The organism is Streptomyces gottesmaniae, assembly GCF_031845845.1.
Lineage (GTDB): Bacteria > Actinomycetota > Actinomycetes > Streptomycetales > Streptomycetaceae > Streptomyces > Streptomyces akebiae.
This window is the reverse complement of sequence record NZ_JAVRFJ010000039.1, coordinates 1-56,676: the sequence shown is the minus strand read 5'-3', so window position 1 is coordinate 56,676 and position 56,676 is coordinate 1. Positions and strand designations below refer to the sequence as shown.

The 56,676-nt window shown below is 70.7% G+C and carries 50 protein-coding genes and 1 pseudogene (1 of these 51 only partly in view); 24 read left to right on the top strand and 27 right to left on the bottom strand.

Annotation, left to right across the window (positions count from 1 at the left end; all coding sequences use genetic code 11):
• Together RM704_RS34580 and RM704_RS34575 are read right to left on the bottom strand one after the other, a co-directional pair.
• Window positions 1–824: the 5' portion of a zinc-dependent alcohol dehydrogenase gene (locus tag RM704_RS34580; protein ID WP_033527249.1), read on the bottom strand. It extends 199 nt beyond the left edge of the window; the window shows 824 of its 1,023 coding nt (coding positions 1–824); the start codon lies at window positions 822–824; its stop codon lies beyond the left edge, outside the window.
• Complete coding sequence (locus RM704_RS34575) at window positions 821–1,978, bottom strand: mandelate racemase/muconate lactonizing enzyme family protein (protein WP_033527250.1); 1,158 nt, start codon at window positions 1,976–1,978, stop codon at window positions 821–823. The genes RM704_RS34580 and RM704_RS34575 overlap by 4 nt, the downstream gene beginning before the upstream one ends.
• 768 nt (window positions 1,979–2,746) lie before the next feature.
• On the opposite strand from RM704_RS34575, the gene RM704_RS34570 reads away from it, so the two are divergent.
• The 6 genes from RM704_RS34570 (at window position 2,747) to RM704_RS34545 (ending at window position 9,634) form a co-directional block, all read left to right on the top strand.
• Window positions 2,747–3,790: a LacI family DNA-binding transcriptional regulator gene (locus tag RM704_RS34570; protein WP_033527251.1), complete on the top strand. Its 1,044-nt coding sequence runs from the start codon at window positions 2,747–2,749 to the stop codon at window positions 3,788–3,790.
• Between the two features lie 141 nt (window positions 3,791–3,931).
• The gene (locus RM704_RS34565) at window positions 3,932–4,936 is read left to right on the top strand and encodes an ABC transporter substrate-binding protein (RefSeq protein ID WP_033527252.1); all 1,005 of its coding nucleotides are present in this window, start codon (window positions 3,932–3,934) and stop codon (window positions 4,934–4,936) included.
• Window positions 4,937–5,036: 100 nt separating this feature from the next.
• Window positions 5,037–6,575 carry a sugar ABC transporter ATP-binding protein gene (locus RM704_RS34560; protein WP_033527253.1) on the top strand — a complete coding sequence of 513 codons (1,539 nt, stop codon included), beginning with the start codon at window positions 5,037–5,039 and terminating at the stop codon, window positions 6,573–6,575.
• Window positions 6,572–7,672 carry an ABC transporter permease gene (locus RM704_RS34555; RefSeq protein WP_033527254.1) on the top strand — a complete coding sequence of 367 codons (1,101 nt, stop codon included), beginning with the start codon at window positions 6,572–6,574 and terminating at the stop codon, window positions 7,670–7,672. The genes RM704_RS34560 and RM704_RS34555 overlap by 4 nt, the downstream gene beginning before the upstream one ends.
• Complete coding sequence (yjfF, locus tag RM704_RS34550; protein WP_033527255.1) at window positions 7,669–8,700, top strand: galactofuranose ABC transporter, permease protein YjfF; 1,032 nt, start codon at window positions 7,669–7,671, stop codon at window positions 8,698–8,700. The genes RM704_RS34555 and yjfF overlap by 4 nt, the downstream gene beginning before the upstream one ends.
• A gap of 196 nt (window positions 8,701–8,896) precedes the next feature.
• Window positions 8,897–9,634, top strand: coding sequence for an SCO2400 family protein (locus tag RM704_RS34545; RefSeq protein ID WP_033527256.1), 738 nt, complete (start codon window positions 8,897–8,899; stop codon window positions 9,632–9,634).
• Window positions 9,635–9,727: 93 nt separating this feature from the next.
• Here RM704_RS34545 and RM704_RS34540 read toward each other — a convergent pair whose 3' ends face one another.
• From RM704_RS34540 to RM704_RS34525, 4 genes are all read right to left on the bottom strand, one after another.
• The gene (locus RM704_RS34540) at window positions 9,728–12,106 is read right to left on the bottom strand and encodes a zinc metalloprotease (protein WP_052146015.1); all 2,379 of its coding nucleotides are present in this window, start codon (window positions 12,104–12,106) and stop codon (window positions 9,728–9,730) included.
• A gap of 335 nt (window positions 12,107–12,441) precedes the next feature.
• A complete protein-coding gene (locus RM704_RS34535; RefSeq protein WP_033527257.1) occupies window positions 12,442–12,750 on the bottom strand; it encodes a hypothetical protein in 309 nt (102 codons plus the stop codon).
• A complete protein-coding gene (locus RM704_RS34530) occupies window positions 12,743–13,981 on the bottom strand; it encodes a hypothetical protein (protein WP_311591921.1) in 1,239 nt (412 codons plus the stop codon). Before RM704_RS34530 ends, RM704_RS34535 begins: the two co-directional genes overlap by 8 nt.
• Before the next feature lie 107 nt (window positions 13,982–14,088).
• Window positions 14,089–14,532, bottom strand: coding sequence for a MarR family winged helix-turn-helix transcriptional regulator (locus tag RM704_RS34525; RefSeq protein WP_033527258.1), 444 nt, complete (start codon window positions 14,530–14,532; stop codon window positions 14,089–14,091).
• A 127-nt stretch (window positions 14,533–14,659) separates the two neighbouring features.
• Between RM704_RS34525 and RM704_RS34520 the strand changes: the two genes are divergently transcribed.
• Complete coding sequence (locus tag RM704_RS34520) at window positions 14,660–15,682, top strand: NADP-dependent oxidoreductase (protein ID WP_033527259.1); 1,023 nt, start codon at window positions 14,660–14,662, stop codon at window positions 15,680–15,682.
• Window positions 15,683–15,775: 93 nt separating this feature from the next.
• On the opposite strand, the gene RM704_RS34515 is transcribed toward RM704_RS34520, so the two are convergent.
• Both RM704_RS34515 and RM704_RS34510 read right to left on the bottom strand, forming a co-directional pair.
• On the bottom strand, window positions 15,776–16,960 hold the full coding sequence (locus RM704_RS34515) for an EstA family serine hydrolase (RefSeq protein ID WP_033527260.1): 1,185 nt from the start codon (window positions 16,958–16,960) through the stop codon (window positions 15,776–15,778).
• A gap of 28 nt (window positions 16,961–16,988) precedes the next feature.
• The gene (locus tag RM704_RS34510) at window positions 16,989–19,541 is read right to left on the bottom strand and encodes a M14 family zinc carboxypeptidase (RefSeq protein ID WP_078937108.1); all 2,553 of its coding nucleotides are present in this window, start codon (window positions 19,539–19,541) and stop codon (window positions 16,989–16,991) included.
• A gap of 205 nt (window positions 19,542–19,746) precedes the next feature.
• Between RM704_RS34510 and RM704_RS34505 the strand changes: the two genes are divergently transcribed.
• The 4 genes from RM704_RS34505 (at window position 19,747) to RM704_RS34490 (ending at window position 23,122) form a co-directional block, all read left to right on the top strand.
• The gene (locus RM704_RS34505; RefSeq protein ID WP_033527261.1) at window positions 19,747–20,325 is read left to right on the top strand and encodes a TetR/AcrR family transcriptional regulator; all 579 of its coding nucleotides are present in this window, start codon (window positions 19,747–19,749) and stop codon (window positions 20,323–20,325) included.
• Window positions 20,326–20,390: 65 nt separating this feature from the next.
• Window positions 20,391–21,560 (top strand): GDSL-type esterase/lipase family protein, encoded by a 1,170-nt coding sequence (locus RM704_RS34500; RefSeq protein ID WP_033527262.1) that lies wholly within the window; start codon window positions 20,391–20,393, stop codon window positions 21,558–21,560.
• Window positions 21,561–21,677: 117 nt separating this feature from the next.
• Entirely contained in the window at window positions 21,678–22,508 is an 831-nt protein-coding gene (locus tag RM704_RS34495; protein ID WP_033527263.1) for an EI24 domain-containing protein, read from the top strand.
• A complete protein-coding gene (locus tag RM704_RS34490; protein WP_033527264.1) occupies window positions 22,505–23,122 on the top strand; it encodes a LysE family transporter in 618 nt (205 codons plus the stop codon). The genes RM704_RS34495 and RM704_RS34490 overlap by 4 nt, the downstream gene beginning before the upstream one ends.
• Here RM704_RS34490 and RM704_RS34485 read toward each other — a convergent pair.
• Together RM704_RS34485 and RM704_RS34480 are read right to left on the bottom strand one after the other, a co-directional pair.
• Window positions 23,094–24,428: a pyroglutamyl-peptidase I gene (locus RM704_RS34485; protein ID WP_033527486.1), complete on the bottom strand. Its 1,335-nt coding sequence runs from the start codon at window positions 24,426–24,428 to the stop codon at window positions 23,094–23,096. The genes RM704_RS34490 and RM704_RS34485 overlap by 29 nt on opposite strands.
• Before the next feature lie 201 nt (window positions 24,429–24,629).
• Window positions 24,630–25,616: a LysR family transcriptional regulator gene (locus RM704_RS34480; RefSeq protein WP_078937110.1), complete on the bottom strand. Its 987-nt coding sequence runs from the start codon at window positions 25,614–25,616 to the stop codon at window positions 24,630–24,632.
• Window positions 25,617–25,665: 49 nt separating this feature from the next.
• Here RM704_RS34480 and RM704_RS34475 point away from each other — a divergent pair, with 49 nt between their 5' ends.
• Window positions 25,666–26,055 (top strand): RidA family protein, encoded by a 390-nt coding sequence (locus RM704_RS34475; protein ID WP_033527265.1) that lies wholly within the window; start codon window positions 25,666–25,668, stop codon window positions 26,053–26,055.
• Between the two features lies 1 nt (window position 26,056).
• Here RM704_RS34475 and RM704_RS34470 read toward each other — a convergent pair whose 3' ends face one another.
• Window positions 26,057–26,665: a TetR/AcrR family transcriptional regulator gene (locus RM704_RS34470; protein WP_033527266.1), complete on the bottom strand. Its 609-nt coding sequence runs from the start codon at window positions 26,663–26,665 to the stop codon at window positions 26,057–26,059.
• A 114-nt stretch (window positions 26,666–26,779) separates the two neighbouring features.
• Here RM704_RS34470 and RM704_RS34465 point away from each other — a divergent pair, with 114 nt between their 5' ends.
• Entirely contained in the window at window positions 26,780–29,242 is a 2,463-nt protein-coding gene (locus tag RM704_RS34465) for a glycoside hydrolase family 3 protein (protein WP_033527267.1), read from the top strand.
• A 36-nt stretch (window positions 29,243–29,278) separates the two neighbouring features.
• Here RM704_RS34465 and RM704_RS34460 read toward each other — a convergent pair.
• Window positions 29,279–29,415 (bottom strand): annotated as a pseudogene (locus tag RM704_RS34460) (aldose epimerase family protein); the annotation flags it as partial.
• Between the two features lie 37 nt (window positions 29,416–29,452).
• The gene (locus RM704_RS34455) at window positions 29,453–30,352 is read right to left on the bottom strand and encodes an SGNH/GDSL hydrolase family protein (RefSeq protein ID WP_107072283.1); all 900 of its coding nucleotides are present in this window, start codon (window positions 30,350–30,352) and stop codon (window positions 29,453–29,455) included.
• A gap of 275 nt (window positions 30,353–30,627) precedes the next feature.
• Between RM704_RS34455 and RM704_RS34450 the strand changes: the two genes are divergently transcribed.
• Window positions 30,628–31,122, top strand: a complete 495-nt coding sequence (locus RM704_RS34450; RefSeq protein ID WP_033527269.1) for a DUF3145 domain-containing protein — start codon at window positions 30,628–30,630, stop codon at window positions 31,120–31,122.
• 71 nt (window positions 31,123–31,193) lie between these two features.
• Here RM704_RS34450 and fabF read toward each other — a convergent pair whose 3' ends face one another.
• From fabF to fasR, 5 genes are all read right to left on the bottom strand, one after another.
• Window positions 31,194–32,465 (bottom strand): beta-ketoacyl-ACP synthase II, encoded by a 1,272-nt coding sequence (gene fabF / locus RM704_RS34445; protein WP_033527270.1) that lies wholly within the window; start codon window positions 32,463–32,465, stop codon window positions 31,194–31,196.
• 99 nt (window positions 32,466–32,564) lie between these two features.
• Window positions 32,565–32,813, bottom strand: a complete 249-nt coding sequence (locus RM704_RS34440; protein WP_007381745.1) for an acyl carrier protein — start codon at window positions 32,811–32,813, stop codon at window positions 32,565–32,567.
• A 111-nt stretch (window positions 32,814–32,924) separates the two neighbouring features.
• Window positions 32,925–33,956, bottom strand: a complete 1,032-nt coding sequence (locus tag RM704_RS34435) for a ketoacyl-ACP synthase III (protein WP_033527271.1) — start codon at window positions 33,954–33,956, stop codon at window positions 32,925–32,927.
• Window positions 33,957–33,969: 13 nt separating this feature from the next.
• Window positions 33,970–34,884, bottom strand: a complete 915-nt coding sequence (locus RM704_RS34430) for an ACP S-malonyltransferase (protein WP_033527272.1) — start codon at window positions 34,882–34,884, stop codon at window positions 33,970–33,972.
• An 89-nt stretch (window positions 34,885–34,973) separates the two neighbouring features.
• Window positions 34,974–36,176 carry a fatty acid biosynthesis transcriptional regulator FasR gene (gene fasR, locus RM704_RS34425; protein WP_033527273.1) on the bottom strand — a complete coding sequence of 401 codons (1,203 nt, stop codon included), beginning with the start codon at window positions 36,174–36,176 and terminating at the stop codon, window positions 34,974–34,976.
• A gap of 87 nt (window positions 36,177–36,263) precedes the next feature.
• On the opposite strand from fasR, the gene RM704_RS34420 reads away from it, so the two are divergent.
• Window positions 36,264–36,923: a pirin family protein gene (locus RM704_RS34420; protein ID WP_107072284.1), complete on the top strand. Its 660-nt coding sequence runs from the start codon at window positions 36,264–36,266 to the stop codon at window positions 36,921–36,923.
• Between the two features lie 7 nt (window positions 36,924–36,930).
• Here the strand turns inward: RM704_RS34420 and RM704_RS34415 are convergent, their stop codons facing one another.
• The 3 genes from RM704_RS34415 to RM704_RS34405 form a co-directional block, all read right to left on the bottom strand.
• On the bottom strand, window positions 36,931–38,793 hold the full coding sequence (locus RM704_RS34415; RefSeq protein WP_033527275.1) for a serine/threonine-protein kinase: 1,863 nt from the start codon (window positions 38,791–38,793) through the stop codon (window positions 36,931–36,933).
• 123 nt (window positions 38,794–38,916) lie between these two features.
• Entirely contained in the window at window positions 38,917–39,744 is an 828-nt protein-coding gene (locus RM704_RS34410; protein WP_033527276.1) for a serine hydrolase domain-containing protein, read from the bottom strand.
• Between the two features lie 19 nt (window positions 39,745–39,763).
• A complete protein-coding gene (locus RM704_RS34405; protein ID WP_033527277.1) occupies window positions 39,764–40,240 on the bottom strand; it encodes a GNAT family N-acetyltransferase in 477 nt (158 codons plus the stop codon).
• Window positions 40,241–40,336: 96 nt separating this feature from the next.
• On the opposite strand from RM704_RS34405, the gene RM704_RS34400 reads away from it, so the two are divergent.
• Window positions 40,337–40,831, top strand: a complete 495-nt coding sequence (locus RM704_RS34400; protein ID WP_033527488.1) for a MerR family transcriptional regulator — start codon at window positions 40,337–40,339, stop codon at window positions 40,829–40,831.
• A gap of 13 nt (window positions 40,832–40,844) precedes the next feature.
• On the opposite strand, the gene RM704_RS34395 is transcribed toward RM704_RS34400, so the two are convergent.
• Window positions 40,845–42,053 (bottom strand): RNA-guided endonuclease InsQ/TnpB family protein, encoded by a 1,209-nt coding sequence (locus RM704_RS34395; RefSeq protein ID WP_033527278.1) that lies wholly within the window; start codon window positions 42,051–42,053, stop codon window positions 40,845–40,847.
• Window positions 42,054–42,214: 161 nt separating this feature from the next.
• Here RM704_RS34395 and RM704_RS34390 point away from each other — a divergent pair, with 161 nt between their 5' ends.
• Window positions 42,215–43,228 carry an aldo/keto reductase gene (locus tag RM704_RS34390; protein ID WP_033527279.1) on the top strand — a complete coding sequence of 338 codons (1,014 nt, stop codon included), beginning with the start codon at window positions 42,215–42,217 and terminating at the stop codon, window positions 43,226–43,228.
• Between the two features lie 137 nt (window positions 43,229–43,365).
• Here RM704_RS34390 and RM704_RS34385 read toward each other — a convergent pair whose 3' ends face one another.
• The 3 genes from RM704_RS34385 to RM704_RS34375 all read right to left on the bottom strand — a co-directional run bounded on the left by RM704_RS34385 (window position 43,366) and on the right by RM704_RS34375 (window position 46,282).
• Window positions 43,366–44,226: a DUF4429 domain-containing protein gene (locus RM704_RS34385; RefSeq protein WP_033527280.1), complete on the bottom strand. Its 861-nt coding sequence runs from the start codon at window positions 44,224–44,226 to the stop codon at window positions 43,366–43,368.
• A gap of 75 nt (window positions 44,227–44,301) precedes the next feature.
• Entirely contained in the window at window positions 44,302–45,510 is a 1,209-nt protein-coding gene (locus RM704_RS34380) for an alpha/beta hydrolase (protein WP_033527281.1), read from the bottom strand.
• A 124-nt stretch (window positions 45,511–45,634) separates the two neighbouring features.
• Window positions 45,635–46,282: a TetR family transcriptional regulator gene (locus tag RM704_RS34375; RefSeq protein ID WP_033527282.1), complete on the bottom strand. Its 648-nt coding sequence runs from the start codon at window positions 46,280–46,282 to the stop codon at window positions 45,635–45,637.
• Window positions 46,283–46,378: 96 nt separating this feature from the next.
• On the opposite strand from RM704_RS34375, the gene RM704_RS34370 reads away from it, so the two are divergent.
• Both RM704_RS34370 and RM704_RS34365 read left to right on the top strand, forming a co-directional pair.
• Window positions 46,379–48,004 (top strand): MFS transporter, encoded by a 1,626-nt coding sequence (locus RM704_RS34370; RefSeq protein ID WP_033527283.1) that lies wholly within the window; start codon window positions 46,379–46,381, stop codon window positions 48,002–48,004.
• 287 nt (window positions 48,005–48,291) lie between these two features.
• Window positions 48,292–48,597, top strand: a complete 306-nt coding sequence (locus tag RM704_RS34365; RefSeq protein WP_033527284.1) for a hypothetical protein — start codon at window positions 48,292–48,294, stop codon at window positions 48,595–48,597.
• Window positions 48,598–48,754: 157 nt separating this feature from the next.
• Here the strand turns inward: RM704_RS34365 and RM704_RS34360 are convergent, their stop codons facing one another.
• Both RM704_RS34360 and aceE read right to left on the bottom strand, forming a co-directional pair.
• Window positions 48,755–49,522 (bottom strand): potassium channel family protein, encoded by a 768-nt coding sequence (locus RM704_RS34360; RefSeq protein WP_033527285.1) that lies wholly within the window; start codon window positions 49,520–49,522, stop codon window positions 48,755–48,757.
• Window positions 49,523–49,594: 72 nt separating this feature from the next.
• Complete coding sequence (aceE, locus tag RM704_RS34355) at window positions 49,595–52,342, bottom strand: pyruvate dehydrogenase (acetyl-transferring), homodimeric type (protein ID WP_033527286.1); 2,748 nt, start codon at window positions 52,340–52,342, stop codon at window positions 49,595–49,597.
• Between the two features lie 423 nt (window positions 52,343–52,765).
• Between aceE and RM704_RS34350 the strand changes: the two genes are divergently transcribed.
• The 5 genes from RM704_RS34350 (at window position 52,766) to RM704_RS34330 (ending at window position 56,569) form a co-directional block, all read left to right on the top strand.
• Entirely contained in the window at window positions 52,766–53,206 is a 441-nt protein-coding gene (locus RM704_RS34350; protein ID WP_033527287.1) for a DUF3052 domain-containing protein, read from the top strand.
• Between the two features lie 199 nt (window positions 53,207–53,405).
• Window positions 53,406–53,864: a peroxiredoxin gene (locus tag RM704_RS34345; protein ID WP_033527288.1), complete on the top strand. Its 459-nt coding sequence runs from the start codon at window positions 53,406–53,408 to the stop codon at window positions 53,862–53,864.
• Window positions 53,865–53,977: 113 nt separating this feature from the next.
• Window positions 53,978–54,553 (top strand): calcium homeostasis/redox stress adaptation protein, encoded by a 576-nt coding sequence (locus tag RM704_RS34340; protein WP_033527289.1) that lies wholly within the window; start codon window positions 53,978–53,980, stop codon window positions 54,551–54,553.
• 169 nt (window positions 54,554–54,722) lie between these two features.
• A complete protein-coding gene (locus tag RM704_RS34335; RefSeq protein WP_033527290.1) occupies window positions 54,723–55,298 on the top strand; it encodes a TerD family protein in 576 nt (191 codons plus the stop codon).
• Between the two features lie 125 nt (window positions 55,299–55,423).
• Window positions 55,424–56,569 (top strand): DUF475 domain-containing protein, encoded by a 1,146-nt coding sequence (locus RM704_RS34330; protein WP_033527291.1) that lies wholly within the window; start codon window positions 55,424–55,426, stop codon window positions 56,567–56,569.
• Window positions 56,570–56,676 lie beyond the last annotated feature (107 nt).

The window sequence follows — 56,676 nt, the reverse complement described above, 5'->3', positions numbered from 1 at the left end:
ACGAGATCCGTCGGGTCCAGCCCGTCCGCGCCCGGCGCCGGGATGCCCGTCAGGACCAGCCGGCCGCCGCGCCGCAGCAGGGCGGCCGCCGTGCGCGCCGCGTCCGCCGACCCGGCGGTCTCGATGACCACGTCGAAGTCGCCCGGCAACTCCTGGTCCTTGGTCCGGAAGTCCGTGGCGCCGAAGCGCTTCGACAGCTCCGCACGGTCCGGACGGGTGCCCACGACGAGCAGCTCGGCGGGGGAGGCCGCCTTCAAGAACTGAACGGCGAACATCCCGAGCGTCCCGGTCCCCACGACGGCGACCCGCTCGCCCGGGACGGCGTTCGCCTTGAGCGCGGCGGCCGCGATGCACGCGGCCGGCTCCAGCAGCGCCGCCGCCGTCAGATCCGCGTCGTCCGGCAGGACGTGCAGCAGACGGGCGGGCAGGGTGAGGGTGGTGGCCATCGCGCCGGGCTGGGTGAACCCGGTCTCCTCGTACCCGGCCGAGCACAGGGTGGTCTCGCCCGCGTGGCAGCGGTCGCACACCTGGCAGTTCCGGAAGCCCTCGCCAACTACCTTGCGTCCTACAAGAGTTGAAGGAACGCCGGCGCCGACCTCGACGACCGTGCCGGACCACTCGTGACCCGGGGTGAGCGGGTAGCGGACGTACCCCTCCGGCCGGTTCCCCTGGAAGACCTCGCGGTCGCTGCCGCAGATCCCGGAGGCGTGCACCCGGACCAGGGCCTCGCCGGCCTCCGGCGGCCGGGCCTCGTGCGGGACGAGCCGGTGCTCGCCCGGTGCCTCGATGACGACGGCGGTGGCCGCGTCGGGGGAGGCGGTCACTTGTTCCCCTTGGGCTTGCGCTGCTCCCAGCCCTCGGCCCACAGGTCGAAGCGGGCCTGCTGCTGCGGGAACTCCGCCGCCGCGTCCACGTCCAGCTCGACCCCGAGGCCGGGCTTGTCGGAGAGGTGGAAGTAACCGTCCACGACCTCCGGGGCGCCCGAGACGACCTTCTTGATCTCCGCGTCCGCGAAGTCGTTGAAGTGTTCGAGGATCTTGAAGTTCGGGGCGGTGAAGCCCACCTGGAGCGAGGCCGCCGTCAGCACCGGGCCGCCCACGTTGTGCGGCGCGACCAGCATGTAGTGGGTCTCGGCGGTCGCGGCCAGCTTGCGGGTCTCCCAGATGCCGCCGATGTGACCGACGTCCGGCTGGATGATGTCCACGGCCTGGCTCTCGAAGAGCTCCCGGAACTCGATCCGGTCGTGGATCCGCTCACCCGTGGCCACCGGGATGTCGACCTTGGCGGCTACCTTCTCCAGCGCCTTCAGGTTCTCCGGCGGGCACGGCTCCTCCAGCCACGCGGGCTTGAAGGGCGCCAGGTCCTTGGCGAGCCGCACGGCGGTCGAGGGCGAGAACCGGCCGTGCATCTCCAGCATCAGCTCGGCGTCCGGCCCGATGGCGTCGCGCACGGCCTCGATCAGCGAGACGGCGTACAGGCTCTGCTCGTGGTCCAGCTCGAAGTGGCCGGTTCCGAAGGGGTCGATCTTGAGCGCCTTGTAGCCGCGCTCCATCACGCCCTGCGCCGCCTTGTGGTACGCCTCGGGCGTGCGCTCGGTGGTGTACCAGCCGTTGGCGTACGCCTTGACCTTGTCGGTGACCTTGCCGCCCAGCAGCTGCCAGACCGGCACGCCGAGGGCCTTGCCCTTGATGTCCCAGCAGGCCATCTCGATGACGGCGATGCCGGACATCACGATCTCGCCGGCGCGCCCGTAGTCGCCGTACTTCATGCGCTTGACCAGATCCTCGACAGCGAACGGGTCGGAGCCGAGAATGTGGTTGGTCTTCGCCTCGTGCAGATAGCCGAGCAGCGCGTCGGTGTGGCCCAGCATGCGGGTCTCGCCGACGCCGGTGAGACCCTCGTCGGTGTGCACGAGGACGTAGGTCAGGTTCCGCCACGGCGTCCCGACAACGTGCGTGCTGATTCCCGTGATGCGCACGGTACTCCCTGCCCTCTGTAGTCCGTAGGTTGTTCGAAATTTCGTCGCTCGTTCGAAATGCTGGTCGCGACAGTAAGGACGACCCGGTCGGAGTGTCAATGGGTCGAACACACAACGGTTCGGGGTGACCCGCGCGACCCACGCCCCGGGAACGGTACGGGGCGATCCGTGGGCGGGTGGACGCGGCGCGCGGCGCGCGGATGTGAGCGGTGTCCTTGACGGGGGTGCGGACGTCCAAAGGGTCCATGGTGAGGGTCGTGATGTCCGTTGCGTCCGTGGTGAGTTGGGTGCGGTGCGGCGATTTCCGGCCTCGACGGGAGCGCCGCGTCCGGGCGTCGTCCATCGGCCGGCACGCCGGAACACGGCCTCTGCCAGGCGGATCGTGACCGACGGGGATCCGGCATCCGGCCGCGGGGCGGCTCGTGTCGACGTGATCGGGCCAAACGCCCGCTGTCCGGCCGGTGAGCGGGTCCGATCGCCGCCGTCGTGACCCGCACGGCCCGCCGCGTTACTCAAACGTGACCGCCTTCCCTGCTGCAGCCCTCTTGACCGCCGGGAATTGTTAGCGCTCACAATGACCTCCGCAACGCACCGCTCATCGCCCGACGGCATCCAAGGAGGTACGAGCGTCGTGTCCGCACTGCGCCAACCCGCCTTCCCCCCGGATGTCCTGGGGCTTTCCGGACTTCCGGTATGAAACCGGCGGCGCGGGAGCGTGCTCCCGCACCACAGGTCTTATCGGCAGACGACCGCCAAGGAGGTGCGGCCGTGACACACTCGCAGCTGCGGCCGCCCACCATGGCCGACGTCGCCCGCCAGGCCGGGGTGTCCCACCAGACCGTGTCCCGTGTGCTGGGGGATCACCCCAACGTGCGGGACGAGACCCGGGCCAAGGTGCTCCGCGCGATCGAGGAGATGGGCTACCGCCGCAACTTCTCCGCACGGGCCCTGGCGACCAGGCGCACCCAGACCCTGGGCGTGGTCGCCTCCAACACCACGCTCTACGGCCCGGCCAGCACGCTGTTCGCGCTGGAGGAGGCCGCGCGGGCCGAGGGATACCTCGTCTCGACGGTCAGTCTGCGCGAACTGACCGTCCAGGCGCTGTCCGAGGCCCTGGAGCGACTCAGCGAGGGTGGGGTGGAGGGGGTGATCGCCCTCGCCCCGCAGCGGTCGGCGGTCGCCGCCCTCACCGAACTCCGGCACCCCTTCCCGGTGGTGGCCGTGGGTACCGGCTCCGGCGCGGAGATCCCGAGCGTCAACGTGGATCAGCACCTCGGCGCGCGGCTGGCCACCGGCCATCTGCTCGCCGCCGGCCATCGCAAGGTCTGGCATCTCGCCGGACCCGAGTACTGGCAGGAGGCCGCCGACCGGACCGCCGGCTGGCGTGCCACCCTCGAGGAGGCGGGCGTCGAACCGCCGCAGCCGCTGCGGGGGGACTGGAGTCCGCTCTCGGGCTACCGGGCGGGCCAGGAACTGGCCGGCTGGGTGGGCCGTGGTCTCACCGCCGTCTTCGTCGCCAACGACCAGATGGCGCTGGGGGTGTTGCGAGCCCTGCGCGAGGCGGGCGTACGGACCCCTCAGGACGTGGCGGTGGTCGGCTTCGACGACATCCCGGAGTCGGAGTTCTTCGCCCCGCCGCTGACCACCGTCCGGCAGGACTTCGCTACGGTGGGCCAGCGGAGCATCGCCCTGCTGCTCGACCTGATCGAGGGCCGGACCCCCTCCGACTCCCGGGTCGCCATCGAACCCCAACTCGTCGTCCGCGCCAGCACTTTCCCGTACGTCCCCCTGCCGGGGACCTCTCCGGGCTGACGCGGCCGAACAACTGAACGTCATTCATCCCTCAGTATGGCCGACATTTCGAACAATGATCGACAGGTTGGACGCAGTGCGGCCGGTCCCCATGAGTACCAACGGTCCGTCCCCGGACCGGCTCTTCAAAGGAGAAGAAACATGCTCAACAGACGGAACTTCCTGACCGCGGCGATCGGCGTGGCGGCGGCGGGCACCCTGGCTGCCTGTGCCAAGGAGGACGAGGGCTCCGGCGGCGACTCCGGTTCCGGCGGCAGCAAGAAGATCACCCTCGGCTTCTCCCAGGTCGGCTCCGAGAGCGGCTGGCGCAGCGCCAACACCGACTCCGTGAAGTCCGCGGCCAAGGAGGCGGGCTACAACCTCAAGTTCTCCGACGCGCAGCAGAAGCAGGAGAACCAGATCTCCGCGATCCGCAGCTACATCGCGCAGAAGGTGGACGTCATCGCCTTCTCGCCGGTCGTCGTCACCGGCTGGGACGCCATCCTCAAGGAGGCCCAGGCCGCGAAGATCCCCGTCGTCCTGACGGACCGCTCCGTCGAGAGCGACGAGTCCCTGTTCGTGACCCTGGTCGGTTCCGACTTCACCGACGAGGGCCGCCGCGCCGCCAAGATCCTGGAGAAGGTCCTGGAGAAGGCCGGCCACAAGGGCAAGGTGAAGATCGCCCAGCTGGAGGGCACCACCGGTGCCGCCCCTGCGATCGAGCGCGCCAAGGGCTTCAAGGAGATCATGGACGCCGAGCACAAGGACGACTGGGAGATCGTCGTCAGCCAGACCGGTGACTTCACCCGCGCCGGCGGCAAGCAGGTCATGGCGGCCTTCCTGCAGTCCAACCCGGACATCAACGTCCTCTACGCGCACAACGACGACATGGGTCTCGGCGCCATCCAGGCCATCGAGGCGGCCGGCAAGAAGCCCGGCAAGGACATCCTCATCGTCACGGTCGACGGCGTGAAGGACGGCTTCATCGCGATGTCCGAAGGCAAGATCAACGCGATCGTCGAGTGCAACCCGCTGCTCGGCCCCCAGCTGATGGAGGTCGTGCAGAAGGTCCACGACGGCGAGAAGGTCGAGCGCTGGATCAAGACCGAGGAGAGCGACTTCATGCAGGACCAGGCCAAGGACGCGCTCCCCACCCGTAAGTACTGACCCACCCGCCCCACCGGCAGGGAGCCTCCAGGGGACCGGGCACGACCCGGTCCCGGGGGCTCCCCGCGGGCCTGAACCCATGTCAAGAGGAGCGCTGCTCATGGCAGAGCCGCGGCCCGTCCTGGAGATGACGGGCATAGTCAAGGAGTTTCCGGGGGTACGGGCTCTGTCGGGCGTCGACTTCCGGCTTTTCCCCGGCGAGATCCACGCCCTGATGGGCGAGAACGGTGCCGGGAAGTCCACCCTCATCAAGGTGCTGACGGGGGTCCACTCCCTGGACGGCGGCACCATCACCCTCGACGGCGAGTCCGTGCGGATCGGCAGCCCGCTGGAGGCCCAGCAGGCCGGCATCAGCACGGTCTACCAGGAGGTCAACCTCTGCCCCAACCTCTCGGTGGCGGAGAACATCTTCATCGGACGTGAACCCACCCGAGCGGGCCGCATCCAGTGGAAGCAGCTGCGCAAGGACGCCGCGGACATGGTCGACCGCCTCGGCCTCGACATCGACGTGACGGCGCCGCTGTCCTCGTACCCGCTGGCCGTGCAGCAACTGGTCGCGATCGTACGGTCGGTGGGCCACGGCGACAGCGACGGCCAGGGCTCCGGCACCAAGGTGCTCGTCCTGGACGAGCCGACCTCCAGCCTCGACCGCGACGAGGTCCTCGAACTGTTCCGCCTGATGCGGCGGCTCAGGGACGAGGGCGTGGCCATCCTCTTCGTCTCGCACTTCCTGGACCAGATCTACGAGATCTGCGACCGGATGACGGTGCTGCGCAACGGCACCCTGGTCGGCGAGCACATGGTCCGTGATCTCGACCAGGTCGGGCTGATCGAGCTGATGATCGGCAAGGCCCTGGACCAGCTGGAGGAGCTCCACGAGCACCAGCTGCGCTCCGACGTCGGCGAGACCCTGGTCGAGGCCGAGGGCCTGGGCCGCACCGGCGGCATCGCGCCCTTCGACCTGGAGATCAAGAAGGGTGAGGTCGTCGGCCTCGCCGGTCTGCTCGGCTCGGGCCGCACCGAACTCGCCCGGCTGCTCTTCGGCGCCGACCAGCCCGACAGCGGCAAGGTCACCGTGGGCGGCAAGCAGGTCTCGATGAGCGCCCCGAACGACGCCATCGCCGCCGGGGTCGCGTTCTGCTCGGAGAACCGCAAGACCGAGGGCCTGGTCCCCGATCTGACGGTCCGGGAGAACATCATCCTGGCCCTCCAGGCGTCCCGCGGCTGGACCCGGCCCATCCCGGCCGGCCAGCGCGACGAACTGGTCGCCAAGTACATCAAGGCGCTGGACATCCGCCCCGCCAACCCGGAGGCCCGGGTCGGCCAGCTCAGCGGCGGCAACCAGCAGAAGGTGCTGCTCGCCCGCTGGCTGATCACCCAGCCGAAGCTGCTGATCCTGGACGAGCCCACCCGCGGCATCGACATCGGCGCGAAGGCGGAGATCCAGAAACTGGTCGTCTCCCTCTCCGAGGACGGCATGTCCGTCCTCTACATCGCGGCCGAACTGGAGGAGATCCTCCGCCTCAGCCACACCATCGGCGTCCTGCGCGACCGCAAGCTGGTGGCCCGGCTGACCAACGGACCGGAGATCACCACCAGCAAGATCCTGGAGACCATCGCGAGCGGAGAACACCAGTGAGCACCCCATCCGCAGCCACCGCCTCCCGTTGGCGAGCGCTGACGCACCACCACCTGTTCTGGCCGGTCGCGGTCCTGGTGGCCCTGCTGCTCATCAACGTCCCCTTCACCCCCGACTTCTTCGCGATCAAGATGACGGACGGCCACCTCTACGGCAGCCTCGTCTCGATCGTGCTGTTCGGCTCGCCGCTGATCCTGGTCGCGGTCGGCATGACCCTGGTCATCGCCACCGGCGGGATCGACCTCTCCGTCGGCGCGGTCGTCGCCATCACCGGCGCCCTGACCTGTTCGTACATCAGCGACCAGGCCGACCAGAACGCCCTGTCCGCGGTGTTCCTGGCCATGGGGATCGGGCTGGTGGCCGCGGTCCTGTGCGGCCTGTGGAACGGCTTCCTGGTCGCCCGGATGGGCATCCAGCCGATCATCGCGACCCTGATCATCATGGTCGCCGGACGCGGTGTCGCCCAGCTGATCACCGACGGCCAGATCATCACCATCAACAGCGAGCCGTACAAGCTGATCGGCGGCGGCTACTGGCTGACCCTGCCCTTCTCCATCTTCGTGGTGGCCGCGGTCGTCGCCGTCACCGTGGCGCTGACCCGCAAGACCGCGCTCGGTCTGCTCGTCGAGTCCGTCGGCGGCAACGCCGAGGCCAGCCGCCTGGTGGGCATCAGGTCGCGGCGCATCAAGATCATGGTCTATATGTTCTGCGCCCTGTGCGCGGGCATCGCGGGCCTGATGATCAGCTCCAACACCTCGGCCGCGGACGGCAACAACGCCGGCCTGTGGATCGAGCTGGACGCGATCCTCGCCGTGGTCATCGGCGGCACCTCGCTGCTCGGCGGCCGGTTCTCGATCGGCGGCACGGTGATCGGCGCCCTCGTGATCCAGACCCTGACCACCACGATCTACACCATCGGCGTGCCGACCCAGACCAACCTGGTCTTCAAGGCCGCCGTCGTCATCGTCGTCTGCCTGCTGCAGTCCCCGAAGTTCCGGGCCAAGGTCTTCGGCGCCAAGGGGCGCGGAAAGCCCGCCGCCCCGGCGCAGCCCGCCACCCCGGCCGACGCCGCCCCGAAGATGGAGGTGTCGCGATGAGCGCGACCACCAAGACCCGTACGGCCCCGGAAGGCCGTACGGCGCCCCAGGCGTCCGCGATCACCCGGCTGCTCGGTGACCGGCGGCTGCCGGTCCTGGTCACGGCCGCCCTGTTCCTCGCGATGTACTTCACCGGCCTCAGCCGGTACCAGAACTACGGGTTCGCCGATTCGCAGGTGTTCCTCAACCTGTTCATCGACAACGGCTACCTCCTGGTCGCCGCCGTGGGCGCCACCTTCGTCATCATGTCCGGCGGCATCGACCTGTCCGTGGGCTCGCTGATCGGCTTCACCACGATGTTCACCGCCTGGCTGGTGGAGCGTCAGGGCCTGCCCCTGATCGTGGTCGTCCCCCTCGCCCTCGGCGTGGGCGCGTTCGGCGGCTTCCTCATGGGCTATGTGATCCACAACTTCGAGATCCAGCCGTTCATCGTGACCCTCGCAGGCCTCTTCCTCTTCCGGGGCCTGTGCCTGGTCATCAGCAAGGAGTCCATCTCCATCAGCGACTCCACGGTGAGCACGCTGGCCCAGACACGGGTGCCCCTGGGGCTGGGGGACTTGTCGATCGGCGCCCTCGTGGCCCTGGCCGTCCTCGCCGCCGCCTTCTACGTCCTGCACTACACGCGCTTCGGACGCCGCGTGTACGCCATCGGCGGCAACGAGCAGTCGGCGCTGCTGATGGGGCTTCCGCTGGGCGGCACCAAGATCGCCGTGTACACGGTGAGCGGCTTCTGCTCGGCGCTGGCCGGCCTGCTGTTCATGCTGTACATCCAGTCCGGTGACCCCCTGCACGCCGTCGGCATGGAACTCGACGCCATCGCCGCGGTGGTCATCGGCGGCACCCTGCTGACCGGCGGCTCCGGCTATGTCATCGGCACCCTCTTCGGCGTCCTCGTGCTGGGCCTGATCAAGAGCATCATCCAGTTCGAGGGCACCCTCAGCTCCTGGTGGACGAAGATCGCCACCGGTGTGCTGCTCTGCGCGTTCATCCTGATCCAGCGGGCCATGACGGCCCGTAAGCAGACCTGAGCCGAGGAGCTCCCGGCACGTCGGCCCCCGCGGTCCGTCGCACATCCCGTGCGGCGGACCGCGCGGCGTTCGCCGACATCGCGGCGAATGGTCGGGCTTGACCTCAACCGGGCAAACCGGAAAGCCCAGTTCCGCACACAACCTTCACAGGAGCCTCTAGGAACGCTCCCTGTGCGGAATCTAGTCTTCCCGCGTCATGGACTACTGCCACCCGTGCCGACGGCACCTCAACGGCGCCCTCGCCTGCCCGGGCTGCGGCACCCCCGTCGAAGAGCTACGCGCGCACGCGGACGACGCCGACGCGCACCCCGAGGAAGCGGAGCAGACCTCCTCGGTGCCCGAGGACGAGCCCGGCCCCCGCGCCTCGCGCCGCCGGGCCGGCCGGGAGCGAGCGGCGGGGACCCGCTCCAACCGCCGCGACCGCAAGGCGGCCGCCCACCGGCGGCGACGCAAGCGCGTCCTGCTGATCGGCTCCGGACTGCTGCTGGCCGTCGGCGCGCTGAGCCTGACGGAGCTGGGCATGGAGTCCCCCGGCTCGGGTCCGGCCACCAACGCGGCCGACGACGAGCCCGCGGGGGGTGCCTCGGCCTCCCCCGATGGGGGTTCGGTCGAGCGGGAGGACACGGGTGAGGGCTCCGGCGAGGACACCTCCCCGTCCGCCTCGCCCTCCAAGTCGGCCTCGCCGTCCGCCTCCGAATCGGAGAAGGACGACAAGGACGAGGACGAGGACGCGGCCGAGGCCGAGCAGGAGAAGGAGCGCGACGACCAGTCCGCGACCGGCGGCTCCCGCCCCGGTGCGTCCCCCTCCGGCCCGGCCGCCACGTCCGGCCCCGACCCGACGCAGGAGCCCACCGCCGACCCGACCCCCGACGACCCGGACCCCGAGCCGTCGCCCTCGGAGACGTGCGAGAGGTTCCTGTGGTGGTGCGCCTGAGGGCGGGCACGCCCGCGCACCCGGAGAAGGACGGCTGACGGGCGACGGTCCCTGACGCATCGTCAGGGACCGTCGGTGGAAGGGGATCCGGAGTCACCGGTCGGCGTGGCCCTCCGCGATCTGCTGCCTCTCCCACTGCACCTTCCGCACCACCTCGGGCTTCACCTGACGTTCCTCCAGGGTGTGGACGAGTCCGTCCAACAGGTGGGTCGCCGAGTCGCGTCGGCCCAGTTCGTCCATGCCGACCGCGCAACGGGTCACGTCGTTCGTCAGACGGATGTGCCCGAAGGTGTTCGCCGCGGCCCCGAGGTCGCCGTAGGCCTGTTCGGCGAGTTGCCCGCCCGCCTCGGCGTCGGTTCCGGCGGCCTCGACGCTCACCGCGCCGTCCTTGGTCGCGAGGACCTTGCCGGGGACGGAGGCCGCGGTGGCCAGACACGCGGCCGAGTGCCTGGCGACGGCCGTGTCGGGGATCCGCTCGGTCACCTCGCGCAGCACGTCGTTGGCGTCGTCCATGACCCGGCTGCCGCCCAGCGCGAGGACGCGTCCCACGGTGTCGGTGAACACGTCGTCCGCGAGGCGCTCCTGATCCCGGCTGGCGGGGCGTTCCACCCGGACGGTGATCGGGTCCGCCAGGATCTGACCGCCGGAGGGGTCGGTGGCGGCCGAGGCCCCGTCGCGGGCGGACCGCAGCGCCGCGTACACCCGGTAGGCACCCGGCTCGGAGATCTGCCAGCCGCCGAGGCCCGAGGAGAGTACGACCTGCTCGTACAGGGATTCGCCCGGTTGCAGCAGGACGGGTTCCGGGCGCAGGCAGTAGCGCAGGTACGGCTGCACCATCCGCGCCTCGGTCGTGCCCTCCCGCTGGACGAGGATGCTGAGTTCGTCGCTGCGTAGCGTCGCGCGGTTCACCATGGTGGGGACGCTGGAGGTGTTGGTGAGCTTCAGCTCCCCGAACACCGGCTCCAGCATGGCGAAGCGGTAGGCCTGCTGCCGGTCGGTGTCGCGGTTGAAGCGCAGGGTGAGCTGCAAGGGCCCCGTGCCGGCGGTGCGTCGGGCCTGCTCGAAGCCGTGGTGGTCGAACCAGGGGATGTTGCCCTGCTGCACGAACCGCTCCGGAGCGTGCCGCAGGAAGCGGAGCTCCTCCTCGGAGAAGAAGTACCGGAAGCCGGCGAAGAACGCCTGCTCGCCACCGTCGAAGCGGTGCGGGTAGTTCATGTAACTGAAGGCGCGGGGCTCGTCCGGCAGCGGAATCCAGGGAGTGCCCTGCGACTTCCGCCACGAGTGCGCGAGGTTGAAGCAGTGACCGATCTCGTGGACCGCCGTCCAGAAGCGCATCCGGCGCACGAACGCCTCGGGGTCGGGGTCGTTCGGCGGCCGTTCGGAGATGAACGACTTCGAGAACACCGCGCAGCCCTGCCGCTGGGCGGAGCCGAGATAGTCGAACATGATGCCGCCCAGACCGGGCCCCTCGTCGTGCTGACCGGCGAACAGCGTCCACACCTGCCACTGGGCGAGGCCCTGTCCCGAGGGTCCGGGCTTCCAGGCGGACCAGTGCTGCTGCATGGCGTCGTGCATCTCGATGTCGGACCACCTGCCGTTCACCGAGGCGGAGAGTGGGATCACGTTGCTGCCCCGGGTACGGGTGACATGGATGCCCTGCCGGCTGAATGCCTCCTCCACGGTGAGGGTGGTGTTCGGGAGGTCGGGCGGCCGCAGGGGATGGTCGTGCAACGCGTACTCGACGGTCTGTTCGGCGTCGGAGACCCGGTCGTACTCGATCTCCACCTCGCGGAAGTGCGGCGTGACCTGCGCGTAGCGCACCACCTCGTCCGGGGCGTCCGGCCGTACGAAGGTGACGAGCGCGCCCATGGGTTGCAGGGGCGGAGTGCCGGTGAGCTGGACGCGGATCGCCGTGCCGGGCCGCAGGGCCGTGTTGCCGTCGCGGTACTTGATCGGCCCGGCGTAGGTGCCGTTCGGTTCCTTGCGGACCTTGGCGAGCCAGGTGAGCCGGCCGCTGGTGAGCCGCCAGACCGTGCCGGAGACCGTCATGGTGGGAGCCGGGCCGTCCACGTCCACACGCAGTTCCTCGAACGACACGACGGCGCTCTCGGGTGCCGAGACCTCGGCGGCCTGGGCCGGGGTCTGACCGGACACCATCTGCTGCAGGGTGGCCGGTTCGCCGTTGCCCGACGACGCGCCGGACGTCCAAGGGAAGCCGACCGCCGCCGTCGCGACCGGCCCCGCGTCGGCGGCGGGAGGGGCCTCGGCGGCCCCCGCGACGCCGCCGGGCGGCACGGGGAGATCGAGGCGCAGGTACACGCCGCTGCGCCCGGTCGGCGCGATGGCCTCGCCCTCCGCGGCCGCCTCGGGCCCCGTCTGCCTCTCGCCGCCCAGACGGCGGGTGATCGTGCCCATCACCGCGCTGACGAGCTGGTCGAACTCACTGCGCTGGCTGGATTCCTGAGTGGTCATGCTGCCTCCCGCTTCCGCCCGTGCCGAGCACGCGCGGATGAAGGTGAACGGTGAACGGTGAACGGCCGGGAGCCCGGACCGTTCTGGACCGGAGAGACGTGAGCCCGGGCGACGTCGGCCTGTGAGCCGCGGCCGTCGGAGGCGGCCGCGGGGGCGTCGTTCGGGAACGCGACGTCGGACGGCGCACGAAAGGGGAGTTATTCACCCGACAGGCGGGTTTGTTCCCACTGGCCAGTCAAAGCCCGGCGGGGGAGAGCCGCAACCGGACCCGGCCTTCACGGACCTTCACGGGCCTTCACGGGCCTTCACCGGTCTCTTCCGGCCCTCACCGGACTTCACGCGTAGCCGCGTAGCCCGCTGCCGGTCACGACGTCGAGGCTGCCGTCGGCGTCGCGGCTGATCCCGGCCCACCGGACGGCACCCGAGTCGACCCGGATGTTCAGCCGCTCGACGCCGTCGACCAGCACGCCGATCGCGTGCTCCCCCTCCGGCAGCCGGACGGGGACGGAGCGGGCGAGGCCGATCTGCCGCCGTGTGCGGACCTCGGGATCGTCCAGGACGACGTCCCCGTCCACCACGACCACGACGTGCTGGCCCTCGAAGCCCTCCTCCAGCGCGATCGTCAGCTCAACCGGCTCAGCCAAGGCTCTGCCCTCCGTCGGCGGCGCGTCGTTCGGGCGGATCGGTCGGCGGCCTTCCCACGTCCGACAGCGTCTCGCGCGCTCGCGCGTCGACGAAGCGGGTCACGAGATGCTGTGCGGCGCCGAAGATGACGGCCCAGGCCACGATCTGCGGACTGGAGTCCAGGTAGCTCAGACCGGGGATGAACGCCCCCCGGATGAGCAGCACTCCGACGAACGCGGTCAGGGCCCCCGTGGGGAACTTCAACAGGGCCGCCGCGAGGGGCAGCATGTACGGCGAACTCGTCCCCTGGATGCGGCGCAGCGAGGCGATGACCGTGAGCGCCGCGCCGGCGAGCCCCGCGGCCTCCACGACGAGGACGTCGACCCGCTGGGCGTAGTCGCTGGGCGCCAGTTCCGCGTCGTTACGTTCGATCTCCCCCGACGGGCAGGCGGCGTACTCGCTCTTCTCGGGCAGGAAGCACATGTTCAGGGAGTCGGGGCATGCCCATCCCCAGACCGCGAGCCCGCCCGCGCCGAGCAGAACGAAGAAGGTCGCGATCCGCAGGATGATGCTGAGGCTGCGCACCCTGCTGAATTCGCCGTCCAGTGCCTCGTAGGAGGCGCTCAGGCCGGAGACGAGCAGTTCACGGTCGCCCGGCAGCCGCTCCGCCGCCTCCACGCGTCCCGCGGCCGCGGCCACCTTCACCCGCAGCGTGTCGTTCGGGCGGAGATGCTGCTCGACGTGGCTCAGCACGTCGGCGCTGCGGCCGACCAGGTCCTGATCCGAACACAACGCGAGCAGCATCACGTCGGCCGCGCGCACATTGGCCCAGGTTCTCTCCAGGGCGGCGGCTCCCGTGAAGAGACGGCGCCGAGCGGAGACCGCGTGGCGCGCCTCCTCCAGGTGCCGCGCGATGCCTGCCAGGGTCTCTTCCCGCTGACACCGCTCGGCCGGGTCCTCGACCGCTCGACATCTCTCACAGGCCGCCTGCTGTTCCAGGAAGAGGATGCGGGCGACGGCCCGCTCACGCCAGGCTGTTCTGTGCCCCCTGAACATCTCCTCGGGAGGGCGGGGAAGTTGGGCCGCGTGCCCCTGACGGGCCGGCCCGTCGGCGGGAGAAGGCGTCTCCGGGGCGGGCGTCGGGGCGCGCCTGCGCAGGTGTGAGGCGATCCACAGGAGAACGACGGCGACGACGCCGCCTCGGGGCCGTTTCGTGCCGTCCGCGCCGTCTAAGGCTTCCCCGTTGGTCATGCTGACCTCCAGCAAGGACTCCCCTGTTCAGCGTAGGACGGACGGTCGGCAGGTGCACCTACGCCCGCGCGCCGCGCCCGCTCCGGGCCCGCGCACCTCGCCCGCGCCTACGCCTGCGCCCCCAGCATCCGCCGCAACAGATCCCGCAGGGACTCCCGCTCGGTGGTGCTCAGGCCCGCCAGCGGCTCGCGGGCGAAATCCAGGGAGTTCCGGAGGCTGCCGGCCACCCGGCGGCCCTCGGCGGTGGCGGCCGCCAGTTTCACGCGGCGGTCGTTCGGGTCGGGGCGGCGCTCCACCAGGCCCCGTGCCTCCAGGCGGTCCACGATGCCGGTCACGTTCGACGGCTCGCAGCGGAGTTTCTGGGCGAGGCGACGCATGGGGAGCGGCTCCAGGGAAAGGAGGCCGAGGAGGCGGGCCTGGGCGCCCGTGAGGCTGTGTTCGGCGGCGGCGTCCTCGTACTCCTCGTGGTAGCGGGCCACCACCGTGCCGATGAGTTCGACGACCTCCATGGTCAGCGGGTCGATGCGGGGGGTCGTCTTCTGCGTGGGCATGGCTTCGAGAATACCCCTTTACTTGACAACCTGAAATATTCAAGAGCATGGTTGTTTCAGGCACTGAATTAACCGCATGGTATGTACGCACCACCACATGCCCCGCACCCCGCAGAAAGGCCCCCCGATGTCCGACACCCCCGCCCTCCCCGCCACCAGCCGCGAATGGCACCTGCTGAGCCGTCCCGTCGGCTGGCCCAAGGACGAGGACTTCGCCCTGGTCGAGGCGGAGATCCGGCAGCCCGGCGCGGGTGAGGTCCTCGTACGGAACGCGTACCTCTCCGTGGATCCGTACATGCGTGGCCGCATGAGCGACGCGAAGTCCTACGTCGCCCCCTACGAGCTGGGCAAGGTCATGCAGGGCGGTGCCGTCGGCGAGGTCGTCGCCTCGGCGGCCGAGGGCATCGCCGTCGGCGACCACGTGCTGCACTTCGGCGGCTGGCGCGAGTACGCCACCATCGACGCCAAGCAGGCCGTGAAGGTCGACCCGGACGCCGCGCCGCTCTCCACCTACCTCGGCGTCCTCGGGATGACCGGCCTCACCGCCTACGCGGGCCTGCTGCGGGTCGGCGCCTTCAAGGAGGGCGACGCCGTGTTCGTCTCCGGCGCCGCCGGTGCCGTCGGCAGCCAGGTCGGCCAGATCGCCAAGCTCAAGGGCGCCTCGCGCGTCATCGGTTCGGCCGGCTCCGACGACAAGGTCAAGCTGCTCGTCGAGGAGTACGGCTTCGACGCCGCCTTCAACTACAAGAACGGCCCCGTGTGGGAGCAGCTCAAGGAGGCCGCCCCCGACGGCATCGACGTCTACTTCGACAACGTCGGCGGTGAGCACCTGGAGGCCGCGATCGGCGCGCTCAACCTACGGGGACGGGCCGTCATCTGCGGCATGATCTCCCAGTACAACGCGACGGAGCCGACCCCCGGCCCGCGCAACATGGTCAAGGTCCTGCAGAACCGCCTGCGCGTCGAGGGCGTCCTCGTCGGCGACCACTACGACCTCCAGCCGCAGTTCGTCCAGGAGGTCGGCCCCTGGGTCGCCTCGGGCGAACTCAAGTACCGCGAGACCGTCGTGGAGGGCATCGAGAACAACCTGGAGGCCTTCCTCGGCGTCCTGCGCGGCGACAACACGGGCAAGATGATCGTCAAGCTCTGAGCCACACCCCGTGACGGTCGACCGCTCACGTTCGTTGCACAGCGCGGAGTCCGCACCCCTGGACGTGGGGTGCGGACTCCGTCGTGTGCGACCTCAGCGTGCCGACGCCAGCGCCGCCGTGTGCACCGCCCGTACCAACCCGGCGTTCTCCGGGGCCGCCCCGCCCGGGAAGGCCGCGCGGCGGCGGGTGTAGCCGTAGGCGAGGCCGCTGCGCGGGTCGGCGAAGGCCTGGGAGCCTGCCGCGCCGCTGTGGCCGAAGGTGCCGACACCGAGGAAGGGGTGGACGAGCTCGGCGGTGGCCTGGAAGCCGAGGCCGAACGCCTTCGGGGTGCGCGAGACGAGGTCGTGGCCGAGGGAGTGCACCTGGCCGATCTCGGCGACGGTGTCGGGCTTCAGCAGCGGCGGCCGGCCGTCCACCGTGCTGATGGCCGCCGCGTACATCCCGGCCAGTCCCCGCGCCGAGCCGACACCGCCCGCCGACGACTGCCCGCTCGCGCGCACGATCCGCGCGTTGGGGAAGTCCGTCAGCTCGCCCGGCTCCGGCACCTGGTTGTTGAACGCGATCGACGCCAACGTGTGCGGGCCGCTCGGCACGGCGTCCAGCTCGGCCTGCTGCGCGGGCGTCGGCGTCATGGGCAGGACGGTCCGGAAGCGGGGCTCGTGCTCGGCCGGCAGCCCCAGGAAGAAATCGAGCCCGTACGGGGCGCGGACCCGCTCCTCGTACACCTCCTGGAGCGTGCGCCCCGTCGCCCGCCGTACGACTTCGCCGGTGAGCGCCCCGATGACCAGCGCGTGGTAGCCGAAGGCGGCGCCGGGACGCCAGTACGGGCGCTGCACGGCGAGGCGTTCGGCGATGACACGGTCGTCCGCCAGTTCCTCCAGGGTGAACCCGGCATCGGTGCCGACGAGCCCCGCCCGGTGCGAGATCAGCTCCCGCAGGGTCACCGCCCCCTTGCTCTCGGCCGCGAACTCCGGCCAGTAGTGGGCCACTTCACGGTCCAGCTCCAGAACACCGTCCTGGACGAGGAGCGCGACGACGAGATGGGCCGCGCCCTTGGTGGACGAGAACACGCCGTGCAGGGTGTCGCCGCCCGTCGCCGCCTCCTCCTCGGGGCCCGCCCACAGGTCGACGACCCGTCGCCCGTGCACATACGCGGTAAACTGCCCCTCGTAGTCCGCCCGTTCACCGTCCACGAACGCGGCGAACGCCTCGCGCACCGCCTCGAAGCCGTCGGCGACCGTGCCATGGACGCCGGCCGTCCGGGTCCCCTGGGTCATGCGCGCTCCTCCTCCTCCTCGGTCCCAGCTATTGCAACACGGTCAGCAAAGCCCGCCCCACCTGAGGGAATTGCCCCTTCGGATGGTCCCGGAAGAGGGGCTCGGTGCCGAAGAGGACCGCGTTCGGGCCGCTGACCACGGACGGCCGGCCCGCCGCTTCCGCCGGCCCGCCGGAGCCGTCCTCCGACGGCCGCCAGTGCCCGGAGACCAGCGGGTTGCCGATGCCGTACGACTGCTCGACGGTCACGCCGTCGCCCAGCTCGGTGAACCATACGGGCGCGTAGACGAAGCTGTGACCCGGCGCGCCGCCGGTCACCGCGCCACCTGAACTCACCACGCGCACCACGCCGTTGGCGTCCCCGTTGCCCTGGACCGCCGTGGCCTTCAGCCGCCCGGTGGCCGAGGCGAGCGCCGCGCCGGCCGTGCCCCGGCCGACGAGTCCGTGCCCGGAGAGGAACCCGGCGAGAGCCGTACGGGCGGACGGGTTCAGAGCGCCGTACGACAGCCCGGACGACACGAACAGCACATCGGCCCGCGACCAGTCGAAGCCCGCGTTGAGCGCCGCCGTCGACACCGGCACCACGTCGAAGTTCATCTCGCGCAGCGCGAACAACTCACCCGCCGTGACGGCCGCGGCGACGCGCACCGGGCGCAGGGGTGTGCCCTTCAGGCCCTTGGCCGCCTCGAAGACCACGTCGTAGGAGCGGGCGAGCACCTCGGCCTTCCGCCGCGCCGAGGACGGGACGAGCGCGCTGCCGTCAGCCGCCTGGCGAACCGCGACCCCGTCCTTCAGGAGGGAGTTGAGGGTGGCGACCTCCTGCGGGGAGTCGAGCCGCAGCCGCAGGTCGCCGCGCGGGGCGACGTGTCCGACGCGGGCGGCGGACGTCACCGGCCGGGCGGGCACGGCGGACGGACGACCGCTGTCCGCCCGAACGACGGTCGCGCCCCACAGCCGCCCCAGGCTCCAGCCGGAGATGTCGTACATCGCCGACACCTTGTCACTGATGTCCCGCCCGTCGGCGAGCAGCACATTGGCCATGCCGCGCTTGGGCTGACGCAGGTCGACGAGGTACGACCCCTTCGCGTACGGCCGGCCGTCGAGCCGGAAGGCACGGGTCGCGCGCGTCACGCGTACGTCGTTGGCGAGCAGGTGGTCGACGAGCCGCGCGGCGGCCGTGGCGGAGCGCTGCCCGCCGCCCGCCGGGATGACGTAGGCGCGCGGGATGTCGGTCGTGTAGACGTCCTCGGGGCCGATACCGGGCACACCGGGGACGGTCGCCTCGGAGACCGGGACCTGGGCGGCGCCCGCGGCCCCGCGCCGGAAGACCTCGATCTGGTCGGCGATCAGCGAGGTCCGCTTCTCCCGTACGAAGTCGAGGGTCGCGCGCAGGGCCGCGCCCGCCACGTCGACGTTGATCGCGGACCGGCGGCGCAGTTCCTCGACCGGCAGTGACTCGTACGCCGCGTTGTTCACCTGCAGCGGGATCTCCACGGTGTGCGCGGCGACCGTGCCGTGGAAGGCCGCGTACTGCGGGGTGAAGATCGGCGGCCAGTCGTCCCATCCCTCCTCCGAGTCGCGGAACGGGATCTGGGCCGGGTCGACACCGTCCTTCCCGGGCGTGTAGCCGAGGCCGTTGACGGCGGACTCCATGCGGAGCGCGTTCGCGTAGGTGTTCTTCAGGAAGAGGTCGTACTCGTAGTTCTCGCCGTGCGGGGGAGTGGTCGGCTCGATGAGGGTGCCGTTGACGTACCCGTGCAGGTCGAGCATGACGACGGGCTGCTTGTCGATCCCGATCCGCCGCATCGTCCGCACCTCGGGCTGGGAGGCGGTGACGAAGTCCCGGTTCATGTCGAACCCGGCCGCGTTGGCGCGGGTGCCCGCGATCCGGCCGTCCGGGTTGGCGGTGATGTTGAAGTACAGCCGGGAGCGGGAGAGGAGGTCCTTCGTCCCGGCGTCGGTCGCCGTCGCCAGCCGCTCGATGAGTTCGAGGGACGCGTCGGTGCCCTCCCACTCGTTGCCGTGGATGTTGTTGTTGAAGAAGACGGGCGCCTTGTACGACTTCCGGATCTCCGGGCTCCTGGCGGCCGACCGGGGCGCGGACTCGATGAGTTCACGCATCCGCGCCTGCTCGCGGGCCTGTCGTGCGGTCTCCGGGGCGGTCACGGTGACGAGGTAGAGCCGGTGGCCGCCGGCCGACCGGCCGGCGATCTCCACACTCACCCGGTCACCGAGCCGCTGAAGGGCGTTCAGCTTCGGGGCGATGGCGTGGTACGGGGTGAGGCCCAGCTTGAGGGACTTGTCGGCGGGGTTCTCCGGGTCGGCGGAGAGGACCTGCTCGCGGGGGTAACCGCGGCTGGAACCGGCCGTGTCGGCGAGGTTTGCGACCGATGCGGTCAGGGCTCGACGGGTGACGCTCGCCGGGGCCTGGGCGGCGCCCGGCGACAGGGCCGAGCCCTCGCGGACCGGCGGCTTGGGGTCGGCGCCCGCGGGGTGCGGGGCGATCAGCAACGACCCTGCGGTGACGGTGACGGCGGCGACGCTGAACAGTGCGGATCTCGGGCCGGGTCTCGGCGGACGCACGCTACCTCCTGGAGTGGGGGTCCTTCTGGAGCGGTTCCTACGACGTGCCGGTGCGGGTGACCACAGGTGGTCTACATGTTCGACTCCCGGGCAACAAGAGGGCACAGGCGACACGCGTACCTAGGTGCCACCGCCACTTGCCTAAACCTTTTAGGAAACTGCATAATCATCACCGTCGTACGGGACGGAAGGGCGGTGTCAGGGCATGGCGCGTGCGGGGCTCAGCCCGGAACGACTCACCCTCGCGGGCGCCGCGTTGGCCGACGAGATCGGCTTCGACGCCGTGACCGTCTCGGAGTTGGCCCGCCGCTTCGACGTGAAGGTCGCGAGCCTGTACTCGCACGTACGCAACTCCCAGGACCTCAGGACCCGGATCGCCCTCCTCGCCCTGGAGGAGATGGCCGACCGGGGCGCCGCCGCGCTCGCCGGCCGGGCCGGCAAGGACGCGCTGGCGGCCCTCGGTGACGTGTACCGCGACTACGCCCGCGCGCACCCCGGCCGGTACGCGGCGGCCCAGTTGAGGCTGGACCCCGAGGCCGCCGCGGCGAGCGCGGGCGGCCGGCACGCGCAGATGACCAGGGCGATCCTGCGCGGCTACGACCTCACCGAGCCGGACCAGACGCACGCCGTCCGGCTCCTCGGCAGCGTCTTCCACGGCTACGTCAGCCTGGAGGCGGCCGGCGGCTTCAGCCACAGCGCCCCCGACTCGCAGGAGAGCTGGGAACGCGTCCTCGACGCCCTCGACGCCCTGCTGCGCAACTGGCCGTCCCCACCACCCCGTTGACCCCCGGGCGCCCCGCCGCCGACCACCACCGATCCGTCCATCCCCCACGATCGTCAGGTTGAGCCATGACCTCCCCCTGGATCACCACCCCCATCACCGCCGACCTCCTGCGCGGTGCCCTGGAGCTGGAGCGCACCGAACACGGCGTCCTGCCGCACCGGTTGCCCGCCCGGGCCCGCGCCCAGTGCACCGACCCACAGCTGGCCATGGTCGAGTCCCAGCCCTCCGGCGTACGCCTGGTCTTCCGCACCCGCGCCACCGCCGTCGCACTCGACGCCCTGCGCACCAAGCGGACCTACGTGGGCGCCCCGCCCCGCCCGGACGGCCTGTACGACCTCGTCGTCGACGGCCGCCCGACCGCACGGGGGAGCGTGCCGGACGGCAACACCGTGACCGTCGACATGACCACCGGTACGGCGGAGCACCGGCCGGGACCGCCCGGCACGGTGACCTTCACGGACCTCCCCGAGGGCCTCAAGACGATCGAGATCTGGCTCCCGCACAACGAGACCACCGAACTCGTCGCCCTGCGCACCGACGCCCCCGTCGAGCCCGCCCCCGACCCGGGCCGCCGGGTCTGGCTGCACCACGGCAGCTCGATCAGCCACGGCTCCGACGCCGCGAGCCCCACCGGCATCTGGCCCGCCCACGCCGCCTCCCTGGCGGGAGTCGAACTCATCAACCTGGGCTTCGGCGGCAGCGCCCTCCTCGACCCCTTCGTCGCCCGAGCCATCCGGGACACCCCCGCCGACCTGATCAGCCTCAAGATCGGCATCAACCTCGTCAACCACGACGTGATGCGGCTGCGCGCGTTCACCCCGGCCGTCCACGGCTTCCTCGACACGATCCGCGACGGCCACCCCACCGTCCCGCTCCTCGTCGTCTCGCCGATCCTGTGCCCCATCCACGAGGACACCCCCGGCCCCAGCGCCCCCGACCTCACCGGCCTCGCCGAGGGCCGCCTCCGCTTCCGCCCCATGGGCGACCCGGAGGACCTCACCCCCGGCAGGCTCACCCTCCGCGTCATCCGCGACGAACTCGCGGCGATCGTCGCCCAGCGCGCTCCGGAGGACCCCAGCCTCCATTACCTCGACGGCCTCACCCTCTACGGCGAGCGGGACGCCACCACCCTGCCCCTCCCGGACGACCTGCACCCGGACGCGGAGACCCACCGCCTCATGGGAGAACGCTTCGCGAACCGGGTTTTCACAGCAGAGGGTGCGTTCGCCCCGTAAGGGGCGCGGGACGGTATCGATATGCGGCTCCGCCGCGTGGGCGCGACCAGCCACGCACAACCCGCACGTACGCTCCCAGGGAAGACCCCCTTCACCCCTCCTGGGTAAAGTGCGCCCATGCGCGATCTAGGGGTGGGTTTCCAGTACCTCGTCCAAGGCCAACGCTGGGTGGCCAGGCACGGGAAGCAGTACGGCTTCGGCCTGATCCCGGGCCTCATCACCCTGGTCCTCTACATAGCCGCCCTGGTGGGCCTCGCCGTCTGGGGCCCGGACTTCGTCACCTGGGCCACGCCCTTCGCGGACGACTGGTCCAGCCCTTGGCCGGGCCTGTTCCGCGGCCTCCTCACGGCCGTCCTGTTCGGCCTGGCCCTGGCCCTGGCGGTCATCACCTTCACCGCCGTGACGCTCCTCATCGGCCAGCCCTTCTACGAGAACCTCTCGGAGAAGGTCGACCGGGACGTCTCACCGGACGGCACCGCCCCGGAGTCCGACCTGCCGCTGTGGCAGGAGCTGTGGATCTCGGCCCGGGACAGCCTCCGGGTCCTCGCGCGGGCGCTCGTCTGGGCCGTCCTGCTCTTCGCCCTCGGCTTCGTCCCGTTCATCGGCCAGACCGTGGTCCCGGTGGTCGGCTTCTTCGTGACCGGCTTCTTCCTCACCGAGGAACTGACCTCCGTCGCCCTCCAGCGCCGCCGCGTCCAACTCCGTGACCGCCTCGCCCTCCTGCGCTCCCGCAAGACACTGATCTGGGGCTTCGGCACCCCCCTGGGCCTGGCCTTCCTGGTGCCCTTCGTCGCCGTCTTCCTGATGCCGGGCGCGGTCGCCGGTGCCACCCTCATGGCCCGTGACCTGCTGGGCGAGGAGACGACCGGCGAGGACGAGCGCAACCGCGTCCCCGGCGACGGCCACCCGGCCCCGCCCATGTTCCGCAAGCCCGAGTTCGGCGCGTGAACGAGCTCCTCGCCGTCGCGGTCATCACGGTCCTCGCGGTCATCGCCCCCGGCGCGGACTTCGCCATGGTCATCCGCAACAGCTACCTCCACGGCCGGACGACGGGCCTGCTCTCGGCGACGGGCGTCGCCGCCGGCGTCCTCGTGCACGTCACGTACACGATGCTCGGCGTGGGCCTGCTGATCGCCTCCTCCACCTTCCTGTTCACGGTGATCAAGCTGGTCGGCGCGGCCTACCTCGTCCACATCGGCGTACGCACCTTCCGCACCCGCGACGAGATCGAGGTGGACCTCGCGGAGCCGGCGGCGACCGTGACCCCGCTCGCCGCGCTGCGCTCCGGGTTCCTGACCAACGTGCTCAACCCCAAGACGACCCTCTTCGTCGTCTCGACCTTCGCCCAGGTCGTCGGCCCCGGCACCCCGGTCGTGCAGCAGGCGGGCTACGGCCTGTTCATGGCCCTCGCCCACCTGCTGTGGTTCGGCGTCGTCGCCGTCTTCTTCTCGCACGACCGGATGCGTGCCGTGATGCTGCGCGGCCAGAAGGTCCTCAACAGGGCGATCGGCTCCGTCCTGGCCGGCCTGGGCATCAGCCTCGCGTTCGCCCCGTCCCACTAGCGGCGCCGGAGTCCGCCGCCGTGGAGGTGTCGGGGTCCGCGGCGTCCACGGCGACCGTCACGATCGTCCGCACCTGCGCGATGATGTCCAACCGGTTGCGCACGAACTCGGGATCGGTCACCGTCCCGGTCGCCGGGTCGGTGTTGCCGGCCCCGAACTGCAGGACGGGCGTGTGCACATGCCCGCCCGGCAGCGAGGAGCCCAGTCCCAGCCGGTCGCGCAGGAGCGTCGCCCGGTAGGCGATCTCGTTGGAGAGGTAGTCACCGCCGCCCCCGGCCCGCGCGGTCGACCCCGGCGTCGGCCCGTCCGGGCGGACCACCGCCGCCGTGCCGCCCGCCGGTATCTCGGTCACGCTCGTGTTGTCGTAGACCGGGAAGCGGCCGGTCTCCGCGGCCACGATGTCCGCGTACGGCAGGGTCGTGGTCGTCCACTGGGGCTGGGTGGCCGGGTCGGTCACCGGGATGGTCCCGGTGCGGCCGACGGTGTCGTTGTCGGCGAAGCCGCCGCGCCAGGCCCCGTTGGTCCGCTCGATGTCGAAACGGCCCACGCGGCCCTGGCTGACGGTCGCGAAGAGATCCACGCGGGGCAACTGCTTGCGGAGCGTCCGCTCGACCGTGCCTTCGGCGAAGTCCTGCCAGCGGACGGGGAAGACGGCGGTCTCGACGCGGGCGAGCCCCTCGGCGGTCCTGATCACCGTCCCGTCGAGAGCCAGCGCCGTCGCCCCGGACGGGTTGGAGATCCGTACGTCCCGGTCCAGGGTGAAGGGATCGAAACCGGTGACCAGGATCCGCTTCACCCCCTTGTCGCGCTGCGGGAAGCGCAGCGAGTCCTGACCGCGCGAAGCCCTCTCCAACTCGCCCAGCAGTTGGGTTCTCTGACTGGCACTCAGCTCGAACCGCGGCTCCCAGCCGCGTACTTCCCGCGTCATCCCCAACCGCGCCCAGTACAGCGGCCGGTCGTCGTCCCGGCTGAGATCACCGCCCGCCGGACCCCGCCCCTGCGCCCGGTCCACGGCCCGCGTCCACAGCCGCCCACCCTGCCGTACGGCGATCCGCTCGGCCTGCGCGTACGACCGCGCCCCGTCCAGCGCCCGCGCGAACTCCGGTGCGACGGTGTCGAATCCGGACCGCCGAAGGATCTCCTGAGGCACGGCCCGGTCGAGGCGCTGCTCCTCGACGGTGGGGGCCGCCGCCGAAGAGGACGAGGCCGATGCCGCGGGCGTGGCGGAGGCGGAGGTGGGGGCGCAGAGACCGGCGAGCAGGGCCGCCAGTCCTGTCACCGCTGTGCGTGCCCGTCGGTGAGTCAGTGGGGAGATCAAGGCAGTTCGGGCCCTTCCGTCGCTGGTTCGTGCCGTGGGGGTGACGCTCCGGACGGCGGCAGTATCGCGTGACACAAGGGGCTCGCGCCATGCCCGGCGCCGCAGGGGACGCACGTCGCGCCCGGTGACGACGGGGTGTTCGTCGCGCCGCACACCGTCGGTGGGCGCGCACGTGGCGCCCGGCGCGGCTCAGCCGTCCGCGCCCCGCGTCGCCGGAATCCGTGCCGCCGCCTCCCGCAGTGCCCGGAGGAACGCGCGTCCGGCGGGCGACGGCGTCACTCCGCGAGCCGTCGCCGCGTACACCACCCGCCCGGCCGCCTCCTCGCCCGCCACCGGCAGCAGCACGACGTCCGGCCGCACGGACCCGGCGGCGAGCGTCGGTACCAGGGTGACCCCGAGCCCGGCCGCCACATAGCCCAGCTTGGCGATCCACTCCACGACGACATGCGCGATCCTGGGCCGGAAACCGTGCCGCAGGGCCGCGTCGAGAAGGGTTCCCTCGGGGTGGGCGTCGCCGGATATCCAGTCGGCGTCGGCGAGTTGGGGGAGCCGTACCGGCCCCCGCCCCGCGAGCGGATGGCCGACGGGGACGGCGACGTACAGCGGTTCGTCGAGGAGGTGATGGAGGTCGTACGCGTCGAGGGGCACGCGTCCCGTGGTCGACACGATCGCCAGGTCGAGCCCGCCCGCGGCCAGCCGATCGAGCAACGCGGGCGTGAACCCCTCGTCCCGGGTGAGCCGGACACCGGGATGCCGGGCCCGGAACGCGGCCATCGCGTGCGGGACGAGCGCCGCGTCCGCCGTGGCGAAGGCACCGATCCGCAACCGCCCGCCGGCTGCCTCCCGCAGCGCGGTCAACTCCCGTTCCGCCTGCCCCAATCGCTCCACCAGGGCCTCGGCGTGCGGAACGAGCACACGCCCCGCCTCCGTGAGCCGCACCCCGCGTGGCAGCCGGTCGAACAGTGCCGCTCCGCCCAACGCGCCCTCCAGGGAGGCGACCTGGCGTGAAACGGCCGACTGGGTCCAGCCGAGCGATCTCGCGGCGACGGTGAACGACCCGTGCCGCGCGACCTCCAGGAACACGCGCAGCCAGAAGGCGGACAGATCGGGGACGTCGGCCGGGTCGTGCGCACCACGACCCCCGTCCGAGCCATGCGCGTCATGCATGGCAGCCATGCTAGACATTCGCTTGTCGCATCACACGGCCGAACCTAGCGTCGAGGCCATGGAGATCACCCTCGACAACCCGCCGTCCGCGCCGCAGCCGCTGAGCCCCTACTACTCCCAGGTGGCACGCGTCCAACTCTCCGACGGCAGCGCCCTGTTGTACCTCTCGGGTCAGATCGCCGAGGGCGCCACCGTGACCGACCAGAGCCGCGCCGTCTTCGAGACCATCGCCGCCCTCCTGGCGGCGCACGGCGCCACCCTCGCCGACATCATCAACATCCGCACGTACCTGACCGACATCACCAAGCTCCACGAGTACGGCGCCGTACGCACCCGGTTCCTGCCGGGCACACCCCCGACCAGCATGACGATGGAGGTCCCGAAACTCTTCCAGCCGCAGGCCATGGTGGAGGTCGAGGTCGTGGCGGCGGTGCCCGCGAGAGGCTGACCTAGCCGGCGTCGTCGCCGGCGTCCTCGCCCAGCAGCGCCAGGAAGTCCCGGAACGCCCCCGGCATGTCCACGGCGCCCGGGTCCAGCAGCCACTGGTACTGCAGGCCGTCCATCACGGCCACCAGCAGCGGGGCCGCGCGCTCCGGCGTGAGCCCGCTCGGGAGCCGGTCGCCGTACTCGGCGCGCAGCACCTCGGTCATGGAGCCCCGCACCCGCTCGTACCGCTCGGTGAAGAACTCGCGCGCGGGGTGCCCCTCGGTGACGCTCTCGCCGAGCAGCGCGGAGAAGGTCTGCACGATCCCGGGCCGCATGGCGTTGTACTCGACCAGGGAGCCCAGCAGATCGAGTCGAAGCGGGCTGTCGGGGACGGCGTCCCACCGGTCCCGCTCCCTGAGGACGGCGACGAGCAGCGCGTCCTTGGTGGGGAAGTAGTGCAGCAGCCCCTGCTGGGTGAGCCCCACGCGCTCGGCGACCGCGGCCATGCTCGCGCCCCGGTAACCGCGCTCGGCGATCACCTCCAGCGCCGCCAGCACGATCTCCGCGCGCCGCTCCTCACCCCTGACGCTCCTGGTTCCACTGGTGCCGCTCATGTCGTCACCGTACGGCATCAGGGCCCACCGGACCGGAGCAAATATAACGGCAGCATAACGAAACCTACCGATCTACAGGTGATGCGTGCACGATGGCGGGGACAGAGACGGACTCGACGAGGAGGCACCGCGATGGCGGCAACCCCGGGCACCCATCCCACCCCGGCCGACGAGGCCCGCGAAGCGGCCGTGGAGAAGGCCCTCGCCAGGCTGGACCTGGACGCCAAGGCGAGGCTCCTCGCCGGCCAGGACATGTGGACGCTGCCCGCGCTCCCCGAGATCGGTCTGGCCTCCCTCGTCATGTCCGACGGCCCCATCGGCGTACGGGGAGTGCGCTGGACCGCCGAGGACCCGTCCGTCGCACTGCCCTCCCCGACCGCCCTGGCCGCCACCTGGGACCCCGAACTCGCCCACCGCGCGGGGGTTTTGCTGGCCCAGGAGGCCCGTCGCAAGGGCGTCCACGTCCTCCTCGCCCCCACCGTCAACCTGCACCGCTCACCGCTGGGCGGCCGCCACTTCGAGGCGTACAGCGAGGACCCCTACCTCACCGGCGAGATCGGCTCGGGCTATGTGGCGGGCGTGCAGTCCGGCGGCGTCGGCACCACGGTCAAGCACTTCGTCGCCAACGACGCCGAGACCGACCGCTTCACGGTGAACAACCTGGTCTCCGAACGCGCCCTGCGCGAGCTGTACCTGGCCCCGTTCGAGGCGATCGTGGCGAACGCCCACCCCTGGGGCATCATGACCGCCTACAACACCGTCAACGGCACCACGATGACCGAGCACCGTTACCTCGTGAACGAGGTCCTGCGCGGCGAGTGGGGCTTCGACGGCTTCAACGTCTCCGACTGGCTGGCCGCCCGCTCGACGACCGCGGCCCTCACCGGCGGCCTCGACGTCGCCATGCCCGGCCCGGTCACCGTCTACGGCGAGGCCCTGGCCGGCGCCGTCCGCGCCGGCGAGGTCACGGAGGCCGAACTCGACGAGGCGGTCCGCCGCGTGCTGCGCCTGGCCGCCCGCGTCGGCATCCTGGAAGGCGCCGACCCGGTGGTCACCGAACCCCCCGCCCCCGTCGACGGCGACGCCCTGGCCCGCGAGATCGCCCGCCGCTCCTTCGTCCTCGTCCGCAACGAGGCGGCGGGCGGCCGGGCGGCCCTCCCCCTGGAGCAGGGCACGACGGTCGCCCTCATCGGTGCCGCGGCCCGCGACGCCCGCGTCCTCGGCGGCGGCTCGGCCACCGTCTTCCCCGCCCACGTCGTCTCCCCGCTCGACGGCCTCACCGCCGCCCTCCCCGAGGGCACACTGACGTACGCCGTGGGCGCGGACCCCAACGAGGAACTGGGCGTCGCCGACAAGGGATTCACCCTGGAGGCCGTCTGCCGTGACATCTCCGGCACGGTCATCGGCACCCGCTCCTCGCCCAGCGGCCACATCCAGTGGATGGGTTCGGACCTCCCCGACGGCGTCACCCACACCACCCTGCACACCGTCGAGGTGACCGGCACCTTCGTCCCCCGCGAGACCGGCACGCACACCTTCGGCATCAAGGGCCTCGGCACCTACACCCTCACCGTCGACGGCACCACCCACTTCGACGGCGTCCGGAGCACCGACACGGACGACCCCTTCGTGTCGTTCTTCGGCGCCCCCGTCCCGCTGGCCCAGGTCGAACTGACCGAGGGCACACCGGTGCGGGTCTCCCTCACCCATGTCGTGGAACTCGCCGCCGACGCCCCCCTCACGATGCTCGCCTTCACGCTCTGCCACCAGGGACCGCAGCGCGACCCCGACGAGCTGATCGCCGAGGCCGTCGAGGCCGCCCGTGCCGCCGACACGGCCGTCGTCGTGGTCGCCACCACCGAGCGCGTCGAGTCCGAGGGCTTCGACCGCAAGGACCTCCGCCTGCCCGGCCGCCAGGACGACCTGGTCCGCGCGGTGGCCGCCGCCAACCCCGCCACGATCGTCGTCGTCAACTCGGGCTCCCCGGTGGAGCTCCCCTGGTGCGACGACGTGGCCGCCGTCCTCCTCACCTGGTTCCCCGGCCAGGAGGGCGGCGCCGCCCTCGCCGACGTCCTCACCGGCACCCACGAGCCCGGCGGCCGCCTCCCCACCACCTGGGGCACCCTGTCCGAGGCCCCCGTCACCCGGGTCGCCCCCACCGCCGGCGAACTCACCTACGACGAGGACGTCTTCATCGGCTACCGAGCCTGGGACAAGGAGAGCAGGACCCCCACGTACCCCTTCGGGCACGGCCTCGGCTACACCGACTGGACGTACGAGTCCCTCGACGTCAGCGGCACGACGGCGACCGTCCGCATCCGCAACACCGGCCCCCGGGCGGGCCGCGAGACCGTCCAGCTCTACCTGGCTCCCACGACCCCGGACGAGAACCGCCCGGCCCGCTGGCTGGCGGGCTTCGCCACGGTGGAGGCGGCCCCGGGCGAATCGGCGGAGGCCGTCATCGCACTCCCGCGCCGCGCCTTCGAGATCTGGGACGAGACGGCCGGCTCATGGGCGTACGTGAAGGGTGCGTACGAGGTGGCGGCGGCCCGCTCCCTCGACGACCCCCGCGTCACGGCGACGATCGAGGTCTAGGAGCGCCGCGGATCCTGGGGGCGGGGTGCGCGTCGACTACGCGCGCACCCCGAATCCGTACACCGTCTGGGCGAGCGATGGACACCGCCCGGCCGCAGCTCCGTACTCGGAAACCGCGGCCGGTTCGGCGCATCGGGAAAGTGCTGCGTCTCCAGCGCGATCCCGTCCCCGGGCCAAGAGCGAAACCCCAGGTCACCACGGAACCCCGGGTCATGACTCCTTGGCGCTGACGACCCGGTACGCGATCTCCGCGAGCCGCGCCTGCCCGTCCACGCTCGGATGGAACCAGTCCCACTGGCTGAGCTGGGCCTGCCCGAAGCGGTAGTCGAAGACGGCGTCCCCGTCGTAACGGCAGTGGCGGTCCTTCTCGCAGACCTCGCGCAGGACGTCGTTGTACGCCTCCACCCGGTCCTGGACGGCGTCGCGCCGCTCTCCGGCCGCCGTGGTGAGGGCGTCCGGGTCGGCCAGCATGGACGGACAGATGCCCAGCTTCCAAACCTGCTTGCCGACCGGGCTGGTGCGGCCCTCGGACCACAACCGCTTCAGATCCGGCACACTCGCCACGAACACCTGCGCCTTCGGCAGGCTGTCCCGCAGCGTCGCCATCGAGTCCTCGAAGTCCGCGCGGAAGTCGGCGACCGGCGTCATGGCGTCGACGGTCGCCCGGCACGCGTCGTTCGCGCCGACCATCACCGTGACCAACTCGGGCTCACGGGTCACCGCCCGGGCCATCTGGTTCGGCAGGTCGGCCATCCTGGCCCCGGTGACCGCGTAGTTCCAGCTCCGCCGAAGCGCGCCGGAGCGGCCGAGGAGTCGTACGGCGAGACTGTCGACCGAGACGTCGGTGCCGGTCGCCCAGGACACCTCGGGGCAGTCGGAGAGGACCTTGCACGCGTCGAAGCCCCGGGTGATGGAATCACCCACCGCGACGAGCGACTCGGGGGTGCTGTCCCAGGCGGGCGTCGGCGTGGGCGAGGCGGCGGCACGCGGCCCGGTCCCCTCGGGGCCGGGGGAGTCGCCACCGGTGGCGTCGCACCCGGTCACGGCCAGCAGGAACGCCGCCGACACCGCGCCCCACACCGCCCTCGCACGGTGGCGTCGCTTCCGCATTCCCTGGTCCCCTCGTCGGTCCTACACGTGCACGTTCCCACCCATGACAACGCGCGGGAGTTCCCGACACGGGGACCGACGGGAACGCTGGGGCCAAAGGTGCAACTGTTCCGTACCGCACACGCGTCCCCCCGGGTGAAACAGCGCCGCGTCCTGGCGTCGGCTCCGACGGTACGTCACACTCCTTGCCCCGCCGCACGGTAGCCTCGCCACGTGGCCGCCCTGCCACTGCCGTTCCGTCAAATGACAAGACGCCCTGCTCTGTGGAGGCCCCGGTGACGACACGTGGAGTCCTGTACGTGCACTCCGCGCCGCGTGCGCTGTGCCCGCACGTCGAGTGGGCCGTCGCCGGTGTCCTCGGGACCCGCGTGAACCTCGACTGGATCCGGCAGCCCGCCGCACCGGGCACCTGGCGCTCCGAGTTCTCCTGGCAGGGCCAGGCGGGCACCGCCTCCAAGCTGGCGTCGGCACTGCGCGGCTGGCACCTCCTGCGCTTCGAGGTCACCGCCGAGCCCTGCGCCACCGCCGAGGGCGAGCGCTACAGCTGCACCCCCGAGCTGGGCATCTTCCACGCCGTCACCGGCATCCACGGCGACATCCTCATCCCCGAGGACCGCCTGCGCGCCGCCCTCACCCGCTCCCAGCGCGGCGAGACGGACCTGGAGGCCGAGATCGCCAAGCTCCTGGGCAAGCCCTGGGACGACGAGTTGGAGCCCTTCAGATACGCGGGAGAGGGCGCCCCGGTCCGCTGGCTGCACCAGGTGGTGTGACAGCCGCTCAGCACACGCAAAGGCCCCCACCGTTCGGTGGGGGCCTTCACGTTCGTACGACCGCGACGGTGTCAGACCGTCCGGAACGCCAGCACCACGTTGTGCCCACCGAACCCGAACGAGTCGTTGAGAGCGGCGATGCGCCCCTCGACCGGCAGCTTGCGCGCCTCGCCCCGCACGATGTCGGCGTTGGCCTCCGCCTCGGGGTCCAGGTCGTTCACATTGATCGTCGGCGGAGCCACCCGGTGGTACAGCGCGAGCACCGTCGCCACGGTCTCCACCCCACCGGCCCCGCCCAGCAGATGCCCGGTCATCGACTTCGTCGCCGACACCGCGAAGTGGTCGGTGTCGTCACCGAACACCTTGCGCAGCGCCTTCAACTCCGCGATGTCACCGGCCGGCGTCGACGTCCCGTGCGCGTTGACGTGCACGATCTCCGCCGGGTCCAGGTCGGTGCGGTCCAGCAGGTTCTGCAGGGCGTGGGCGATGCCACGCCCCTCCGGCTCCGGCTGCACGATGTCGTGGCCGTCGGCGGAGATGCCCTGGCCCACGGCCTCGGCGTAGACGCGGGCACCCCGCGCCGCCGCGTGCTCCGCCGACTCCAGGACGACGACACCGGCACCCTCGCCGAGGACGAAGCCGTCACGGCCGGTGTCGTACGGACGGGAGGCGCCCTGCGGGTCCTCGTTGTTCTTGGACATCGCCATCATGTTGCCGAACGCGGCGATCGGCAGCGGGTGGATGGCGGCCTCGGTACCACCGGCGATCACGACATCGGCGCGGCCGGTGCGGATCATCTCGATGGCGTAGCCGATGGCCTCGGCGCCCGACGCGCAGGCGGAGACCGGGGTGTGCACACCGGCGCGCGCGCCGACGTACAGACCGACGTTCGCCGACGGGCCGTTGGGCATCAGCATCGGGACGGTGTGCGGGGAGACGCGGCGTACGCCCTTCTCCTTCAGCACGTCGTACTGGTCGAGCAGGGTCGTCACACCACCGATGCCGGAGGCGATGACCGCGCCCACGCGGTCGGCGTCGACGGTGCCGTCGTCGGCCGAGGTCTCCGTGTAACCGGCGTCCGCCCACGCCTCCTTGGCCGCGATCAGCGCGAACTGCGCCGAGCGGTCCAGTCGGCGGGCCTGCGGCCGGGGAATGACCTCGGTCGGCTCCACGGCGATCTGCGCGGCGATACGGACCGCCTGGTCGGCGGCCCACTCCTGCTCCAGGGGGCCCACACCGGACTTGCCGGCGATCAGCCCCTCCCAGGTGGAAGTCGCGTCGCCACCCAGCGGTGTGGTTGCGCCGATACCGGTGACGACCACGGTGCGATTGGTCGAGCTCACGGGAATTTTCTCCAACGGTTACGAGGATTCAGCGGCGCCACCGCCGGGTGGCGGGGCAACGGACCGGTCCGCGGACCGGGCCCGGACCCGATCCGGGGATCAGGCCTGGTGCTTGAGGATGTAGTCGGTCGCGTCGCCGACCGTCTTGAGGTTCTTGACGTCGTCGTCCGGGATCTTGACGTCGAAGCGCTCTTCGGCGGCGACGACGACCTCGACCATGGACAGCGAGTCGACGTCCAGGTCGTCGGTGAAGGACTTGTCCAGCTGGACGTCCTCGACCGGGATGCCGGCGATCTCGTTCACGATGTCGGCGAGACCGGCGACGATCTCTTCCTGGGTGGCGGCCATGTCAGGCGCTCCTTCGTAGTTTTCAGACGGTTTCGAGAGGGTGGGCGGCCCGCCGCGTCAGCGGCAGGTTGTGCTTCTCCCGCGCCGGACCGCAAGATCCGGCGCGGGTGCCTAGGGGAGGGTAACGACCGTCGCGGCGTACACGAGACCCGCCCCGAAGCCGATGACGAGCGCGGTGTCGCCGCTCTTCGCCTCGCCGGTCGCCAGGAGCCGCTCCATCGCGAGCGGGATCGAGGCGGCCGAGGTGTTGCCGGTGGTGCGCACGTCACGCGCGACCGTGACGTGCTCCGGCAGCTTGAGTGTCTTCACCATCGAGTCGATGATCCGCTCGTTGGCCTGGTGGGGAATGAAGACGTCCAGGTCGTCCGAGCTGATCCCGGCCGCGTCCAGCGCCTGCTGAGCGACCTTCGCCATCTCGAACACGGCCCAGCGGAACACCGCCTGGCCCTCCTGCGTGATCGCGGGGAACTTGACGTTGCCCTCGCTGTCGAGCGGGAGCTTCTCCAGGTCGCCGATCCGGTACTCGTTCCACGGGACCGTCTGCTTGATCGTCCCCGCCTTGTCGCCCTCGGAGCCCCACACCGTCGGGCCGATGTGCGGTTCCTCGGAGGGCCCGACGACGACCGCGCCGGCGCCGTCACCGAAGAGGAAGGCCGTGGCCCGGTCCTCCAGGTCGGTCAGGTCGGACAGCCGCTCGACACCGATGACGAGGACGTACTCGGCCGAGCCCTCGACGACCATGCCCTTGGCGAGGGTGAGGCCGTAGCCGAAGCCCGCGCAGCCGGCCGAGATGTCGAAGGCGGCGGCCTTGGCCGTGCCCAGCTTGTCGGCGATCTCGGTGGCGACGGCCGGGGTCTGGCTGAAGTGCGAGACCGTCGAGACGACGACCGCGCCGACCTGCTCGGCGGAGATCCCGGCGTCGGCGATCGCCTTGCCGGACGCCTCGATCGACATGGCGGCGACGGTCTCCTCGTCGTTCGCCCAGTGCCGGGTCTCGATGCCGGAGCGGGAGCGGATCCACTCGTCGGACGAGTCGATCTTCTCCAGGATCACGTCGTTGGGCACCACCCGGACCGGGCGGTAGCCACCCACGCCGAGGATGCGCGCGTACGGGGCGCCCTTGCTAGGCCTGATCTTCGACATAGCTCCAGGGCTCCTAGTTCCGGTGCTCGGCGATGAGCGCGCGAGCGGCGTCGAGGTCGTCCGGTGTCTTCAGCGCCACCGTCGCCACACCCGGCAGCGCGCGCTTGGCGAGACCGGTGAGCGTGCCGCCGGGGCACACCTCGACCAGCGCGGTCACGCCCAGCTCCTTGAAGGTCTCCATGCACAGGTCCCAGCGGACCGGGTTGGCGACCTGACCGACGAGACGGGAGAGCACCTCGGCGCCGGTGGCGACGGCCTGCCCGTCCTTGTTCGAGACGTAGGTGAGCTTCGGGTCCCCGGGTGCCAGCTCCTCGGCGGCCTTGGCGAGGCTGTCCACGGCGGGGGACATGTGGTGCGTGTGGAAGGCACCCGCGACCTTGAGTGCCACCACGCGACGGACACCCTCGGGCTTGTCCGCCTCCAGCGCGGCCAGCTGCTCCAGGGTGCCGGCGGCGACGACCTGGCCCGCGCCGTTCACGTTGGCCGGGGTCAGCCCCAGCTTCTCCAGGTGCGGGATCGTCACCTCCGGGTCGCCGCCGAGCAGCGCCGACATACCGGTCTCGGTGATCGCGGCGGCCTCGGCCATGGCCAGGCCCCGCTTGCGGACGAGGGTCAGCGCTGCCGTGTCGTCGAGGACACCGGCGAACGCGGCGGCGGTGATCTCACCGACGCTGTGCCCGGCGACCGCGCCGGGCACGACGTCTCCCAGGGCGGCGGCGGACAGCAGTCCGGCCGCCACGAGCAGCGGCTGGGCCACGGCGGTGTCGCGGATCGCGTCGGCGTCGGCCTCGGTGCCGTAGTGGGCGAGGTCCAGCCCGATGGCGTCCGACCACGCGCCGAGGCGGTCGGCGGCACCGGGGAGGTCGAGCCAAGGAGTCAGGAAGCCGGGCGTCTGGGCGCCCTGGCCGGGAGCGACGAGTACGAGCACTCTCACACTCTCTCTTGGGGACGGCTCGGGCCGCCCGTGGGGACAGGGACGAAGAACACGAGGGGGTTTTGTAGCCCTCCGACAAAACCCTAGAGCTGGGGATCCCCATCGACCAGACGCCCCAGGATCAGCGCGATCCTCAAGGTGAAGGCCGAGCGTACATCGGAAGGCGACCAGCCGGTGACGTCAGTCACACGTCGAAGCCGGTAGCGCACGGTGTTGGGATGGACGAACAGCATCCGGGCCGCGCCCTCCAGGCTCGAGGCCTGTTCGAGATAGACGCTGAGCGTCTCCAGAAGAGCGGAACCGGCCTCCTCCAGCGGTCTGTAGATCTCCTCCACCAGCTGCTCGCGCGCACTGGGATCGCCAGCGATCGCGCGCTCCGGAAGCAGATCGTCCGCCAGAACGGGGCGCGGCGCGTCCTGCCACGCCGAACACGCCTTGAGTCCGGCGGCGGCGGCCTGCGCGGACCGGGTCGCGGCCAGCAGGTCGGGCACGATCGGCCCGGCCACCACCGGTCCCGCCGCGTACGGCCCGATCAGCGACTTCGCCACCTGCAGCGGGTCGTTGTTGCCGCCGGCGATCACCACGAGGCGGTCGCCCAGCACCCCGGTGAGCACCTGGAGCTTGGCGTGCCGGGCGGCGCGCCGGATGGCCTCCACGGTCAGTTCGCTGTCCCCGTCCGGGGCGGTGCCGAGGACCACACAGACATGGTCGGGGGAGTTCCAGCCGAGCGCGGCTGCCCTGCTCACGGCGCCCTCGTCGGCCTCGCCGCTGAGCACCGCGTTGACGACCAGGGACTCCAGCCGGGCGTCCCAGGCGCCGCGTGCCTCGGCGGCCTGCGCGTACACCTGCGCGGTGGCGAAGGCGATCTCCCGCGCGTAGACGAGCAGGGCCTCGCGGAGCACGCTCTCGTCGCCGGGGGCGGCGACCTCGTCGATGGCGGACTCCATGACCTCGATGGTCGTGCGCACCATCTCCACGGTCTGCCGGAGCGTGATCGCCCGGGTCAGTTCACGCGGCGCGGTCCCGAACACGTCCGTCGAGATGGCCTGCGGGGCGTCCGGGTGCCTGAACCACTCGGTGAAGGCGGCGATACCGGCCTGGGCGACCAGCCCGATCCACGACCGGTTCTCCGGTGGCATCGCCCGGTACCAGGGCAGCGTCTCGTCCATCCGCGCGATGGCCTGCGCGGCGAGGCTTCCGGACGACTTCTCCAGCCGCTTCAACGTCGCGGAGTGCGAATGGACGTACGGCGCGGTTGCGGATTTGCTGGTTTCGGGTTCGGGCACGGGACAAGACTGCCTCATCAGGACACCGACGTGCGGCGCGGGGGCGTACCCGTTTCCCACCCGGCGCCGCTTACCGTGGAGTACGTGATGGACCTACGGCGCGCCGGCACGCGCTACCCCGGTGGGGACCCGGAGGCCGGGATCGCCTCGCTGCACGCCTTCTCCTTCGGCGCGCACTACGACCCGGACAACCTGCGGTTCGGCCCGGTGATCGCCTGCAACGAGGAACGGCTCGCGCCCGGCGCGGGGTTCGACGAGCACCCCCACAGCCACACCGAGATCGTCACCTGGGTCGTCGAGGGCGAGCTGACCCACCGCGACACCACGGGCCACGAGACGGTCGTCCGCCCCGGTGACGTCCAGCGCCTCAGCGCGGCGGGCGGCGTACGGCACGTCGAGCGCAACGACGGCTCGGTGCCGCTCACCTTCGTGCAGATGTGGCTGGCCCCGCTGGACCCGGGCGGCGACCCCGCGTACGAGATCGTGCGCGGCATCGCCGACTCCACCCCGTACGCCCTTCCCGAGGCCGGGGCCATGCTGCACGTCCGGCGGCTGGGCAGGACGGGGGAGCGGACCGCGGTGCCGGACGCGGCACGGGCGTATGTGCACGTCGTCCGGGGTGTGGTGCGGCTGGGGCCGCACGAGCTGGAGCCCGGGGACTCGGTGCGGGCCGAGGACGAGAAGGGGCTGGAGCTGGTCGCCGTCGCCGCCCCGGTCGAGGTGCTGGTGTGGGAGCTCGGCGGGTGAGGGACCGTCAGTCGGCGATCGGCTCCTCGGCGTTGCGCCACACCGTGATGTCCACGGAGACGTAGTCGCTGGGGTCGCCGCTGGGCGCCGAGCCCTGGAAGGTGACCAGCCCGATGTGCCCGGTGTTGGTGCGCACGCACAGCTGGGAGCCCTGGGAGAGCTGGCCGAGCGTGACCTCCTCCGCGTACCGGGTCTCGCTGCGGCAGGTCTGCAGGGAGCCCTTCTGCGCGTTGTTCAGCAGGACGACCTTGTCGCTGCTGCTGCCCACGTGCTTACCGGTGATCATGTCCGTCGTGTAGTAGAGGTCGGCGTCGTCCTTGTAGGGCGCGTCGCCGGAGCCGTCCGGCTTGGGCGGGGAGTCCGTGAAGCGTACGTAGTAGTCGGCGGGGATGTTGACGCCCTTGAACGTGACCGGCTTCGGATCCGCCTTCGGCTCGGCCGCGGAGTCGCCGCCGGAGCCTGTCGAGGAGCCGCCGGACGATCCGCCGGAGGACTCGCTCGACGAGCCGCTCGACCCGTTGGTGAGGCCGTCCACGATCGTGGCGCAGCTGCCGAGCAGCCCCACCCCGAAGACCGCCGCGACACCGAGCCCGACCCACTTGCCGGCGTTGCCGCGCGGCGGGGGTGCGGGCAGCGGACGGGGGTGCCCCTGCGGAGGGACGTGGCCCTGCGGGTACGGCTGCTGCCAGCCCCCTTGCTGCGGGTACGGCGCGTGGTGCCCGGTCGGCACGGTGTGCGGACCCGAGGGCCCCGGCTGCGGGGCGTACGGCGCCGACGGCGGGCCCACCGGGCCCGGCGGGGGCGGGGTCGTCGGACCGGAGAGCATGGTCGGCGCCGCGTGCATGGTCTGCGCCCCGTGGTCCGCGGACGGCGAACCCAGCTGGGTGACCGGGGCGGTGGGCGGTGGGGCCTGGGTCGCCGGGGTGGCGGCCTCGGCCGCCCTGTTCCGCTCCGCCAGCAGCTCGGCCGAGGCCGAGACGCGCCGGGTGATGTCGGCGCCGATCGCCTCCGGCAGCCACGAGCCCGACTGCACGAGCGGGGTGGGCGACGCCTCCTGGCAGAGGGCGACGACCTCGGCGGGGGAGGGGCGGTCGGCCGGGTCCTTGGCCAGACAGCGCTCGATGAACCGGAGTTCGTCGGAGAGCCCGCTCAGGTCGGGCTCCTCGTGGACGATCCGGTACAGCACCGCGTGGGAGGGGCCGTCGCCGTACGCGCCGGACCCGCGTGCCGCGAACGCCGCGATCTGGCCCAGCGCGAAGATGTCCGACGCGGGCGTGACCGGCTTCCCGGCCGCCTGCTCGGGCGACATGAACGCCGGGGTGCCGATGGAGACGCCGGTGCCGGTCAGGGCGGTGGCGTCGGCGGCGCGCGCGATGCCGAAGTCGATGACCCGGGGCCCGTCGGCGGCGAGCAGCACGTTGGAGGGCTTCAGGTCGCGGTGCACGATGCCCGCGCCGTGGATGACCGAGAGCGCCTCCGCGACCCCGGCGAGCAGCAGCAGGACCGAGTTCAGCGGCAGCGCGCCGTGCTCGGCGACCGCCGCGTGCAGCGAGGGGCCGGGCACGTAGGCGGTGGCCAGCCAGGGCTGAGCGCCGTCGGTGTCGTGGTCGAGGACGGGCGCGGTGTAGAGGCCCTGTACGCGCTGGGCGGCCTGCACCTCCTGCTTGAACCGGCGGCGGAACTCGGGATCCTCGCTCAGCTCGGGCCGGATCGTCTTCAGCGCGATCGGGTGTCCGCCCGGCGTGTACGACAGGTACACCGTGCCCATGCCGCCGGAGCCGAGCCGTGCCGCGAGCCGGTAGCTCGCCACGGTCGTCGGGTCACCGGCCTCCAACGGCCGGAACTGCCCGCCCGCGCGAACCTCGCCCATGGTCTCCCCCGAAAGCTGTGCGGCTGGTGTGCACGGGGGACGTTAGCGGACGGATCGGTGCCTGTGGCCGTGCGGACCGGGCACCCACCCTTTCCGTGGAAGAGTTGTCGCTTCCTTCACGAATCAGGCACGGTTCCCGACCTCGGCGAGCACAGCGTCCGTGAACGGGGTCCACGCCTCGACCGCCCACGGCCCGAACGCCCGGTCCGTCAACGCGACGCACGCCAGCCCGGCGACGGGGTCGATCCACAGGAACGTCCCCGACTGCCCGAAGTGCCCGAAGGTCCCCGGCGACGACGAAGTGCCCGTCCAGTGCGGCGACTTGGAGTCCCGGATCTCGAAGCCGAGCCCCCAGTCGTTGGGGTTCTGGTGTCCGTAGCCCGGCAGGACGCCCTTGGTGCCCGGGTACTGCACGGTCATCGCCGCCGCGACCGTCCGGGGGTCCAGCAGCCGGGGTGCCTGCACCTCCGCGGCGAACCGCATCAGGTCCTCGACGGTCGAGACGCCGTCCTTCGCCGGGGAGCCGTCGAGCGAGGTGGACGTCATCCCGAGCGGTTCGAGCACCGCCTGCCGCGCGTACTCCGCGAACGGGATGTCCGCCGCCTTGGCCACATGGTCCCCGAGCACCTCGAAGCCGGCGTTGGAGTACAGCCGCCGTTCCCCGGGCGGAGCCGTCACCCGGTGCTCGTCGAAGGCCAGCCCCGAGGTGTGCGCCAGCAGATGCCGCACGGTCGACCCGGCCGGGCCCGCCGCCTCGTCCAGCTCGATCGCCCCCTCCTCGTACGCGACCAGGGCGGCGTACGCGGCGAGCGGCTTGGTGACCGAGGCCAGCGGGAAGCGGTGCCCGAGGGGCCCGTGGGTCCCGAGGACGGTGCCGTCCGCCCGCACGACAGCGGCGGCGGCGGTGGGAACCGGCCAGTTCTCGATCACGGCGAGGCTCTGCAGAGACATGTGCACGAGCCTAAGCGGCTCAGAGGTTCAGCTGCATCAAGGGGTCGGGCCTGCGCCGGAAACCCAGTGACGCGTACAGCGGCTCGGCCTCGGCGGAGGCGGTCAGATGGACGTATCCGGCGCCGACCTCGCGGAACCACTCGACGAGGGCCTCCATACAGGCGCGGGCGTACCCCCGGCGCCGGCAGTCCGGGTCGGTGGCCACGCTGAAGACGTGCCCGACCGCGCCCCGCGGGTTGCCGGGCTTGCCGATCCGGTAGTCGACCGTCCCCACCACCAGCGCCGCCAGCGCGTCGGGCCGCTCCGGATGGTCGACGACGAAGGCCGCGAACTCCCCGTCGGGGCCGTCGAGGCGGCGCCGCAGGACCGGCAGGGACTCGGTGTGCCAGTCGGTGGGACCGCCGTCTCCCGGGGGCCCCATCGAGTCGATCATCACTTGGCGCAGCCGGAGCACTTCCGCCGCGTCCGCGGCCGTGGCACGTCGTACGAGACTCATGTCCGCACGCTAGCCAGCGAGATCACGTCAAGTCCTCGCGTTTTCTCACCTGTTTCGCTTGCTTCGAGCGCACTCCAAGGTTTTAGCGTGGTGGTCATGACGGTGATGGAGACCACGAGTACGACGAGTGTCGAGAGTGCCACGAGTGCTGCCGGTGCCGACAGTTGCGCCGGTCCGCCGCTCAAGCCGCGTCGGCCGGACGGGCAGGACAGATACACGATCAGCGAGGTGGTCGACCTCACCGGGCTGACGGCGCACACCCTGCGCTGGTACGAGCGGATCGGGCTGATGCCGCACATCGACCGCTCCCACACCGGCCAGCGCCGCTACCGCAACCGCGACCTCGACTGGCTCGACCTCGTGGGCAAGCTCCGGCTCACCGGTATGCCGGTCGCCGACATGGTCCGCTACGCCGAGCTGGTGCGCGAGGGCGACCACACCTACACCGAGCGCTTCGACCTGCTCAAGTCGACCCGGGACGACGTGCTGTCCCGGATCGCCGAGCTGCAGGACACCCTGAGCGTGCTCGACCGAAAGATCAACTTCTACGCTGACGCCGGGCGGGCCCTGGCGTCTGAGAGGGCTTCTTGACTTCCTCCCCCGCCTAGAGGCGGGGGATTCCAGCGGTCGCCCGCTGGGGTTCCTGCTTCACCGACGACCGCCCCGTCCGGGAGGACTCCCGTTGAGGTCTTACGCCGTCTCCACAGGCAGACGCCGCCAGCCCGGCGGCCAGGATGTTGCGCGCCGCGTTCACATCGCGGTCATGCACCGTGCCGCAGTCGCATGTCCACTCGCGGACGTTCAGCGGCATCTTCACCGCGATCGTGCCGCAGGTCCCGCACAGCTTGGAGCTGGGGAACCAGCGGTCGATCACGACGAGTTCGCGCCCGTACCAGGCGCACTTGTACTCCAGCATGGAGCGCAGTTCCGTCCACGACGCGTCGCTGATGGCGCGTGCGAGCTTGCCGTTCTTCAGCAGGTTGCGGACGGTGAGGTCCTCGATCACGACCGTTTGGTTCTCGCGGACGAGTCGAGTCGACAGCTTGTGCAGGAAGTCGCGGCGCCGGTCGGCGATCCGCGCGTGCACGCGCGCGACCTCGCGGCGGGCTTTCTCCCGGTTCGCGGAGCCCTTCGCCTTCCGCGACAGCTCACGCTGCACGCGGGCCAGGCGGGCGCGGTCCCGCCGCTCGTGCCGGGGGTTGGTGATTTTCTCCCCGGTGGACAGCGTCATCAGGGAGGTGATCCCGGCGTCCAGGCCGACCGCGTTCGCGGTGGCGGGAGCCGGGGCGATCGTGTCCTCGCACAGCAGGGACACGAACCAGCGGCCCGCCGCATCGCGGGACACCGTCGCCGTGGTCGGCTCCGCACCTTCGGGAAGAGGGCGCGACCAGCGGATGTCCAGCGGCTCCGCCGTCTTCGCGAGCGTCAGCCTGCCGTCGCGCCACTTGAAGGCGCTGCGGGTGTACTCGGCCGAGGCGCGCGACTTCTTCCGGCTCTTGTACCGGGGGTACTGGGCACGCTTGGCGAAGAAGTTCCCGAACGCCGTCTGGAGATGGCGCAGCGCCTGCTGGAGCGGGACAGAGGACACCTCCGTCAGGAAGGCGAGTTCCTCGGTCTTCTTCCACTCCGTCAGCGCGGCCGACGACTGCACGTAGGAGACGCGGCGCTGCTCGCCGTACCACGCCCGAGTCCGCTCCTCCAGCGCTTTGTTGTAGACGAGGCGGACGCAGCCGAACGTGCGGGACAGCTCAGCCGCCTGCTCGTCCGTGGGGTAAAAGCGGTACTTGAAAGCCCGCTTGACCTGCTGCGTCACGCCTCACACCGTATCAAGTTCCGTGTGAGCGGCGGGTGTCGGCCGGTGACCGGTGCACGCCGGTCCGCCCTGGCGGCGAACCGGGCTCTCCCCGCCCTGCTCCGCAGGGCTTCGTTCCCTCCCCGGCCTGAAGGCCGGGGTATCCACGAAGGAGACCACCGATGACGAACGGCAGGATCGCCAAGGCACGGCTGGGCGCCGACGGCCCCGAGGTCGGAATGCAGGGCCTCGGCTGCATGGGCATGAGCTTCGCGTACGGCCCCTCGGACGCGGCGGAGTCCAGGGCCACCCTGGAGCGCGCGCTGGAACTGGGCGTCACGCTGTACGACACGGCCCACGCGTACGGCGCCGGGGAGAACGAGAGGTTCCTGTCCCCCTTCTTCAAGGCGCACCGGGACGAGGTCGTGGTCGCCACCAAGTTCGGTCTGGCCATCGACCCCGACGACCCGACGAAACGGATCATCCGCAACGACGCCGCCCACATCCGGGAGTCCGTCGAGGGAAGCCTGCGCCGTCTCGACGTCGACGTGATCGACCTCTACTACATGCACCGCCGCGACGTGGGCGTGCCCATCGAGGAGACCGTCGGCGTCATGGCCGATCTGGTCCGCGAGGGCAAGGTGAAGCAGCTGGGCCTGAGCGAGGTCACGGCCGCCGAACTCCGCGCCGCGCACACCGTGCACCCCATCGCCGCCCTGCAGTCCGAGTGGTCGCTCTTCAGCCGTGACATCGAGGCGAACGTGGTCCCCGCGGCCCGTGAGCTCGACGTCACCCTCGTCGCCTACTCCCCGCTCGGTCGCGGCTTCCTCACCGGCTCCTTCGCCAAGGCCGAAGACCTCACCGCCGACGACTTCCGTCGTCAGCAGCCCCGCTTCACCGGCGACAACGCAGCCGCCAACGCGGCCCTCCTGGACCCCGTCCGCAAGGTCGCCGAGGCCCACGGCGCCACCCTCGGCCAGACGGCCCTGGCCTGGGTCCACCGGCAGGCCGCCGTGCACGGCCTGCCGGTCGTCCCGATCCCGGGCACCCGCAAGCCGGCGAGGGTGGAGGAGAACGTGGCGGCGACGGGCATCGTCCTGGGCGAGGAGGACATGGCCCTCCTGGAACCGATCGCGGCCGAGGTCGCGGGCGACCGCTACGCGGACATGCGCTTCACCTCGGCGGGCAGGGAGTAGGGCCGACTTCTCGGGCGGGGGTACCGCAGTGCGCTCAGGGGCGCGGGGCTGTGTCGATTTGCGGCTCCGCCGCGTGGGCGCGATCAGCCACGACGCACCGTCACTGCTCCACGGAACTCCCCACGAACGGCGCATGGCTAAAGCTCAGCCAGCAACTCCGCCTTCTTCACACTGAACTCCTCATCAGTGACCAGCCCCGCCTCGTGCAACTCCCCGAGGTGCCGGATCCGGTCGGCGATGTCGGCCGGATCCCGCCGGGCCCCCGCGTCGGAGGGTGCCACCCCGGCGCCCGCACCCCCTGCGGAGCGCACCGCGGCGAGGACCGCGGCAGCGAACGGCAACGACTCGTGGACCGGCCCGTACCCGAGCCCGAACACGACCGCGGCCGGATCATGGTCCGGCTGAGCCGGCCGCTCCCCGGACGCGTCGCGGCGCAGCAGCCGCAGGTACCCCTCGAACAGCTCCGGCGACCGCCACTCGACCCCACCGAGCGCACTCACCGGAAAACTCTGGTCCCCGGCCTTCCACTTCGCCGACGACGCGCCCGTCCAGAACCATCGGAACGACACCGACCGCCCGTCGAACGACGCCTTGCCGTCGTACGCCTTGAACTGCAGCGGCACCTCCGGAGCCGCCACCAGGAAGCGGTCGACGGGATCCGACCCGGTCAGCCGGGCCCGCAGTTCGTCGGCGTAGTACTCCGCGAGCGTCTCCCGTTCGGCCGGCAGCACCAGCCGGTACGGGTCGGAGCCCTCCTTGAGCTGGTCGGCCGCCGCCTCCATCAGCGGATCGGCGCCCGGTCGCGGGACGGCACGCAGTACGACGGTGCCCCGCTTCCCGGGTGTCAGTGAAACCCCCGCGATCGCCTCCAGGGGGATGCGCCGCTCACCGAGCGCCTGGAAGAGCTTCGGCGTGCGGATCCCCCGTTCGAAGCGGATGAGCACGGAGTCGGACTCGAACTCCCAGGCGGCATGAAATCCGGCCAGTACGTCACCCATGCGGCTCATCGTATGCGGGTGACGCGGGGAAGTCCCGACCGAGGCGAACCGCACTTTTACCCTCCTCTACGCGCGTCAGGCCGCAGCGCTGTCGGACAGACCTGTCAGACACGCGTCGTTCTCCCGCGCGCACCGCACCGACTCGTACGCGCCGATGCCGATCTCGGCGAAGTTGTGGAGGCTCTCCGTGCCCGGCTCGAAGTAGCCGCTGTGCCCCCGGGCGTCGGCCGCCGACAGAATGCGCGCCCCGAACTCCGGGGAGACCGGGTCGGCGCCGTGGCCGAGCCCGCCGACCTCCAGGTAGGGCACGTCCTGGACCCAGTCGTCGGCGTCCCGCATGGCCCACACCCGGGCCGCCGTCCGCAGCTGGCCGACCGTCTCGGCACGCATGCCGGGGCTGCCCGCTACCGCGATGTCGGTGACCCGCGACGGCAGCGAGCGCGCGGCGACCCCGCACACCACGGAGCCGTAGCTGTGGCACACCAGCGCGACCGTGGAGTCGCCCGGCAGGTTCCGCACCAACGCGTTCAGCCGGACCGAGCCCTGTTCGGCCCGCAGCGCGGTCGCCGAGTCCAGGCCGAGGCCGTCGGGCGCGGTGTAGTCGGCCCAGGCGATGACGGCCGTACGCGTCCCGCGGCTCGCCGCGCGTTCAGCGTCGTAGAGCGATTCGGCCATGCCGACGGGGGCCGAGTACCGGCGGTTGGTGCGCTGGAAGTTGATCACGTTGGTGTCGACGCCGGGGACGACGACCGAGACGCGCTCGGCCTTGTCGAGGTTGCCGAAGACCTCGGCGACCCGGCCGTTGCCCTCGGGGTCGAAGGCGAGGATGTGCCGCTTCTGCACGGCCAGCATGTCGAAGCGGTGCATCCGGCGGCCGGCCTCGAACCGGCCGGTCTCGGAGAGTCGTTTGTCGTGCATGCGTTCGCGTTCGTGCCGGCTCTGCTGCTTCAGCGCGATGCGGTTGGCCCGGTAACGCAGTTGGACGGGCGCGCCGTTCATGTTGCCGACCGCGAGCGGGTAGCGGTGGACGAGCCGGGTGCGCTGCTGCGCGGTGAGCGAGGCGAAGAAGCCCGCGAGGCGGCGCGGGGGCGATTCGGCGTCCGGCAGTTCACGGCCGTCGAGGTGTCCGCTCTGCCACGCGGAGAGCGACGCCTGGAGCGGCGACTTCTCTCGGTGGCTGCGGATCGCGGTCCAACCGGTGGTCGCCAGCATCACGAAAACCACGGCCAGCGCCAGCACTGCGCGCCAGACGTTCAGTTGCGGGGAGGAGTCGAAGGAAGTCACTGAAAGGACACACTAAGAGAACGGAAGGGTCTCGCGTTAACCGAGTGAGGGGGATCACGTTTCGATCACGCCCCTTCCGTACGGTGCGCAGAGAAGCTCCCGGTGGCGTCTTCGTTGGCGTGTTTCAGTCAGTACGCCACTTTTCGGCCAGCGAGGGTCGCAGGGCGTCCAGGTGAGCGGCGGTCAGCTCGCGCATCGCCTCCATGCTGAGGTCGTCGCCCAGCGCCCACAGCCGCTCGGTGACGCGCATCACACCGGCGAACACCGCCACCGCCACGCGCGGCCGGGGGTCGCTCTCGTCGAGCCCCTCGCGCTCGGCGATGACCCGCTCGATCTGCCGCCCCATCTCGTCCGCCCGGCGCAGATGCGCGGCCAGCAGCGCGGGCGTCGACTCGACCATGCCGTACGCGCGCAGATGGAGGTCGAGCGGAACGACCTGCTCGACGACCGCGCCGAAGGCGTCCCAGCCCTCCAGGACGGCGTTGCGCATCGCCTCCAGCGGGGCCTCGTGCGCCGGCCGGGCGCGCATCGCCTCCAGGAAGTGCTCGTGGGTGAGGCTCATGAGCGCGAGCGCGGCCTCCTCCTTGCCCGCGAAGTAGCGGAAGAAGGTGCGCTGCGACACATCGACGGCCTCGGCGATCTCGTCGACCGTCGTCGCCTCGTAGCCCCGCGTCGTGAACAGTTCCAGAGCCGCCCGCAGCAGCGCGTCATGGGTGCGCTGCTTCTTGCGTTCGCGCAGCCCGGGCCGCTCCTGCGCCGCCGCCGTCTCCATGAACCCTCGTTTCCACCCGCCCCTGCGAGTGACGTGACAGTTACCGACTTGTGAACTCGTTTGTCAATTGTCAGTGGCTGTCATTAGCCTCGCCGCATGACTAGTCAGACCACTGTCGACAAGACGGGACCGGGGGACAAGGCGCCAGGCGTCCCGTCGGACCCGACGACGAACCAGGGCCGGGGCCTGCGCGGCCATCCCTGGTTCACCCTCCTCACCGTGGCCGTCGGCGTCATGATGGTCGCCCTCGACGGCACCATCGTGGCCATCGCCAACCCGGCCATCGCCAAGGATCTGGGTGCCACCTGGGCCGATGTCCAGTGGATCACCAACGCGTACTTCCTCGCCCTCGCCGTCACGCTCATCACCGCGGGCAAGCTGGGCGACCGCTTCGGCCACCGCCAGACCTTCCTGATAGGCGTGGTCGGCTTCGCCGCCGCCTCCGGGGCCATCGGCCTGTCGGACTCGGTCGCCTTCGTGGTGACCTTCCGTGTCTTCCAGGGCCTGTTCGGCGCGCTGCTGATGCCGGCCGCGCTCGGCCTGCTGCGTGCCACCTTCCCCGCCGAGAAGCTGAACATGGCGATCGGCATCTGGGGCATGGTCATCGGCGCCTCCACCGCGGGCGGCCCGATCCTCGGCGGCTTCCTCGTGGAGAACGTCAGCTGGCAGTCGGTGTTCTGGATCAACGTCCCGGTCGGCGTCCTCGCGGTGGCCCTGGGTGCCTGGATCCTGCTGGACCACCGCGCCGAGAACGCCCCGCGCTCCTTCGACGTCCTGGGCATCGTCCTGCTCTCCGGCGCCATGTTCTGCCTGGTCTGGGCGCTCATCAAGGCCCCGGAGTGGGGCTGGGGCGACGGCCAGACCTGGACCTTCCTGGTCGTCTCCGTCGTCGGCTTCGTCCTCTTCGCCTTCTGGGAGACGAAGGTGAAGGAGCCGCTCGTCCCGCTGGCCCTCTTCCGCTCCGTACCGCTCTCGGCGGGTGTCGTCCTGATGGTCCTGATGGCCATCGCCTTCATGGGCGGCCTGTTCTTCGTGACGTTCTACCTTCAGAACGTGCACGGCATGAGCCCCATCGACGCGGGTCTGCACCTGCTCCCGCTCACCGGCATGATGATCGTCGGCTCGCCGCTCGCCGGCGCGCTGATCACCAAGGCCGGACCGCGTATCCCGCTGGCGGGCGGCATGGCCCTCACCGCCATCGCCATGTACGGCATGTCGACGCTTCAGACCGACACCGGCAGCGCCGTGATGTCCCTCTGGTTCGCCCTCCTCGGCCTCGGCCTCGCCCCGGTGATGGTCGGCGCCACCGAGGTCATCGTCGGCAACGCGCCCCTGGAGCTGTCCGGGGTCGCGGGCGGTCTCCAGCAGGCCGCGATGCAGATCGGCGGCAGCCTCGGTACGGCCGTACTGGGCGCCGTGATGACGTCCAAGGTGGACAGCGACTTCGCGGGCAACTGGAAGGACGCCGGACTTCCGCCACTCGACGAGGCCCAGCTCGCCCAGGCCAAGCAGGCCGTCCAGCAGGGCGCCGCGCCGGTCGCCGAGGGCACTCCGGCGGAGATCGCCGCGAAGATCACCACGGTCGCGCACGACACGTTCATCTCCGGCATGAGCCTGGCGTCCCTCGTGGCCGCCGGGGTCGCCGCGGTCGCCGTCCTCGTGGCGTTCCTGACCAAGCGCGGCGTCAACGCCGAGGCCGGGGCCGGAGCGGCGCACATCTAACAGCTCCGCCACTGCTTCACGCGCGGGTTTCCGCCCGCGTTCGCCTATCAGGGTGACAACGCTAAAGATCGCTTCCACCCGGTACGCGCCGCAGGTCACAGTGGGTCAAGTCCTCCGCACGGCATGGTCGTTCGACCGCGGAGCGACCCGGGGGTCTGCGGCGCGCTGCCGGAGGGGGGCAGCGCGCGCAGCTCGGCTCCGCCGACCTTCCCTGGTTTCAACCACTCCGCAGGGGTACTCGCCACGTCGTACTCGAACTGACCGCGAGGTTCAGGGAGTTGTTGACTATGGCGGGCTTCGGACACGGTACGCGCAGGCACCCCCGATCACGTGGCCGGACGTGGTCACGGAGCGGGCCGGATCGCGCGACCCTCGGGATCATCGGAGTCATCTGCGCGATCGCCGGATTCTTCGTCCTGGGCATCGTCCTCGGACCTGTGGCGATCCTCTGCGGCTGGCTGGCCATGAACCGCACCTGGTCCGGCGCCCGCCCCGTCCCTGCGATCATCGCGGTCGTTCTGGGTGCCATCGACACCCTCCTGGCCATCATCTGGCTGTCGGGCGCGGCAGGGTCGGGAGTGGGTGTCTTCTGACCCGGGTCGCGCCGTAGGGGGGACGGGTTCGTTGCGGGGTGCGGGTGCGTGGGGCTTCTCGCGCACCCGCACCCCTGCTTTTCAGGGCGCGGGGAACTGCGCGACCAGCCCTCACCGGACCCGCACCCGACAACGCGCCCCATCCCCACCCCCACGGTCACCGGCGCCGCTCACGCACCCCCTCCGCGGACGCGGACACCGACTTCAACGACGCCACCTCCGCCCGCAACAACCGAACCTCCTCGGCCAGTTCGGTTATCGCGGCCGTCTGCCGCCGCTCCTCCGCGTCGTCCTTCTCGAACCGCGCTATGAACCACGCCGCGATGTTCGCGGTCACCACACCCAGCAGGGCGATCCCGGACAGCATCAGCCCGACCGCCAGCACCCGCCCCAGCCCGGTCGTGGGCGCGTGGTCCCCGTACCCCACGGTCGTCATCGTCGTGAACGACCACCACACCGCGTCGTCCAGCGTCTCGATGTTCCCGTCGGGAGCGTCCCGTTCCACGGACAGCACCGCCAGCGACCCGAACATCAGCAGCCCGACGACCGCCCCGCCGACATACGTGGTGAGCCTTATCTGCGAGGCCATCCGCGCCCGCTGCCCCACCAGCAGCAGCGTCGCCACCACCCGCAGCAGCCGCAGCGGCTGGATCATGGGCAGCACCACGGCCGCCAGGTCCAGCCACCGCGACCGTACGAACTCCCACCGCCGCTCCGCGAGGAGGAGCCGGATGAGGTAGTCGAGGGCGAACGCGCTCCACACCCCCCACTCGGCGACCTCGCACCACCACTGCACCTCGTCGCTCGCGTCCGGCCGGACGATCGGCACGGCGTACGCGACGGCGAACACCAGGGCCAGGCCGAGCAGGGGCCGCTGGGTGCGCTGTTCCCAGTGGAGCTGTGCCGATACCGATCGCTGCTTCATGGCGGCATCGTAGGAAACGTGAAGGGGTGGTGAACCCACCGGTTCACCACCCCTTGACACAGGGACCGAATGCTAGGCGTCGCCGCCGGCGGCTCCCGGGTCCGCCGCGGCCACGTCGAGCAGCTGGTAGCGGTCGATGGCCTGCTTCAGCACCGAGCGGTCGACCTTGCCCTCACGCGCCAGCTCGGTCAGCACCGCGACCACGATCGACTGCGCGTCGATGTGGAAGAAGCGCCGGGCCGCGCCCCGGGTGTCCGCGAAGCCGAAGCCGTCCGCACCCAGCGACTGGTACGTGCCCGGCACCCAGCGCGAGATCTGGTCCGGCACCGACCGCATCCAGTCCGAGACGGCCACGAAGGGCCCCTCGGCGCCGCTCAGCTTCTTCGTCACGTACGGGACCTGCTGCTCCTCCTCGGGGTGCAGCAGGTTGTGCCGCTCCACCTCGACCGCCTCGCGGCGCAGCTCGTTCCAGGAGGTCGCCGACCAGACGTCCGCCTTGACGTTCCAGTCGGCGGCGAGGATCGCCTGCGCCTCGACCGCCCACGGCACCGCGACACCGGAGGCGATGATCTGCGCGGGGACGGAGCCCGCCTCGCCGGCCCGGTAGCGGTGGATGCCCTTGAGGATGCCCTCGACGTCCACGTCCGCCGGCTCGGCCGGGTGCTGGATGGGCTCGTTGTAGACGGTGAGGTAGTAGAAGACGTCCTCGCCCGGCTTGCCGTCCGCGGTCTCGCCGTACATCCGGCGCAGACCGTCCTTCACGATGTGCGCGATCTCGTACCCGAACGCGGGGTCGTACGCGACACAGCCCGGGTTGGTGGACGCCAGCAGTTGCGAGTGCCCGTCCGCGTGCTGCAGACCCTCGCCGGTCAGAGTCGTACGCCCGGCGGTCGCGCCCAGGACGAAACCGCGTGCCAGCTGGTCGGACATCTGCCAGAACTGGTCACCGGTGCGCTGGAAACCGAACATCGAGTAGAAGACGTAGACCGGGATGAGCGGCTCGCCGTGCGTGGCGTAGGCCGAACCGGCGGCGATCAGCGACGCCGTGCAGCCCGCCTCCGAGATGCCGTCGTGCAGCATCTGCCCGGTCGGGGACTCCTTGTACGCGAGCAGCAGATCGCGGTCGACCGCCTCGTACTGCTGGCCGAGCGGGTTGTAGATCTTCGCGCTCGGGAAGAACGAGTCCATGCCGAAGGTGCGGTACTCGTCGGGCGCGATCAGCACGAAGCGCTTGCCGATCTCCTTGTCCCGCATGAGGTCCTTCAGGAGCCGGACGAACGCCATGGTCGTGGCGATCGACTGCTGACCGGACCCCTTCTTCACAGTCGCGTACGTCTTGTCGTCCGGCAGGGCCAGCGGCTTCGCCCGCACCACCCGGGTCGGCACGTACCCGCCGAGCGCCTTGCGGCGGTCGTGCATGTACTGGATCTCCTCGGAGTCCCGCCCGGGGTGGTAGTACGGCGGAGCCCCGCTCTCCAGCTCCTTGTCGGAGATCGGCAGGTGCAGCCGGTCACGGAAGCGCTTGAGGTCGTCGACCGTCAGCTTCTTCATCTGGTGCGTGGCGTTGCGGCCCTCGAAGTTCGGCCCCAGGGTCCAGCCCTTGACCGTCTTCGCCAGGATGACCGTCGGCTGGCCCTTGTGCTCGTAGGCCGCCTTGTACGCCGCGTAGATCTTGCGGTGGTCGTGACCGCCGCGGCCCAGGTGCAGGATCTGGTCGTCGGTCATGTTCTCGACCATCGCGCGCAGCCGGTGGTCGTCACCGAAGAAGTGGTCGCGGATGTACGCGCCGGTCTCGGTGGCGTACGTCTGGTACTGGCCGTCCGGCGTGGTGTTCATCCGGTTGACCAGCACACCGTCGCGGTCCTGCGCGAGCAGCGGGTCCCAGGAGCGGTCCCAGACCAGCTTGATCACGTTCCAGCCGGCGCCCCGGAAGACCGACTCCAGCTCCTGGATGACCTTGCCGTTGCCGCGCACCGGGCCGTCGAGGCGCTGGAGGTTGCAGTTCACCACGAAGGTCAGGTTGTCGAGGCCCTCACGGGCGGCGATCGTGAGCTGGCCGAGCGACTCCGGCTCGTCCATCTCGCCGTCACCGAGGAACGCCCAGACATGCGACTTGGAGGTGTCCGCGACACCGCGCGCCTCCATGTACCGGTTCATCCGCGCCTGGAAGATCGCGCCCAGCGGGCCGAGGCCCATGGACACGGTCGGGAACTCCCAGAAGTCCGGCATCAGGCGCGGGTGCGGGTAGCTGGAGAGCCCGTACGGCGCCTTGGACTTCTCCTGGCGGAACGCGTCCAGCTGCCGGTTGTCGAGCCGGTCCAGCAGATAGGCGCGGGCGTAGATGCCCGGGGAGGCATGACCCTGGAAGAAGATCTGGTCGCCGCCGTCGCCCTCGTCCTTGCCGCGGAAGAAGTGGTTGAAGCCCACGTCGTAGAGGGAGGCGGAGGACGCGAAGGTCGCGATGTGACCGCCGACGCCGATCCCGGGCCGCTGGGCGCGCGAGACCATCACGGCGGCGTTCCAGCGGGTCGCGTTGAGGATCTTCCGCTCGATCTCCTCGTTGCCGGGGAAGAACGGCTCGGCCTTGGTCGGGATGGTGTTGACGTAGTCCGTGCTCCGCATCTCGGGCACGGCCACGCGCTTCTCGCGGGCCCGCTCGATGAGCCGGAGCATCAGGTAGCGCGCGCGCTCACGGCCGCGCTCGTCCACGGCGGCGTCGAGCGAGTCGAGCCACTCCTGGGTCTCCTCGGGATCGAAGTCAGGGACCTGACTCGGAAGGCCGCCAATGATGATCGGATTGCGATCGGATCCGGAAGCCACGCTGTTCCTTAGCTGTCAGAGGGCCGCTCTTCAGTGGTTCTGCAGGGGTTCTTCAGGAGGTTCTCTGGTTGCCTGCACCGTCCCCCATCGTGTACCTCGGGGACGCAAACGTCATCTCTACCGAGAGGTAACCAGGGCGATTACCCGCTCGACAAAGGTAGTAAAGGTATTCGATGCTCGTACCCCCGGATGGTTGCCGAATGCGCAAAACGGGCAGAACGGTGTGGCGTGCGTCACGGGAGGCTGTGAATCCGCGTAGAGAGTTGCGGTGACACAGCCCGGATCGTCACCGTTTCGGCGGTCTCGAAGGCTGGGTACTTGCGCGATCCGTCCCGCCCGTGTGGACTACGGCCAATGCTTCGCGCACGCGCGTGGCTCATTCCCAGGGGGCGACCCCACTCGAACATGATCAGGAGGCAACCCGTGAGCGCGACCGCGGACCACGCGGAGGAGCGGACGAACCCTGCCGCGAGGCTGGGGTTCCAGCCCGAGCAGGTGGTCCAGGAGATCGGCTACGACGACGATGTCGACCAGGAGCTCCGCGAGTCCATCGAGGAAGTCGTAGGCAGTGAGCTCGTCGACGAGGACTACGACGACGTGGCCGATGCCGTCGTGCTGTGGTTCCGAGACGACGACGGCGACCTGACGGATGTGCTGGTGGACGCCACCACGTACATCGAGGAAGGTGGCTCGATCCTGCTGCTGACGCCCAAGACCGGGCGCGACGGCTATGTGGAGCCCAGCGACATTTCGGAGGCCGCGACGACCGCGGGGTTGTCCGCGTCGAAGAGTGTCAGCGTGGGCAAGGACTGGAGCGGCAGCCGGCTGGTCACACCGAAGGCGGCGAAGTCCGGCAAGAGGTGACATGACGCTGCCGCTTTGGTTCGGCAGGTTCGCCTGAGAGCTCGGTGGGTTCCGCGCGTCGGCGACCGCAGCCGGTCGTGACTCGTCACGCAGTTCCCCACCCCCTGGAGGGGGCCCCTTCGGGCCGCCCTCCAGGGGTTTGTCGTCTGTTGCGTAGGCTGGGTCACCCGAACAGTCCATGAAGGGACCCAGGTAGATCATGGCGATCCAGGTCGGTGACAAGGCCCCCGACTTCGAGCTCAAGGACAATCACGGCGCCACCGTGAAGCTCTCGGACTTCCGCGGCGAGAAGAACGTGGTGGTGCTCTTCTACCCCTTCGCGTTCACCGGGGTGTGCACGGGCGAGCTGTGCGAGCTGCGGGACAACCTCCCGAAGTTCGTCAACGACGACGTGCAGCTGCTGGCCGTGTCGAACGACTCGATCCACACGCTGCGGGTCTTCGCCGAGCAGGAGGGTCTGGAGTACCCGCTGCTGTCGGACTTCTGGCCGCACGGCGAGGTCTCCCGGGCGTACGGCGTGTTCGACGCCGACAAGGGCTGCGCGGTGCGCGGCACCTTCATCGTCGACAAGGAGGGCCTCGTCCGCTGGTCGGTCGTCAACGCCCTGCCCGACGCCCGCGACCTGAACGAGTACCTCGCGGCCCTCGACACCTTGTGATTCTTCGGTTCCACACCCTGCGGGGAACGGGAACCCGTCACTAGGATCGACACGTTGATCCGACACCAACGCACGACGGGGCTCCCCGCCCCTGAAACCAAACGGAGGACTTCGTGGGAGTCAGCCTCAGCAAGGGCGGCAACGTATCGCTGACCAAGGAGGCGCCGGGCCTGACCGCGGTCATCGTGGGTCTGGGGTGGGACATCCGCACCACGACCGGCACCGACTTCGACCTGGACGCCAGCGCCCTGCTGCTGGACTCGTCGGGCAAGGTCAGCAGCGACGCCAACTTCATCTTCTTCAACAACCTGAAGAGCCCCGACGGCTCGGTCGAGCACACCGGCGACAACCTCACCGGTGAGGGCGAGGGCGACGACGAGCAGATCAAGGTCAACCTCGCGACCGTCCCGGCCGAGATCGAGAAGATCGTCTTCCCGGTCTCCATCTACGACGCCGAGAACCGTCAGCAGTCCTTCGGCCAGGTCCGCAACGCCTTCATCCGCGTGGTGAACCAGGCGGGCGAGGCGGAGATCGCCCGCTACGACCTCTCCGAGGACGCCTCCACCGAGACCGCCATGGTCTTCGGTGAGCTCTACCGGCACGGGGCCGAGTGGAAGTTCCGCGCCATCGGCCAGGGCTACGCCTCGGGCCTGCGCGGTATCGCCCAGGACTTCGGTGTGAACGTCTGAGTCACGGGGGAGGACCCCCGTGCATCACCGACTCACCACGTCCGGCGCCGCTGTCGACACCGACCGCGGCGCCGGACGCGCTCGTACGACGAGGGCGGGCCGCCCTCGTCGTACGGAACAACTGAACAGTTGAGCCACTGAAGCTCGAAAATCGGGGAGGACCAGCACCATGGGCGTCACACTCGCCAAGGGAGGCAATGTCTCCCTCTCCAAGGCCGCGCCGAACCTCACACAAGTGTTGGTCGGACTCGGCTGGGACGTCCGGACCACCACCGGAGCCCCCTTCGACCTCGACGCCAGCGCGCTGCTGTGCCAGGGCGGCAGGGTGCTGGGGGACGAGTGGTTCGTCTTCTACAACAACCTCAAGAGCCCGGACGGCTCGGTCGAGCACACCGGCGACAACCTCACCGGTGAGGGCGACGGCGACGACGAGTCGCTGATCATCGACCTCTCCCGGGTGCCGGCCACCGTCGACAAGATCGTCTTTCCGGTCTCCATCCACGACGCCGAGAACCGCGGCCAGGCCTTCGGGCAGGTCAGCAACGCCTTCATCCGCGTGGTCAACCAGGCCGACGGCCAGGAACTCGCCCGCTACGACCTGTCCGAGGACGCCTCCACCGAGACCGCGATGATCTTCGGCGAGGTCTACCGCTACGGCGGGGAGTGGAAGTTCCGCGCCGTGGGACAGGGGTACGCGTCCGGCCTGCGGGGCATCGCACTCGACTTCGGGGTGAACGTCTCGTAGCGCGATATGCGCAAAAGCCGGGGCCGTGTGGGGTGCGAGGGGTACCCGACTAGACTTCGGGTTCAAAGTTTCGTAAAGCCGCGCGCGGCGCGGGGGAACCCCGTACACACACGATTGGGTAGCCAGTGGTTCTGAAAACCTTCGGCTGGTCGTTCGCGGTCACCGCGCTCGGCTTGGTAGCAGCTGTTCTCTACGGAGGATGGGCGGCGTTCGGCATCGTCGCCATCCTGTCCGTCCTGGAGATCTCGCTGTCGTTCGACAACGCGGTGGTCAACGCCGGGATCCTGAAGAAGATGAATGCCTTCTGGCAGAAGATCTTCCTCACCATCGGCATCCTGATCGCCGTCTTCGGTATGCGGCTGGTCTTCCCCGTCGTCATCGTCGCCATCAGCGCCCAGATGGGTCCGATCGAGGCCGTCGATCTGGCCCTCACGGACAAGGACCAGTACGAGCAGTACGTGACCGACGCCCATCCGTCGATCGCGGCCTTCGGCGGTATGTTCCTGCTGATGATCTTCCTGGACTTCATCTTCGAGGACCGGGACATCAAGTGGCTGGGCTGGCTGGAGCGCCCGCTGTCCAAGCTCGGCAAGATCGACATGCTGTCGGCCTGCATCGCGATGATCGTCCTGCTGATCACCTCGATGACCTTCGCGACACAGGCCCACCAGCACGGCGGTGCCCACGTCGACAAGGCGCAGACCGTTCTGATCTCCGGTCTCGCGGGCCTCATCACGTATCTCGTCGTCGGCGGTCTCTCCGGCTTCTTCGAGAACAAGCTGGAGGAAGAGGAGGAGCGCGAGCACGAGGCGGAGGAAGCGGCGGAGCGCGAGGGCAAGCCGCGTTCGGCCGTGGCCCTCGCGGGCAAGGCCGCGTTCTTCATGTTCCTCTACCTGGAGGTCCTGGACGCGTCCTTCTCCTTCGACGGTGTCATCGGCGCCTTCGCCATCACCAACGACATCGTCCTGATGGCGCTGGGCCTCGGTATCGGCGCGATGTACGTCCGGTCGCTGACCGTCTACCTGGTCCGCCAGGGCACCCTCGACGACTACGTCTACCTGGAGCACGGCGCGCACTACGCGATCGGTGCCCTCGCCGCGATTCTCCTCATCACCATCCAGTACGAGATCAACGAGTTCATCACCGGTTCCATCGGTGTCATCCTGATCGGCTGGTCCTTCTGGTCCTCCGTCCGCCGCAACCGGGCGCTGGCGGCCGCAGAGGGAAAAGCTGACGCCGCCGACAAGGCGGAGGTCTCCTCGGGGGTGTGACCACCCGTGAGGTGAGGGCAGGCTCTGGGCGGGGCGGCCGACGAGGATGCGTGCTCGTCGGCCGGCCCGGTGGTGGGTGACGGGTCGAGTCGGGCGTTGTGGGGGGG

Excerpts from the sequence above, each read along its gene's own strand:
- RM704_RS34515 (WP_033527260.1), bottom strand. The coding sequence starts at position 16,960 with ATGACCCAGGGGACCCGGACGGCCGGCGTCCATGGCACGGTCGCCGAC.
- RM704_RS34410 (WP_033527276.1), bottom strand. The coding sequence starts at position 39,744 with ATGTCTCTGCAGAGCCTCGCCGTGATCGAGAACTGGCCGGTTCCCACC.
- RM704_RS34495 (WP_033527263.1), top strand. The coding sequence starts at position 21,678 with ATGCGCGATCTAGGGGTGGGTTTCCAGTACCTCGTCCAAGGCCAACGC.
- RM704_RS34365 (WP_033527284.1), top strand. The coding sequence starts at position 48,292 with ATGGCGGGCTTCGGACACGGTACGCGCAGGCACCCCCGATCACGTGGC.
- RM704_RS34390 (WP_033527279.1), top strand. The coding sequence starts at position 42,215 with ATGACGAACGGCAGGATCGCCAAGGCACGGCTGGGCGCCGACGGCCCC.
- yjfF (WP_033527255.1), top strand. The coding sequence starts at position 7,669 with ATGAGCGCGACCACCAAGACCCGTACGGCCCCGGAAGGCCGTACGGCG.
- RM704_RS34530 (WP_311591921.1), bottom strand. The coding sequence starts at position 13,981 with ATGACCAACGGGGAAGCCTTAGACGGCGCGGACGGCACGAAACGGCCC.
- RM704_RS34500 (WP_033527262.1), top strand. The coding sequence starts at position 20,391 with ATGACCTCCCCCTGGATCACCACCCCCATCACCGCCGACCTCCTGCGC.
- RM704_RS34440 (WP_007381745.1), bottom strand. The coding sequence starts at position 32,813 with ATGGCCGCCACCCAGGAAGAGATCGTCGCCGGTCTCGCCGACATCGTG.
- RM704_RS34545 (WP_033527256.1), top strand. The coding sequence starts at position 8,897 with ATGGACTACTGCCACCCGTGCCGACGGCACCTCAACGGCGCCCTCGCC.
- RM704_RS34520 (WP_033527259.1), top strand. The coding sequence starts at position 14,660 with ATGTCCGACACCCCCGCCCTCCCCGCCACCAGCCGCGAATGGCACCTG.
- RM704_RS34335 (WP_033527290.1), top strand. The coding sequence starts at position 54,723 with ATGGGCGTCACACTCGCCAAGGGAGGCAATGTCTCCCTCTCCAAGGCC.
- RM704_RS34465 (WP_033527267.1), top strand. The coding sequence starts at position 26,780 with ATGGCGGCAACCCCGGGCACCCATCCCACCCCGGCCGACGAGGCCCGC.
- RM704_RS34420 (WP_107072284.1), top strand. The coding sequence starts at position 36,264 with ATGGACCTACGGCGCGCCGGCACGCGCTACCCCGGTGGGGACCCGGAG.
- RM704_RS34455 (WP_107072283.1), bottom strand. The coding sequence starts at position 30,352 with ATGCGGAAGCGACGCCACCGTGCGAGGGCGGTGTGGGGCGCGGTGTCG.
- RM704_RS34385 (WP_033527280.1), bottom strand. The coding sequence starts at position 44,226 with ATGGGTGACGTACTGGCCGGATTTCATGCCGCCTGGGAGTTCGAGTCC.
- RM704_RS34565 (WP_033527252.1), top strand. The coding sequence starts at position 3,932 with ATGCTCAACAGACGGAACTTCCTGACCGCGGCGATCGGCGTGGCGGCG.
- RM704_RS34525 (WP_033527258.1), bottom strand. The coding sequence starts at position 14,532 with ATGCCCACGCAGAAGACGACCCCCCGCATCGACCCGCTGACCATGGAG.
- RM704_RS34345 (WP_033527288.1), top strand. The coding sequence starts at position 53,406 with ATGGCGATCCAGGTCGGTGACAAGGCCCCCGACTTCGAGCTCAAGGAC.
- RM704_RS34470 (WP_033527266.1), bottom strand. The coding sequence starts at position 26,665 with ATGCCGTACGGTGACGACATGAGCGGCACCAGTGGAACCAGGAGCGTC.
- RM704_RS34480 (WP_078937110.1), bottom strand. The coding sequence starts at position 25,616 with ATGGCTGCCATGCATGACGCGCATGGCTCGGACGGGGGTCGTGGTGCG.
- RM704_RS34560 (WP_033527253.1), top strand. The coding sequence starts at position 5,037 with ATGGCAGAGCCGCGGCCCGTCCTGGAGATGACGGGCATAGTCAAGGAG.
- RM704_RS34405 (WP_033527277.1), bottom strand. The coding sequence starts at position 40,240 with ATGAGTCTCGTACGACGTGCCACGGCCGCGGACGCGGCGGAAGTGCTC.
- RM704_RS34375 (WP_033527282.1), bottom strand. The coding sequence starts at position 46,282 with ATGGAGACGGCGGCGGCGCAGGAGCGGCCCGGGCTGCGCGAACGCAAG.
- RM704_RS34370 (WP_033527283.1), top strand. The coding sequence starts at position 46,379 with ATGACTAGTCAGACCACTGTCGACAAGACGGGACCGGGGGACAAGGCG.
- RM704_RS34435 (WP_033527271.1), bottom strand. The coding sequence starts at position 33,956 with ATGTCGAAGATCAGGCCTAGCAAGGGCGCCCCGTACGCGCGCATCCTC.
- RM704_RS34360 (WP_033527285.1), bottom strand. The coding sequence starts at position 49,522 with ATGAAGCAGCGATCGGTATCGGCACAGCTCCACTGGGAACAGCGCACC.
- RM704_RS34540 (WP_052146015.1), bottom strand. The coding sequence starts at position 12,106 with ATGACCACTCAGGAATCCAGCCAGCGCAGTGAGTTCGACCAGCTCGTC.
- RM704_RS34400 (WP_033527488.1), top strand. The coding sequence starts at position 40,337 with ATGACGGTGATGGAGACCACGAGTACGACGAGTGTCGAGAGTGCCACG.
- RM704_RS34475 (WP_033527265.1), top strand. The coding sequence starts at position 25,666 with ATGGAGATCACCCTCGACAACCCGCCGTCCGCGCCGCAGCCGCTGAGC.
- RM704_RS34505 (WP_033527261.1), top strand. The coding sequence starts at position 19,747 with ATGGCGCGTGCGGGGCTCAGCCCGGAACGACTCACCCTCGCGGGCGCC.
- RM704_RS34415 (WP_033527275.1), bottom strand. The coding sequence starts at position 38,793 with ATGGGCGAGGTTCGCGCGGGCGGGCAGTTCCGGCCGTTGGAGGCCGGT.